This is a genomic window from Azospirillum sp. P4_B5, from assembly GCF_056402275.1.
Genome location: NZ_JBFUHT010000015.1, coordinates 57,672 through 98,715 on the forward strand (window position 1 = coordinate 57,672; position 41,044 = coordinate 98,715).

41 protein-coding genes (1 of these 41 running past the window's edge) are annotated in these 41,044 nt (G+C 67.8%); 23 read left to right on the forward strand and 18 right to left on the reverse strand.

The window, feature by feature from the left end; all coding sequences use genetic code 11:
* Positions 1-1,054, forward strand: the 3' portion of a protein-coding gene (locus AC1DVI_RS13940; RefSeq protein ID WP_476958471.1) for a ParA family protein. 26 nt of this gene lie to the left of the window's left edge; 1,054 of the gene's 1,080 nt are visible here — the last part of the coding sequence; the start codon falls outside the window, past its left edge; it ends in the stop codon at positions 1,052-1,054.
* Positions 1,055-1,070: 16 nt separating this feature from the next.
* On the opposite strand, the gene AC1DVI_RS13945 is transcribed toward AC1DVI_RS13940, so the two are convergent.
* Entirely contained in the window at positions 1,071-1,499 is a 429-nt protein-coding gene (locus AC1DVI_RS13945) for an Lrp/AsnC family transcriptional regulator (protein ID WP_014198205.1), read from the reverse strand.
* A gap of 130 nt (positions 1,500-1,629) precedes the next feature.
* Between AC1DVI_RS13945 and rocF the strand changes: the two genes are divergently transcribed.
* The 3 genes from rocF (at position 1,630) to AC1DVI_RS13960 (ending at position 5,216) form a co-directional block, all read left to right on the forward strand.
* Positions 1,630-2,604, forward strand: coding sequence for an arginase (rocF, locus tag AC1DVI_RS13950; RefSeq protein ID WP_476958472.1), 975 nt, complete (start codon positions 1,630-1,632; stop codon positions 2,602-2,604).
* Between the two features lie 34 nt (positions 2,605-2,638).
* Entirely contained in the window at positions 2,639-3,856 is a 1,218-nt protein-coding gene (rocD, locus tag AC1DVI_RS13955) for an ornithine--oxo-acid transaminase (RefSeq protein ID WP_476958473.1), read from the forward strand.
* 244 nt (positions 3,857-4,100) lie between these two features.
* Complete coding sequence (locus AC1DVI_RS13960; protein WP_476958474.1) at positions 4,101-5,216, forward strand: M14 family metallopeptidase; 1,116 nt, start codon at positions 4,101-4,103, stop codon at positions 5,214-5,216.
* A gap of 79 nt (positions 5,217-5,295) precedes the next feature.
* On the opposite strand, the gene AC1DVI_RS13965 is transcribed toward AC1DVI_RS13960, so the two are convergent.
* Entirely contained in the window at positions 5,296-6,054 is a 759-nt protein-coding gene (locus AC1DVI_RS13965) for a hypothetical protein (protein ID WP_476958475.1), read from the reverse strand.
* A 267-nt stretch (positions 6,055-6,321) separates the two neighbouring features.
* Here AC1DVI_RS13965 and AC1DVI_RS13970 point away from each other — a divergent pair, with 267 nt between their 5' ends.
* Positions 6,322-6,960 (forward strand): calcium-binding protein, encoded by a 639-nt coding sequence (locus AC1DVI_RS13970; protein ID WP_476958476.1) that lies wholly within the window; start codon positions 6,322-6,324, stop codon positions 6,958-6,960.
* A gap of 123 nt (positions 6,961-7,083) precedes the next feature.
* Here the strand turns inward: AC1DVI_RS13970 and AC1DVI_RS13975 are convergent, their stop codons facing one another.
* Entirely contained in the window at positions 7,084-7,335 is a 252-nt protein-coding gene (locus AC1DVI_RS13975; RefSeq protein WP_476958477.1) for a hypothetical protein, read from the reverse strand.
* Positions 7,336-7,361: 26 nt separating this feature from the next.
* Here AC1DVI_RS13975 and AC1DVI_RS13980 point away from each other — a divergent pair, with 26 nt between their 5' ends.
* Genes AC1DVI_RS13980 through AC1DVI_RS13995 form a run of 4 tightly spaced genes read left to right on the forward strand, consistent with a single transcriptional unit; the run spans position 7,362 to position 9,339 of the window.
* On the forward strand, positions 7,362-8,012 hold the full coding sequence (locus tag AC1DVI_RS13980; RefSeq protein WP_476958478.1) for a TetR/AcrR family transcriptional regulator: 651 nt from the start codon (positions 7,362-7,364) through the stop codon (positions 8,010-8,012).
* Positions 7,999-8,463, forward strand: a complete 465-nt coding sequence (locus AC1DVI_RS13985; RefSeq protein WP_476958479.1) for an SRPBCC family protein — start codon at positions 7,999-8,001, stop codon at positions 8,461-8,463. The genes AC1DVI_RS13980 and AC1DVI_RS13985 overlap by 14 nt, the downstream gene beginning before the upstream one ends.
* A 33-nt stretch (positions 8,464-8,496) precedes the next feature.
* Positions 8,497-8,931, forward strand: a complete 435-nt coding sequence (locus AC1DVI_RS13990) for a VOC family protein (protein ID WP_476958480.1) — start codon at positions 8,497-8,499, stop codon at positions 8,929-8,931.
* A 42-nt stretch (positions 8,932-8,973) separates the two neighbouring features.
* Positions 8,974-9,339, forward strand: coding sequence for a DUF1428 domain-containing protein (locus AC1DVI_RS13995; protein WP_149166927.1), 366 nt, complete (start codon positions 8,974-8,976; stop codon positions 9,337-9,339).
* Positions 9,340-9,440: 101 nt separating this feature from the next.
* Here AC1DVI_RS13995 and AC1DVI_RS14000 read toward each other — a convergent pair whose 3' ends face one another.
* Positions 9,441-11,123: a methyl-accepting chemotaxis protein gene (locus AC1DVI_RS14000; protein ID WP_476958481.1), complete on the reverse strand. Its 1,683-nt coding sequence runs from the start codon at positions 11,121-11,123 to the stop codon at positions 9,441-9,443.
* Here AC1DVI_RS14000 and AC1DVI_RS14005 point away from each other — a divergent pair.
* Positions 11,047-11,295 (forward strand): hypothetical protein, encoded by a 249-nt coding sequence (locus AC1DVI_RS14005; protein WP_476958503.1) that lies wholly within the window; start codon positions 11,047-11,049, stop codon positions 11,293-11,295. The genes AC1DVI_RS14000 and AC1DVI_RS14005 overlap by 77 nt on opposite strands.
* Positions 11,296-11,488: 193 nt before the next feature.
* On the opposite strand, the gene AC1DVI_RS14010 is transcribed toward AC1DVI_RS14005, so the two are convergent.
* The 3 genes from AC1DVI_RS14010 to gabD all read right to left on the reverse strand — a co-directional run bounded on the left by AC1DVI_RS14010 (position 11,489) and on the right by gabD (position 15,270).
* A complete protein-coding gene (locus AC1DVI_RS14010) occupies positions 11,489-12,349 on the reverse strand; it encodes a hypothetical protein (protein WP_476958482.1) in 861 nt (286 codons plus the stop codon).
* Positions 12,350-12,494: 145 nt separating this feature from the next.
* Positions 12,495-13,781: a 4-aminobutyrate--2-oxoglutarate transaminase gene (gene gabT, locus AC1DVI_RS14015; protein ID WP_476958483.1), complete on the reverse strand. Its 1,287-nt coding sequence runs from the start codon at positions 13,779-13,781 to the stop codon at positions 12,495-12,497.
* Positions 13,782-13,809: 28 nt separating this feature from the next.
* The gene (gabD, locus tag AC1DVI_RS14020; RefSeq protein WP_476958484.1) at positions 13,810-15,270 is read right to left on the reverse strand and encodes an NADP-dependent succinate-semialdehyde dehydrogenase; all 1,461 of its coding nucleotides are present in this window, start codon (positions 15,268-15,270) and stop codon (positions 13,810-13,812) included.
* A gap of 140 nt (positions 15,271-15,410) precedes the next feature.
* On the opposite strand from gabD, the gene AC1DVI_RS14025 reads away from it, so the two are divergent.
* On the forward strand, positions 15,411-15,995 hold the full coding sequence (locus tag AC1DVI_RS14025) for a cupin domain-containing protein (protein WP_145628397.1): 585 nt from the start codon (positions 15,411-15,413) through the stop codon (positions 15,993-15,995).
* Between the two features lie 63 nt (positions 15,996-16,058).
* On the opposite strand, the gene AC1DVI_RS14030 is transcribed toward AC1DVI_RS14025, so the two are convergent.
* The 5 genes from AC1DVI_RS14030 to AC1DVI_RS14050 all read right to left on the reverse strand — a co-directional run bounded on the left by AC1DVI_RS14030 (position 16,059) and on the right by AC1DVI_RS14050 (position 21,776).
* Positions 16,059-16,889, reverse strand: a complete 831-nt coding sequence (locus AC1DVI_RS14030; RefSeq protein ID WP_476958485.1) for an ABC transporter permease — start codon at positions 16,887-16,889, stop codon at positions 16,059-16,061.
* On the reverse strand, positions 16,886-18,148 hold the full coding sequence (locus AC1DVI_RS14035) for an ABC transporter permease (protein ID WP_476958486.1): 1,263 nt from the start codon (positions 18,146-18,148) through the stop codon (positions 16,886-16,888). Before AC1DVI_RS14035 ends, AC1DVI_RS14030 begins: the two co-directional genes overlap by 4 nt.
* A 169-nt stretch (positions 18,149-18,317) precedes the next feature.
* The gene (locus tag AC1DVI_RS14040; RefSeq protein WP_476958487.1) at positions 18,318-19,364 is read right to left on the reverse strand and encodes an ABC transporter substrate-binding protein; all 1,047 of its coding nucleotides are present in this window, start codon (positions 19,362-19,364) and stop codon (positions 18,318-18,320) included.
* 95 nt (positions 19,365-19,459) lie between these two features.
* Positions 19,460-20,557 (reverse strand): ABC transporter ATP-binding protein, encoded by a 1,098-nt coding sequence (locus AC1DVI_RS14045; RefSeq protein ID WP_476958488.1) that lies wholly within the window; start codon positions 20,555-20,557, stop codon positions 19,460-19,462.
* 301 nt (positions 20,558-20,858) lie between these two features.
* Positions 20,859-21,776, reverse strand: coding sequence for a LysR substrate-binding domain-containing protein (locus tag AC1DVI_RS14050; RefSeq protein WP_094306919.1), 918 nt, complete (start codon positions 21,774-21,776; stop codon positions 20,859-20,861).
* Positions 21,777-21,884: 108 nt separating this feature from the next.
* On the opposite strand from AC1DVI_RS14050, the gene AC1DVI_RS14055 reads away from it, so the two are divergent.
* From AC1DVI_RS14055 to AC1DVI_RS14065, 3 genes are all read left to right on the forward strand, one after another.
* Positions 21,885-23,087: an acyl-CoA dehydrogenase gene (locus AC1DVI_RS14055; RefSeq protein WP_145689930.1), complete on the forward strand. Its 1,203-nt coding sequence runs from the start codon at positions 21,885-21,887 to the stop codon at positions 23,085-23,087.
* Between the two features lie 169 nt (positions 23,088-23,256).
* A complete protein-coding gene (locus AC1DVI_RS14060) occupies positions 23,257-24,459 on the forward strand; it encodes a CaiB/BaiF CoA transferase family protein (protein WP_476958502.1) in 1,203 nt (400 codons plus the stop codon).
* A gap of 85 nt (positions 24,460-24,544) precedes the next feature.
* Positions 24,545-25,471 (forward strand): DMT family transporter, encoded by a 927-nt coding sequence (locus AC1DVI_RS14065; RefSeq protein ID WP_014198227.1) that lies wholly within the window; start codon positions 24,545-24,547, stop codon positions 25,469-25,471.
* An 11-nt stretch (positions 25,472-25,482) separates the two neighbouring features.
* On the opposite strand, the gene AC1DVI_RS14070 is transcribed toward AC1DVI_RS14065, so the two are convergent.
* Genes AC1DVI_RS14070 through AC1DVI_RS14080 form a run of 3 tightly spaced genes read right to left on the reverse strand, consistent with a single transcriptional unit; the run spans position 25,483 to position 28,298 of the window.
* Entirely contained in the window at positions 25,483-25,863 is a 381-nt protein-coding gene (locus AC1DVI_RS14070; RefSeq protein WP_476958489.1) for a hypothetical protein, read from the reverse strand.
* Between the two features lie 18 nt (positions 25,864-25,881).
* The gene (locus AC1DVI_RS14075; RefSeq protein ID WP_476958490.1) at positions 25,882-27,192 is read right to left on the reverse strand and encodes a hypothetical protein; all 1,311 of its coding nucleotides are present in this window, start codon (positions 27,190-27,192) and stop codon (positions 25,882-25,884) included.
* Positions 27,193-27,194: 2 nt separating this feature from the next.
* A complete protein-coding gene (locus AC1DVI_RS14080; RefSeq protein WP_476958491.1) occupies positions 27,195-28,298 on the reverse strand; it encodes a hypothetical protein in 1,104 nt (367 codons plus the stop codon).
* Between the two features lie 192 nt (positions 28,299-28,490).
* Here AC1DVI_RS14080 and AC1DVI_RS14085 point away from each other — a divergent pair, with 192 nt between their 5' ends.
* Entirely contained in the window at positions 28,491-30,509 is a 2,019-nt protein-coding gene (locus AC1DVI_RS14085) for an AsmA family protein (RefSeq protein WP_476958492.1), read from the forward strand.
* 32 nt (positions 30,510-30,541) lie between these two features.
* Positions 30,542-32,323 (forward strand): SLC13 family permease, encoded by a 1,782-nt coding sequence (locus AC1DVI_RS14090; protein ID WP_476958493.1) that lies wholly within the window; start codon positions 30,542-30,544, stop codon positions 32,321-32,323.
* A gap of 25 nt (positions 32,324-32,348) precedes the next feature.
* On the opposite strand, the gene AC1DVI_RS14095 is transcribed toward AC1DVI_RS14090, so the two are convergent.
* Both AC1DVI_RS14095 and AC1DVI_RS14100 read right to left on the reverse strand, forming a co-directional pair.
* Positions 32,349-33,173, reverse strand: coding sequence for an aldo/keto reductase (locus AC1DVI_RS14095; RefSeq protein WP_476958494.1), 825 nt, complete (start codon positions 33,171-33,173; stop codon positions 32,349-32,351).
* Between the two features lie 72 nt (positions 33,174-33,245).
* On the reverse strand, positions 33,246-34,439 hold the full coding sequence (locus AC1DVI_RS14100; protein WP_476958495.1) for an MFS transporter: 1,194 nt from the start codon (positions 34,437-34,439) through the stop codon (positions 33,246-33,248).
* 129 nt (positions 34,440-34,568) lie between these two features.
* On the opposite strand from AC1DVI_RS14100, the gene AC1DVI_RS14105 reads away from it, so the two are divergent.
* From AC1DVI_RS14105 to AC1DVI_RS14130, 6 genes are all read left to right on the forward strand, one after another.
* Positions 34,569-35,468: a LysR substrate-binding domain-containing protein gene (locus AC1DVI_RS14105; RefSeq protein WP_476958496.1), complete on the forward strand. Its 900-nt coding sequence runs from the start codon at positions 34,569-34,571 to the stop codon at positions 35,466-35,468.
* A 57-nt stretch (positions 35,469-35,525) separates the two neighbouring features.
* Positions 35,526-35,990 carry a MarR family winged helix-turn-helix transcriptional regulator gene (locus AC1DVI_RS14110; RefSeq protein ID WP_476958497.1) on the forward strand — a complete coding sequence of 155 codons (465 nt, stop codon included), beginning with the start codon at positions 35,526-35,528 and terminating at the stop codon, positions 35,988-35,990.
* A 90-nt stretch (positions 35,991-36,080) separates the two neighbouring features.
* Entirely contained in the window at positions 36,081-36,986 is a 906-nt protein-coding gene (locus AC1DVI_RS14115) for an efflux RND transporter periplasmic adaptor subunit (RefSeq protein ID WP_476958498.1), read from the forward strand.
* A complete protein-coding gene (locus AC1DVI_RS14120; protein ID WP_476958499.1) occupies positions 36,983-39,040 on the forward strand; it encodes an FUSC family protein in 2,058 nt (685 codons plus the stop codon). The genes AC1DVI_RS14115 and AC1DVI_RS14120 overlap by 4 nt, the downstream gene beginning before the upstream one ends.
* On the forward strand, positions 39,037-39,243 hold the full coding sequence (locus AC1DVI_RS14125; protein WP_014198238.1) for a DUF1656 domain-containing protein: 207 nt from the start codon (positions 39,037-39,039) through the stop codon (positions 39,241-39,243). Before AC1DVI_RS14120 ends, AC1DVI_RS14125 begins: the two co-directional genes overlap by 4 nt.
* A 220-nt stretch (positions 39,244-39,463) precedes the next feature.
* Positions 39,464-39,697: a hypothetical protein gene (locus AC1DVI_RS14130; RefSeq protein ID WP_035678364.1), complete on the forward strand. Its 234-nt coding sequence runs from the start codon at positions 39,464-39,466 to the stop codon at positions 39,695-39,697.
* On the opposite strand, the gene AC1DVI_RS14135 is transcribed toward AC1DVI_RS14130, so the two are convergent.
* On the reverse strand, positions 39,688-40,452 hold the full coding sequence (locus tag AC1DVI_RS14135) for a glycosyltransferase family 2 protein (protein WP_476958500.1): 765 nt from the start codon (positions 40,450-40,452) through the stop codon (positions 39,688-39,690). The genes AC1DVI_RS14130 and AC1DVI_RS14135 overlap by 10 nt on opposite strands.
* Positions 40,453-40,534: 82 nt before the next feature.
* Here AC1DVI_RS14135 and AC1DVI_RS14140 point away from each other — a divergent pair.
* The coding region (locus AC1DVI_RS14140) for a tetratricopeptide repeat protein (RefSeq protein ID WP_476958501.1) at positions 40,535-41,044 on the forward strand (510 nt) is incomplete at its 3' end.

The following is a 41,044-nucleotide window of genomic DNA, read 5'->3' on the forward strand; positions in this document are numbered from 1 at the left end:
CGCGCCGGAGACGCGGCAGCCGACCATCCTGGCGGTGTACAACCAGAAGGGCGGCGTCGGCAAGACGACCACCTCCGTCAACCTCGCCCTGGCGCTGGCCGCGCTGGGCAAGAGCGTCGTCCTGATCGACTTCGACCCGCAGAGCAGCGCCACCAGCAACTTCCTGCTGCGGGAGAAGGCGCGCGTCGGCATCAACGACCTGCTGAGCCAGGACACCTTCGTCGAGGACGCCATCACCCCGACCAGCTTCGACGGGCTGTCGATGATCGTCGGGGCGCGGAAGCTCTATTCGCTGGAACACGCGCTGGACGCCCGCGGCGGCTCGCAGCGCGGCCTGCGCAAGGCGCTGCACTTCTCGCGCAACCCGCCGGATTACGTGGTGATCGACTGCCCGCCGGCGCTCGGCCATCTGGCGGCGGGCGCGCTGGCGGCGTCGGACCGGCTGGTGCTTCCCGTCTTCCCGGGGCGCTACGCGCTGGACGGGCTGAAGCGCACCCTGTCGGTGGTCGAGCACATCCAGAAGGGCATGAACCCCAACCTGTCGGTGGCCGGCATCCTGATGCTGTCGATCACCAACGATGAGGTCGGGCGCGAATCGCTGACCCTGCTGCGTTCCGAATTCCCGGAGCTGATGTTCCGCACGGCGATCCCCTATGACGTGGACGTGGTCAAGGCGACCTACCGCCGGATGCCCGCCGCGATCTTCAGCCCGGAGGGGCGGACGACCACCCGCTTCCTGGCGCTGGGCTGGGAGATCGTTCACGGCCGCGGCTCCTCCCCGACCGATGAGCAGCTGAAGCCGGCGCAGGACCGCATTCGCGCGTGGCACGCCGACACCGACTCCTCCTACMCCGCCCGCCGCGCGGCGGCGCCCGACGAGGGCGACGAGTCCACGGGCGGCGGCAACGGGCGCGGCGCGGGAGCGGAGGCGCCCAAAGGCGGCGGCGGCCGGGCGCTGGTCGCGGCGGCGGTCGGGCTGATCGTCGGATTCGCTCTTGGCGCGCTGTTCGGCCAGCCGCTTCTGGGCGGTGTGCTGGCCGGCCTGGGGGGGTGATCTCTCGGCGGGTAGGCTACAGCACTGCCTTGCGGGCGGAGAGCAGGATGCTGGTCTCGGTGGAGGCGATGCCGGCAATCTGCCGGACGCGGCGCAGCGTGTCGTCGAAGGCCTCCAGCGACTCCGTTTCGATTTCAGCGACGACGTCCCAGCGCCCGTTGGTCGTGTAGACCGTCCGCACCTCCGGAAAGCCGTGCAGGCGGGCGATGACCGTCTCGGCGGCGCGACCCTCGACCTCGATCATCGTGATGGCCCGGACCATGGCGGGCCGCAAATCCTTGCGCAGCAGCACCGTGAAGCCGGCAATCACCCCGCTCTCGACCAGACGGTCGATGCGGGCGCGCACGGTCGCGCGCGACACCTTCAGCGCGGCGGCGAGGCCGGCGACGGGCTGGCGCGCGTCGGCGCGCAGCAGGCCCAGCAAGCGGTGGTCCAGGTCGTCCATGCCGGAATGATAAATTGGACTTGCCAAACTGTCAAAAACGCCGCCGTTTGTTGGCACTTTTCCGTCTTTCTGTCGCCTCTCCCGCCCCCGATAGTCATGGGAGGGCGTTTCGAACAGGGAGAGGGACGGCATGGCGTCGCAGGGGTCGGAGGATCGGAACGATCAGCGCTTCGTGGAGATCATCGGCGTTCCCATCGAGGCGGGGGCCGGCCATCCCGGCGCCCTGATGGGGCCGGCGTCGCTGCGCACGGCCGGGCTGGTCCGCGCCCTGCGCGAGCTTGGGCACGAGGTCCGCGATCTTGGCGACCTGACCCCCGACCCCTGGGCGGCGGGCGACGCCGCCACGGCCCGTCTGGCGGAGATCACCGCTTGGTCGCGGGCTCTGGCCGACCGCTCCTACGCCATGATGCAGGGCGGTGGCGTGCCGGTGTTCCTGGGCGGCGACCACAGCCTGTCCATGGGCTCGGTCACCGGGGTGGCCCGCCATTGCCGCGAGGCCGGCAAGCCGCTGTTCGTCCTGTGGCTCGACGCCCACGGCGACTTCAACACCCCCCACACCTCGCCGTCCGGCAACATGCACGGGATGCCGGTGGCCCTGCTGTGCGGGGAGGACGGCTTCGACGACGTGTTCCCGCCGGAGCAGCGGGCCACCGTGAACCCGGCCCATGTGCATCTGTTCGGCATCCGCTCCCTCGACCCCGGCGAGCGGCGCCTGCTGCGCGCCCGCGGGGTGGACGTGGTGGACATGCGGCTGATCGACGAGCACGGCGTCGGCGTCCACATGCGCCGCATCATCGAGCGGGTGCGGCAGGCCGGCGGCCACCTGCATGTCAGCCTGGACGTCGATTTCCTCGACCCCGCCATCGCGCCCGCGGTGGGCACGGCGGTGCTGGGCGGAGCGACCTACCGCGAGGCGCACCTGATCATGGAGATGCTGCACGACGCGGGCGTCGTCGGCTCGCTGGACGTGGTGGAGCTGAACCCGTTCCTCGACGAGCGGGGCAAGAGCGCCTTGCTGCTGGTCGATCTGGTGGCGAGCCTGTTCGGGCGCCGCATCATCGACCCCGCTGTCACCCAGTCGCAGATCGGCGGCCAAGCCGTCTGACGTTCCGATAAGAAACAACCCCGGAGAGAACGCCATGCTTCAGCACGCCGCCGACCTGATCGGGACCGAACACCGCCTGGGCGCCCACAATTACAAGCCGCTGGACGTCGTGCTGGCGCGCGGCGAGGGCGTGTATGTCTGGGACACCGAGGGCAACCGCTACCTCGACTGCCTGTCGGCCTATTCCGCCGTCAACCAGGGCCATTGCCACCCGAAGATTTTGGAAGCGATGGTGCAACAGGCGTCCAAGCTGACCCTGACCTCGCGCGCCTTCCGCAACGACCAGCTGGCGCCGTTCTACGAGGAGCTGGCGGCGCTGACCGGCTCCCACAAGATCCTGCCGATGAACAGCGGGGCGGAGGCGGTGGAGTCGGCGATCAAGACGGTGCGCAAATGGGGTTACGAGGTGCGCGGCGTGCCGGAGAACCAGGCGGAGATCATCGTTTGCTCCGACAATTTTCACGGCCGCACCATCACCATCGTCAGCTTCAGCACCGACCCGGACGCCCGCGGCGGCTTCGGCCCCTTCACGCCGGGCTTCCGCACCGTGCCCTTCGGCGACGCGGCGGCGCTGGAGGCGGCGCTGACCCCCAACACGGTAGCCGTCCTGCTGGAGCCGATCCAGGGCGAGGCCGGGGTGGTCATCCCGCCCGCCGGCTATCTGCGCCGGGTGCGCGACCTGTGCACGGAGCGCAACGTCGTGATGATCCTGGACGAGATCCAGACCGGGCTTGGCCGCACCGGCAAACTGCTGGCCGAGGAGCATGAGGGGGTGGAGGCCGATGTCACCCTGATCGGCAAGGCGCTGTCCGGCGGCTTCTACCCGGTGTCGGCGGTGCTGTCGAACTCCGAGGTGCTGGGCGTGCTGAAGCCCGGCCAGCACGGCAGCACCTTCGGCGGCAACCCGCTGGCCTGCGCCGTCGCCCGCGCCGCCATGCGGGTGCTGGTGGAGGAGGGCATGATCGACAACGCCGCCGCCCAGGGCGCCTATTTTCTGGAGCGGCTCGGCGCCATCCGCAGCAATGTGATCCGCGAGACGCGCGGGCGCGGCCTGATGCTGGCGGTGGAGCTTCACCCGGAGGCGGGCGGGGCGCGCCGCTATTGCGAGGCGCTGCGGGCGCGCGGTGTGCTGGCGAAGGACACCCACGACCACACCATCCGCATCGCCCCGCCGCTGGTCATCACCCGCGAGCAGGTCGATTGGGCGCTGGAGCAGTTCGACGCCGTGCTGACGGGAACCGCCCTTCCGTAAAGGGCCGGGGTCATCGCTCGGCTTTTAACCCTCTCCCCTCCGGGGAGAGGGTGGCCCGGAGGGCCGGTGAGGGGGTTGCGCTTGTGCCGGACGTGGCGCCACGCGCAACCCCCTCACCCAAACCCTCTCCCCAGAGGGGAGAGGGAACGTCAAACGCGACAGCCCGGCGCAAAAGGCGCTTGCGGCCCGCCCCGGCCTTCGCCACGGTGGGGCGGGCTTCTCATTCATCCGGCAGCGATCCGCCATGCACAGCGCCATCATCGACCTCCCGTCCGCCACCCCCGGCACCCGGCGGACCCTGACCGTCCAGCGCTTCGGCACGGCGGGCGCGCGGCCCTGCGCCTACATCCAGGCGTCGCTGCACGCCGACGAGATCCCGGCGATGCTGGTGGCCGACAAGCTGCGCCGCATCCTGACCGCGCTGGAGGCCGAGGGGCGGATCGCCGGCGAGGTGATCCTCGTCCCCGTCGCCAACCCGGTGGGGCTGGGCCAGTCGCTGATGGACCATCATCTGGGCCGCTTCGACCAGGACGACGGCAAGAACTTCAACCGCGACTACCCCCACCTGACCGAGGCGGTGGCCGAGCGCGTGGCCGACCGCCTGACCGACGACGGCGAGGCCAACAAGGCCGCCATCCGCGCCGCCCTGGCCGACGCCCTGGCCGAGCGCACCCCGCGCACCGAGACGGAGCACATGAAGCACCGTCTTCTGGGCCTCGCGCTCCAGGCCGATTGGGTGCTGGACCTGCATTGCGACCTGGAAGCGGTGATGCACCTCTACACCCTGACGCCCTCGGCGGAGGCCTTCGCCCCGTTGCAGCGGCTTCTCGGCGCGCAGGCGGTCTTCCTGGCCGAGGAATCCGGCGGCGACCCCTTTGACGAGGCGGTCAGCCGCCCCTGGAACGAGCTTGCCAAGCGCTTCCCCGACCGCCCGATCCCCTTCGGCTGCCATTCGGTGACCGTGGAACTGCGCGGGCAGGCCGACGTGGAGCACGCCCAGGGCGAAGCGGACGCCCGGGCCATCGCCGGCTTCCTCACCCACGCCGGCGTCCTGTCCGGCGAGCCGCCGGCCCTGCCGGAGCCGCTGTGCGCCCCGACCCCGCTGGAATCCTCCGAACCGCTGACCGCCCCGGTGGGCGGCGTGGTGGTCTTCCATCACAAGGCGGGCGACCGCGTGGCGGCCGGCGCCGTGGTCGCCGACATCCTCGACCCGCTGACCGGCGCGCTGACTCCGGTGCGCAGCGAGTCGGCGGGCGTGCTCTACGCCCACAGCGCGACCCGCTTCACCCTGGCGGGCAAGCGGATCGCCAAGGTGGCGGGGACGACGCTGCGGCGGACGGGGCCGTTGCTGAGCGCGTGAGTCGTCATCGCTTTCTGAGTTTCTACGAGATTTGACTTCAACGTGGCGGCGTTGAATACGCTCACAAGACCGGGATCTATTACGGTGCCGATCCAGATTTGATCTTATCAAGAAGTTTTTCGTTTTCCTTCATGTGTTCGTTCACATCCGCCTGCGCCAGCATCGAGATAGCCGAATCAAAATTTTCTGATTTGAACCCAAGCTCGTTTAACCGTCGACCCGCCTCACGTTCTTCGTCGCTTTGTACATAGCGTTCGTCGCCAGCATTCATGAAGTATGGCGTATCAAGATTTCCAAATGATTTCTTGGCGGATTCAAAGGAATCGAGATCTTTATTGTTGCCAAAGAATTCTTTTTGCATTTGCTTCATGGCATTGAGTTCTTCGTTGCCAGACATGCCGCTGTTCTTGACTGCGGAACGGCGCGCCGATGCGCGAGAAAGCTCGTCGAACGAAATGTCGAGTGATCCGGATGATTGAGCGCCGGCTTGACCCGAAAGGGATGCAACGGCTTTGGATGCCTCGCCCCAGAATGTGGTCGCACGCTGTTGCTTCAACTGGCTGGTTAAAGCAAGTCCTACTTCCTGCGCACTCATCGCTCCGGTTGCAACCAGACTGCCAAGCTTTGTTCGGTCCTCGGTGGATAATTGCGAAAATACTTTAAGTGAATCTCCCTTCAATTCAGAAGCAAGAGGGCTAAGAGAAACAGAATCTCTTTGGGGGTTTTCTTGGCTGACAGCCTGAGCGCCCGCGTTTTTTGCTGCTGCGGTGCCTGAGGGGGGCAATGCCGTGGTTGTCCTTGCCGTAGCGGCGGTTCCTGATAAATCCGAGATAATCACCTTCTCCTCCTTCGTCCGTATGCGTTATATGCGCCTGTTGTACAGACATTGCTTAGAAAACTAAGCATTAGGTATCTAAGAGATGCATCATCAATGCATATATTCGCGTAAATATGTTAATACACTCTTAATTTCGATTTCATCGAAATGCTTCGATTCCTAAGTAATTCATATGCATGAATAAAATTCCATTGTGGTCATGGCAATTCCATGAGATAGGTGTGACCGTATCGCTGTCTTAAACCAAAGAAACAAGGAGTGTGTATAATGGGGTATTACTCTCTCACGTCTACTCAGGTTAGCTGGACTGCGAGCAACCCAAGTGAGTCTTGGTCTATTTATGGTAATAATCTCGACAACTATATTGTTGGCGGGAATCTTGACGATTACATCGACGGTGGCGACGGTAACGATTACCTTGATGGCAATCCGGGTAATGACATGCTCAATGGCGGTGCCGGCAATGACACACTGTTAGGCTGGACCGGCAATGACAACCTTCTCGGTGGCAGCGGAGATGACTGGCTCGAAGGGGAGGCTGGTAACGATACGCTCAATGGCGGTGCTTCGGGCTTTCGCGATGTCCTTGCCGGTGGCGATGGGAATGATGCGTACATTCACTATTATAACGATACTGGCCTTTCTTGGATTGTCGATGCCAGTGGAACAAGCGACAAGCTTGTGATCAATGATGTTTCTTCTATTTACGACCTTCGTTTTGCTTTGGATTCAAGCAATTCGAACAACTTGGTTATATATACGGATGCTGACGCGGCCAATGGTATCAGCGACGGCGTGGTGATCCAGGGTTATTTCAATGGCGCTGGGCATGGATCCGGAGAAGTCGAATATATTCAGGTGGGCAGTTATACGACATCCCTCTGGGGCTATCTTGGCCTGCCATAATACATTGAGAATAAAATGAAAAAATGAACTGGCGAATATGATTTTCGCCAGTTCATTTCATATAATGAATATTTTGAGATCATGTCTGTTCTAAACAGATTGTGGCTGGAAGCATTAGGCCATTTAAAGGTGAACCACCGCATCGCGCCCGAGCTGTACGGTTCTGCGGTTCGATAGGAGGTGGGCGCGGACGGCTTCGAAGATGCCCGCCTCGTAGAAATGCAGGTTCAGCACCAGATTCGCGTCGGTGGCGGAGCGATTGCGGAGCCCTCCGCAACAATGCCGGCGACAGACGGCCGTTGGCAGGCGCCCGCCCAGCGCGTCGAGAATCGCGCGGCGGATTTCGTGGCGGGGCTTCTCATGCTTGACGCACATACCAACCGGCCGGTATGGTTTCAGCCATGCCGAGACCTGCCAAACATCACCCCGAACGCGGCGATGCCCGCACCCGGCTTCTCGAAGCGGCGCGGGACGTCATCCGGGCCAAGGGCTTCGCAGCAACCTCCGTCGATGATCTCTGCAAGGTGGCGGGGGTCACCAAGGGCGCGTTCTTCCATCATTTCGAGACCAAGGAAGCGCTCGGCGTCGCCGCCGCCGCCTATTGGGCGGAAACCACCTCGGCCTTCTTCGCGAACGCGCCGTACCGGCGGCTTGAAGACCCGCTCGACCGGCTGTTCGGCTATGTCGAATTCCGCAAGGAGATCATCGACGGCGATCCCGCCGAATTCACCTGTCTCGTCGGGACCATGACGCAGGAGGTCTACGGGTCGCATCCGGCGATCCGCGACGCCTGCGCCGCCAGCATCTTCGGCCACGCGGCGACGCTCGAACCGGACATCGCGGCGGCCATGGCGGCGCGCGGGATCGAGGCCGACTGGACCCCGGCGAGCCTTGCGCGGCACACCCAGGCCGTGCTCCAGGGCGCCTTCATCCTCGCCAAGGCGACGGGCGGGCGGGACGAGGCGCTGGACAGCGTCGATCACCTGAAACGCTACCTCACGCTGCTCTTTTCACAGCCCCGTTCGAAAGGGAATCCCCATGACGGATGTTGAGCGCGACCTCGTTCTGACCCGCAGCCTCGACGCGCCGCGCGGCGCGCTGTGGCGCTGCTGGACCGAACCCGAGCTGCTGAAACAGTGGTTCTGCCCCAAGCCCTGGTTCGTGTCCGAGGCACGGATGGACCTGCGGCCGGGCGGCGAGTTCTTCACGTTGATGAACGGCCCGAACGGCGAATCCTTCGGCGAGCCCGGCGTCTTCCTCGACGTGGAGGAGGGGCGGCGTCTGGTTTTCACCGACGCCTTCCGCCCCGGCTGGCGGCCGTCGGGCCGGGCCTTCATGACCGCCGACGTGCGGTTCGAGGACGCGGGCGACGGCCAGACCCTCTACACCGCGCGCGCCATGCACTGGAGCGTCGAGGCGCGCGACGAGCACGAGAAAATGGGCTTTCACGAAGGCTGGGGCAAAGCGACCGACCAGCTCGAAGCCCTCGCCAAGACGCTCTGACTCAAAACACTCTTACCGGGAGGAAACGAAACCATGGAACCGACGATCTACCTGTTCTTCAACGGGACCTGCCTGGAGGCGATGACCCACTACGCCGAGACCCTCGGCGGCGAGGTCGTCTATGTGTTCCGCAACGGCGACGCCCCGGATGCGGACAGCCGGATGCCCGGCGGCGATCACCTTGTGATGAACATGATGGTGAAGCTGGGGACGACCACGGTGATGGCGTCCGACTCGCCGGACAGCATGTACAGCAAGCCCCAGGGATTCCGGGTGCAGATCGCCCCGCCGTCGCTCGCCGAGTTCGACCGCATCTTCGCGGTGCTGGCGAAGGACGCCCGGTCCGTGGAGATGCCGCCGGGCGAGACCTTCTGGGCCGAGCGCTTCGCCATGGTCACCGACCGCTTCGGCACGCCCTGGATGCTGAACCACACCGGCGCGAAATGCCCGGACGCGGCGGCGTCCTGACGGGCTGGGCCGCAACTTCAAACAAACAAGGGGAGGAAGGACATGGCTTACATCGACGGGTTCGTCATCGCGGTTCCGACGGCCAACAAGCAGGCCTTCATCGACCACGCGAACAAGGCCGACAGCGTGTTCAAGGAGCTTGGCGCGACGCGCGTCCTCGAATGCTGGGGCGACGATGTGCCCAACGGCAAGCTCACTGATTTCCGCCGGGCGGTGCAGGCGACGGAGGACGAGACGGTCGTCTTCTCCTGGATCGAATGGCCGGACAAGGCGACGCGGGACGCCGCCATGAAGCGGATGGAAGAGCTGATGAAGACCGACGAGCGGTTCAGCCCGGAGACGAACCCGATGCCCTTCGATGGGAAACGGCTGATCTTCGGCGGCTTCGCGCCGGTCGTGGAGCTGTGAGCGATCCCGGCCGACTCGGAAGCTGACGTGTAATGCGAAGGCCCTTCCTTGCCGCGCCGGCAAGGAAGGGCCTCGTTCGCTCGGCAACCGCCTGGGCCGCGTCAGGCGGCGCGGATGCCGGCGAGGAAGGTTTCGACCTCGCGGCGCAGGGTTTCGGACTGGCGCGCCAACTCGTCGGACGCACCGAGCACCTGAGTCGCCGCCGCACCCGTCTGCGTCGCCCCCTGGTTGACCTGGAGGACGTTGTCGCTGACCTGCTGGGTGCCCTGGGCCGCCTGTTGGACGTTGCGGGTGATCTCGCCGGTCGTGGCGTTCTGCTCCTCGATGGCGGCGGCGATGGTCGCGGCGATCTCGTTGATGCTGGTGATGGTCTGCCCGATTCCCTCGATGGCGGTGACGGTGCCGCTCGTGGCCGACTGGACGCTGGCGATCTGCGTGGCGATCTCCTCCGTGGCCTTGCCCGTCTGGTTGGCGAGCGCCTTCACCTCGCTGGCGACGACGGCGAATCCCTTGCCGGCCTCGCCGGCCCTTGCGGCCTCGATGGTCGCGTTCAGCGCCAGAAGGTTGGTCTGGCTGGCGATGTCGCTGATCAGCTTCACCACCTCGCCGATGCGGTTGGTCGCGTCCGCCAGACCGCGCACCGTCACGCCGGTCTGCTGGGCCTCCTGCACGGCCCGCTCGGCGACCTCCGTGGACCGCGACACCTGACGGGCAATCTCCTGGGTGGAGGCGGCCATTTCCTCCGTCGCCGCGGCGACCGTCTGCACGTTGGCGGACGTCTGTTCCGCCGCGGCGGCCGACGAGCCGGCCTGCTGGTTGGTCTGGTGGGCCAGATCGACCATGCTTCCGGCCGTCCGGCTGAGTTCGGTGGAAGCCGACGCCACACTGCCCAGGACATTCGACACCGTCCGGTCGAAGCCCTCGATCAGGCGCTCGACCTCCATGGTGCGCTTTTCCTTGGCGATCCGCTCGGCTTCCTGCTCGGCGGCCAAGCGTTCGCGTTCGATCATGCTCTCCTTGAAGACCTGGACGGCCGAAGCCATGGCGCCGATCTCGTCCTTCCGTTCGACGGAGGGGATCGCGACGGTCCTGTCGCCGCCGGCCAGACGCCGCATCGCCTCGGTCATCGCGGCGATCGGGGCGGACACGCCGCGGATCATCGTCAGCGCTCCGACCAGGCAGACGAGCGTGCCGAGGATGAAAGCCGCGATCAGAAGCATGCGGGCGGTGCCGTATATGGCGTCGCCTTGCCGGCTGGCCTCCGCCGATCCCTGGGCGTTGATGCCGATCAACTCGATCAGATTGCCGGACGCCGTGTCGAACAGCGTTCGCGACGCATTCCGGAGGATATCCGCCGCCTTGTCCGTGTCCTTGTTGCGGGACAGTTCGATGACCTGGCTGCCGAGGGTGAGATAGCGATCCCAGTTCTGGCCGAACTGCTCGTAGACGCGGCGCTCCTCGGGGGAGGAAATGAACGTTTCATACTTGGCGCGGCCGTTCTGCACCGTCGCCTTCATGGCCGCGAGGTTCCGCTCGATCGTGGCCATCTCCTCGGCGCTGGCGGCCAGGATGTGCGACACTTCCAGGATGCGGTAATCGGAGGTGTTGGTGTTCAGCGTGCCCAAAAGCACCGCGCTCGGCATCCAATTCTCCTCACTCTCCGTCGTGAGATCGTTCACGGCCGAGAGGCGGTTGATGGACAGGAGGTTGGAACCGATCATCGCCACCGCCAGAATGAAGAAAACAATCGCAACTTTTGATTTTATGGTCAACTTGGACAACATTCCAATCCCTTCCGTCGGTTCCAATTTTATGAAGAGGTGTCTTTCAGAGCGGCGCTCATCCTCCCATGCCATGAGAGCTAAAGCGGGCGAGTTAATAAAAATCAAAAGAGGTGGGATTAAATTTGAAAAATCACCGCTCATATTTTTGCAATTCTCGATAATTGTTCTCTGAATTCTTGTCTCAATAGAGAATCGATGAGCGCGCGGCGTCTTCGTAAAAACACAAACAGGAAATACAATCAAAAAGGGCTTTCTCCTGAGGATCTGATCGCGGAGGTGTTGCGCTGGGAGATAAACCTTCCTTTGGCGGAAGGAAGGGGGCCAAGGACGTCCGCTTCCCTCATGGGCCGGTTGTGCATGCCCATTCAAAAGTCGGGGATGCCGAGGTCCGCAGCGGCGCCGCACATCACTTCCACCGCATCCCGCCCCCTCATGCACCGCAACCCCGCCTCGGCCAGCGCCTCCCGCCGCGCACCGTCGGCGACCAGCGCGCAGGCCGCCTCGACCAACCCGTCGTAGGGGGCGAAGGCCATGGCGCCCAGCAGGTCGGGGTCGATTTCGGTGTCGGGGTGGCGCTCGGCCAGCACCGCCTTGCGGTTCGACAGCAGGTGCGAGACGCGGACGATCTCGAAGATGCCCGCCTCGTAGTAATGCAGGTTCAGCACCAGCTTCGCGTCGGCGACGAAGCGGTCGCGCAGCGCCCCGTAATAATGCTGGAGGCTGACCACGGTCAGGCCGCGCTCGCCCAGCGCGTCGAGGATGGCGCGGCGGCGCGGGTTCACGGCGCCGTAGAACAGCACGTCGATGCCGGGCGAGGGGCTGTTCGGGATACGGGTCATCTCGTCGGCATGCCCGATTGGGACGAGGCGCGCCCGGATGCCCTGTCGGGCCAGATCGGCGATGTTGCGCGGGCTGTAGTCCCACACACGGCAGCGGCGCAGCAGGTCCAGATAATGGGCGTTGCGGGGGTGGAGCGTGGCGATCTGCTCCAGATTGTAGAGGATGGTGCCGCTGGGCAACCGGTCGCCTTCCTCCGGCGTCAGATCGTGCCCGCCCAGGACGATGGCGCGGCGTCGCCGGCCGACGCGGTTCCACACGATCTCCGCGTCGATGCCCAGGCGACGCAGCGCAAAACGCAGGGTTTCCGCGACCTCGGCGAAGACGCTGGCCCCGGCGTCGGCCAGCCCGTTCTTCTTGATGATGACGATGTCGATCCCGCCGGCCATGCGCCCGTCCCTCCGCCCCGCGGGCTCATCCTAAAGCGTGGGCGGGCGGGCGCACAAAAAGAAACCCTCCTCCCCATGTGGGAAGGAGGGCGTGCAGTCAGGGGACTTCATTGAAAAATCGGGACTGAAAAATCAGGTCGCGGCTTCAGGCCGACACCAGCTCCTCCAGGGAGCGCTCGATGATGTCCAGGCCCTCGTCCACCAGCGCGTCCGACGCGGTCAGCGGAACCAGGATGCGGATCACGTTGCCGTAGGTGCCGCAGGACAGCAGGACGAGGCCCTTCTCCGCCGCCTTGGCGACCAGCGCCTTGGTCAGCTCCGGCGCCGGCTCCTTGGTGCCGCGGTCCTTCACCAGCTCCATGGCGATCATGCCGCCCAGGTTGCGCACGTCGCCGATCACCGACAGCGTGTTGCGCTGGGCCATGGTGCGGAAGCGGCCGGCGATGCGCTCGCCCAGGTCGTTGGAGCGCTGGATCAGCTTCTCCTCCTCGATGACGTCCAGCACGGCCAACGCCGCGGTGGTCGCCAGCGGGCTGCCGGCGTAGGTGCCGCCGATGCCGCCGGGGATCGGGGCGTCCATGATCTCTGCCTTGCCGGTGACCGCCGACAGCGGGAAACCGCCGGCCAGGCTCTTCGCCATGGTCATCAGGTCGGGCTCGACGCCGGAATGCTCGATGGCGAACATCTTGCCGGTGCGGGCGAAGCCGGTCTGGATCTCGTCGATGATCAGCAGGATGCCGTTGTCGTCGCAGATCTTGCGCAGGGCCTGCAGGAACTCCGGCGGGGCGATGTTGAAGCCGCCCTCACCCTGCACCGGCTCTACGATGATCGCGGCGACGCGGGTGGCGTCCACGTCCGATTTGAACAGCTGCTCCAGCGCCGTCAGGCTGTCCTTGACGCTGACCCCGCGGTAGGCGTTGGGGAAGGGCGCGTGGTAGACCTCGGCCGGGAAGGGACCGAAGCCGACCTTGTAGGGCACGACCTTGCCGGTCAGCGCCATCGCCAGCAGCGTGCGGCCGTGGAAGGCGCCGGAGAAGGCGATCACGCCCGGACGGCCGGTGTGGGCGCGGGCGATCTTCACCGCGTTCTCGACGGCTTCGGCACCCGTGGTGAAGAAGGCGGTCTTCTTTGGCGTGGAGCCCGGAACCAGCGCGTTCAACCGCTCCGCCAGGGTCACGAAGGACTCATACGGCGTGACCATCGCGCAGGTGTGGGTGAAGCGGTCGAGCTGGGCCTTCACCGCCTCGATGATCTTCGGATGGCGGTGGCCGGTGTTCAGCACCGCGATGCCGCCCGCGAAGTCGATGAAGCGGTTGCCCTCGACGTCCCACAGCTCGGCGTTCTCGGCGCGGTCGACATAGACCGGCATGGCGTTGGCGAGGCCGCGCGGAACGGCGACGTTGCGACGATCCTGGAAGGACTGGTTGCTCATCTCAAACCCCCGATTGGAAAGGATGGCGTCAGGCGCCCAGGCCGACGCACAGGTACTTGATCTCCAGGAAGTCCTCCACACCGTACTTGGAGCCTTCCCGCCCGATGCCCGACTGCTTGATGCCGCCGAACGGCGCGACTTCGGTCGACAGGATGCCTTCGTTGATGCCGACCATGCCGTATTCCAGCCGCTCGGCCACGCGCCACACCCGGCCGATGTCCCGGCTGTAGAAATAGGCCGCCAGACCGAACTCGGTATCGTTCGCCATGCGGATGGCGTCGGCCTCCGTCTCGAACTTGAACAGCGGGGCCACCGGGCCGAAGATTTCCTCACGGGCCACGCGCATCTCGGTGGTGACGCCGGTCAGGATCGTCGGCTCGAAGAAGGTGCCTCCCAAGCCATGGCGCTTGCCGCCGAGAGCGACCGTGGCGCCCTTGGCCAGCGCGTCGCCCATCAGCTCCTCGACCTTCTCGACGGCCTGGCTGTTGATCATCGGGCCCTGGGTGACCCCGGCCTCCATGCCGTTGCCGACGCGGATCTGCTTCACCGCCTCGGCCAGCTTGGCGGCGAAGGCGTCGTAGACGCCGGCCTGGACCAGCAGGCGGTTCGCGCAGACGCAGGTCTGGCCGGAGTTGCGGTACTTGGACGCCAAGGCACCCTTGACCGCCTCGTCCAGGTCGGCGTCGTCGAACACGATGAAGGGCGCGTTGCCGCCCAGCTCCAGCGACACCTTCTTCACCGTGTCGGCGGACTGGCGCATCAGGATCTTGCCGACCTCGGTCGAGCCGGTGAAGGACAGCTTGCGCACGATCGGGCTGGCGGTCAGCTCGCCGCCGATGGCGACCGGGTCGGACCCGGTGACGATGTTAAACACCCCGGCCGGAACGCCCGCGCGCTCGGCCAGCTCGGCCAGCGCCAGGGCGGACAGCGGGGTGTCCTCCGCCGGCTTGACCACGATGGTGCAGCCGGCGGCCAGCGCCGGGCCGACCTTGCGGGTGATCATCGCGTTGGGGAAGTTCCACGGGGTGATCGCCGCGACGACGCCGATCGGCTCCTTCAGGACGACGATGCGCTTGTTGCCGGCGAAGCTGGGGATCACGTCGCCGTAGACCCGCTTGCCCTCCTCGGCGAACCACTCGATGAAGCTGGCGCCGTAGGCGACCTCGCCGCGGGCCTCGGCCAGCGGCTTGCCCTGCTCCAGCGTCATCAGGACGGCCAGATCCTCCTGCGCCGCCATGATCAGCTCGAACCAGCGGCGCAGGATGGCCGCGCGCTCCTTCGCCGTCTTGGCGCGCCAAGCGGGCAGGGCGGCGTCGGCGGCGTTGATGGCCTGCCGCGTCTCTTCCGCGCCGACGTCGGCGACCCGGGCCAGTTCCTCGCCCGTCGCCGGGTTGGTGACCGCGAAGGTCTTGCCGGAGAAGGCGTCGCGCCACGCGCCGTTCACATAGGCTTGCGTCCGAAGAAGGCTCTGGTCGTTCAGCGACAGCATGGGAATCAGCCTCGATTTGCGATGTGACGGGAGCGTACCCATGTTTAATAAATTAAACAACCCTAATCGGGTGTTGAGTTTTTGATGACGCACACACGCGAATCCGGTATGCCTTCCGGTCAGGAGCGAGGAACCGATCCATGGATGTGGACGCTGTCGATTTCAACGTGGGCGCGCGCCTGAAGCAGGTTCGGGAAGCGAACGCCCTGTCCCAGCGCCAGTTGGCGCAACGGGCGGGCGTGACCAACGGCACCATCTCGCTGATCGAACAGAACCGGTGCAGCCCGTCCGTCTCCTCGCTGCGCAAGGTGCTCCAGGGCATTCCGATGACCCTGGCGGAGTTCTTCTCCTCGGACGACCTGCCGCCGCGCGAGCAGATCTTCTTCAAGGGCGGCGATCTGGTCGAACTGACCGGATTGGTGAAGAGCCGGGTCGGCTCGATCTCCTTCCGGCAGGTCGGCGACCTGCGCGGCCGCAACCTCCAGGTGCTGCACGAGAAGTACGCCCCCGGCGCCGACACCGGCGGTCGCACCATGCTCCAGCACGAATCGGAGGAGGGCGGCGTCATCATCAAGGGCCGGATCGAGCTGACGGTCGGCGACCGCAAGGAGATCCTCGGTCCCGGCGACGCCTATCTGTTCGACAGCCGCATTCCGCACCGCTTCCGCAACCTCGGCGACGAGGAATGCGAAATCATCAGCGCCTGCACCCCGCCGTACCTGTGACATCACTCCACCGGATTTGAGGAAAGGCCGGGCCGCCCATCGGGGCCGCCCGGCTTTCTCGTGTCAGCGCAGGTTGCCCTTCAGCCGCTCGTTGCGGCGGCGCAGCGCCTCCAGCGTGGCGAGCAGGATGACCGAGATGGTCGTCAGGATCACCGCCGCCGCCGTGATGGTCGGGCTGATGTTCTCGCGGATGCCGCTGAACATCTCGCGGGGCAGGGTGCGCTGTTCCGGTCCCGCCATGAACAGCACCACCACCACCTCGTCGAAGCTGGTGGCGAAGGCGAACAGGGCGCCCGAGGCCAGACCCGGCAGGATCAGCGGCAGGATGACCCGGCGGAAGGCGTAGATCGGCGAGGCGCCGAGCGAGGCGGCGGCCCGCGCCAGATTCATGTCGAAGCTCTGCAGCGTCGCGCTGACGGTGATGACCACGAAGGGTGTCGCAAGCGCCGTGTGCGCCAGGATCAGCCCGGCGTAGCTGCCGGTCAGGCCCAGCGGCGCGAAGAAGAAGTACAGGCCGACCGCGGTGATGACGCCCGGCACGACCACCGGCGACAGCACGATTGCGAGCACCAGCGGCTTGAACTTGCTCTTCCACTGGGCGAGGCCGAGCGAGGCGAGCGTGCCCAGCACCATCGACAGGATGGTCGAGGCCACCCCGATGATGACGCTGTTCTTCAACGCCATCACCCAGCGCGGGGAGTTCAGGAAATCCTCGTACCAGCGCAGCGAGAAACCCGGCAGCGGGTAGGTCAGGTAGGAGCCGGAGCTGAAGGACAGCGGCATGATCGCCAGGATCGGCGCCATCAGGAAGACCAGCACCAGCGAGGCGACGACCACGGTGGTGATCCAGGCGACGCGCTGGCTTGTGGTGCGGGGGGAATGGTTCTGGCTCAATTCTTCATCCCTCCCGTGACCTGCTGGCCGTGGACCAGCTTTCCATAGACGACGGCCAGCAGCAGCGTGGCGAGCAGAAGCACCGCGCCCAGCGCCGAGGCCAGACCCCAGTTGACGGTTTCCGTCGTGTAGAAGGCGATGAAGTAGCTGATCATCTGGTCGGCGGCGCCGCCCACCAGGGCCGGCGTGATGTAGTAGCCGATGGCCAGGATGAAGACGAGCAGGCTGCCCGCCCCGATGCCGGGCACGGTCTGCGGCAGGTAGATGCGCAGGAAGGCGGTGACCGGCGAGGCGCCCAGCGACGCCGCGGCCCGCATGTAGGCTGGCGAGATCGACCGCATGCTGCTGTAGAGCGGCAGGATCATAAAGGGCAGCAGGACATGCGTCATCGCCACATAGACGCCGAAGCGGTTGTAGATCAGCCGCAGCGGCTCGTCGATCAGGCCGATCCAGCGCAGGCTGTCGTTGACGATGCCCTCGCTCTGCAGCACGACGATCCAGGCGCAGGTGCGCACCAGAAGCGAGGTCCAGAAGGGCAGCAGCACGAAGATCATCAGCACGTTCGACTGGCCCGTGGGCAGCGTCGCCAGCATGTAGGCGACCGGGAAGCCCAGGATCAGGCAGAGGACCGTCACGCCCAAGCTGATGGTGAAGGTGCGCCCGAAGACGTCGCGGTAGATCGCCTGCTCCTCGGGAGCGGCGACGATGGCGCCGTCCAGGTTGCGCGTCAGGTCCAGCGCGCCCAGCAGGTAGAAGCTGGTGAGCGGCCCGCTGGCGCCCTTGATCGCCACCCAGGTGGCGCGTTCGCCCCAGGCCGGGTTGATGCCGATCAGGGTGTCCTTGGCGGTGCCCGGTTCTGGCAGGGTCTTCAGATTGCGCGCCGTTCCCGACATGATGGTGCGGAAGCCGTTCAGCGCGTAGTTCAGCCGCTTGGACGCGATGGCGATGGTGCCGGCGTCGCGGGCCGTGCGGATGTCGCCCGCCAGCGCGGCGAAGGTCGGTTCGCCCGGAACGTCCTTGCCGTCCCAGTCGGCCAGGGCCGCGACGGTGTGGGGCAGGACCTGACGCACCTCCCAGTCGTCGACCGACCGCCAGAGCATGCCGGCGATGGGACCGAGGAAGGTGAACAGCAGGAAGAGGAGGAGCGGCAGGATCAGCACCAGGGCCTTGAGCCGGCGCGTCCGCTCCGCCCGCTTCAGGCGGCGCTTGAGAGGCACCTCGGGCGACGCATCGGCGCCGGCGACGAACGCGGCTGTCATGGGCGGCCTATTTCGAAAATGCGGTAGAGACGTGTGCGGGGTGGTCGAGGTGGGCCCCCACCCTAACCCTCCCCCGCTCACGCAGGGGAGGGGACCAATCTCCGTCCCCTGCGAAGCGGGGGAGGGCCGGGGTGGGGGCCCGTCGCAACCACTCAAAGACGAGAGCGGCTTACTTCGCCGCCCACTTGTTGAAGCGCTCGGTCAGGCGGTCGATGTTCTCCAGCCAGAAGGGAACGCTGATCTCGACGGCGTTCTTCATGTTCTCCGGCGCGGTCGGCAGGTCCTTCAGGACGGCGGGCGCCAGCTTGGACGGGGCGTCCTTGTTGGAGGTGCCGTAGGCGATGTTCTCGGACAGCTTGGCCTGGTTCTCCGCCTTGCCGGCGAAGTCGAGGAACTTGTAGGCGGCTTCCTTGTTCGGGCTGCCCTTCAGGATCACCCAGCTGTCGATGGTGTAGAGCGCGCCGTTCCACACCATGCCGAAGTTCTTCTTCTCGGCCTTGTTGGCGGCGTCGATGCGGCCGTTGTAGACCGAGGTCATCGCCACCTCGCCCGAGGCGAGGAGCTGCGGCGGCTGGGCGCCGGCCTTCCACCAGACGATGTCGTTCTTGATGGTGTCCAGCTTCTTGAAGGCGCGCTCCAGGCCCTCTTCGGTGCCCAGAACCTTGTAGACGTCCTTCGGGGCCACGCCGTCGGCCATCAGGGCGATCTCAAGGGTGGTCTTGGCGCCCTGGCGCAGGCCGCGCTTGCCCGGATACTTGGTGGTGTCGAAGAAGTCGGCCCAGCTCTTCGGCGCGTCCTTCAGCTTGTCCTTGTCGTAGCCGAGAACGAAGTCGTACACGATCGCGCCGACGCCGCAGGCATCGACCGTCTGCGGCAGGTAGGCCTGCTCGCCGCCGATCCTGTTGAACTCCATCGTCTCGAACAGGCCCTCTTCACAACCGACGGCCAGTTCCTCGCTTTCAACCTGCACGACGTCCCAGGTCGCCGCACCGCCCTGGACCTTGGCGCGCAGCACGCCGATGCCGCCGTCCCAGGACTCGTCGTTCATCGGGGTGCCGGCCTTCTTGAACGGCTCGAAAAACACCTTTTTCTGGGCTTCCTGATAGGCGCCGCCCCAGGACACGACCGTCAGGTCGCGGGCCTGCGCGGCGGTGGCCAGCGCCACACCGGCGGTGAACGTCGCAAGGAACCCAACTGCCACCTTAAGCTTCGACATCGTCCCCGTTCCTTCATTATGCGTGGTTGCGTCAGGAGGTGTTGCACGCCCCCGGTCCCCCCTCCCGGAGAGACCGGACGGACGGGTGCGGCCGATCACACGGGATCGAGCGCCCGGCAGTCCTCGGGGCGGAAGCCGATGGACACGCTCTGGCCGTGGCTGAGGCCCGCGTGGGCGCCCGGCGGCAGCTTGACCATGAATTCCCCGTTGCCGGCGACCTTCAGCACGGCCAGCGCGTGGTCGCCAAGATAGATGGTGTCCTGGACATGGGCGGGCAGGGCGTTCATGCCGTCCGGGGCCTGCCCGTCGGTCAGGATGCTGATGCGCTCCGGCCGGACCGACAGCGCGGTGGCGGCCCCGGCACCGGCGACGTTGACCGCCTGGGCCACGACCGAACCGCCCGACGCCAGCGCCACCCGGCAGAAGCCCTGTTCGATATTCTCGACGGTGCCGCTCAGCACGTTGTTCTCGCCGATGAAGTTGGCGACGAAGCTGTTGACCGGGCGTTCGTACAGCGCGTCCGGCTTGTCGATCTGCTGCACGATGCCGTCGTTGAACACCGCGATGCGGTCCGACATGGTCAGCGCCTCGCTCTGGTCGTGGGTGACGTAGACGACGGTGATGCCCATCGTCTCGTGCAACTGCTTGATTTCGAGCTGCATGTGCTCGCGCAGCCGCTTGTCCAGCGCGCCCAGCGGCTCGTCCATCAGGACGAGCTGCGGGTTGAAGACCAGCGCGCGGGCGAGCGCCACGCGCTGCTGCTGGCCGCCCGACAGCTGGCCGGGATGGCGGTGCGCCAGAGTCTCCAGCTTGATCATGCGCAGCGCCGACCGCACCCGCTCCTTCACCTCGGACCGCGGCATCTTGCGCACGGTCAGCGGGAAGGCGACGTTCTCCTCGATCGTCAGGTGGGGGAACAGCGCGTAGTTCTGGAAGACCATGCCGATGTCGCGCTTGTGCGGCGGCATGTTCTTGATCGGCCGGTCGGCGAGATAGATATCGCCGTGGGTGGGGACCTCGAAGCCGGCCAGCATCATCAGCGTGGTCGTCTTGCCCGAGCCCGAAGGGCCGAGCAGGGTGACGAACTCGCCCTTCTTGATGTCGAGGTCGAGGTTCTTCACCACGAGGTGTTCGCCGTCATAGGTCTTCTGGACCCCGACGAAGCGCACCAGTGCCTGTGCGGTCGTGACCATGCCGCCGTCCATCATCCTCCCCCCGTCCGAGGTGTCCCGAGCGCGGTCCGGGGTCAGGGTTGCGTTCCCGACACAGGACCTATGCAATGGGCCAGACGGTATACCCGTTTAATAAATTCGACAAGCCCGATGCTCGCATTGTGATCAATTCAACGGTTCGGCATTGGCGTGACGAAATTTTGTGCATCTGCGAAGGCTGTGCACGCGGTTTGAACGGGAGTTTGCTCCTTCCTTGACCGCTTGAAAACCCAGACTTTGGGAGGTTTGGGGTCCGGAGCGGCGATTTTTCCCGAGTCGCCGCTCACGCGCCGGGGATGGGCGGAACAAAAGGAACGATCCGCTCCACGAGGCCGGTGAATTTTTTCACCAGGGGCGAACTTTCGTTGCTGCGTTGGGCCAGCTGCAGGGTGGTGACGGCGTCCGGCGTGTCGAGCGGCCGGTACACCACCCCTTCCAAGGCCACCTGCCGAAGCTGGCCGGGCAGAATCGACACGCCCAGCCCGGCGGCGATCAGCCCGATGATGGTGAAGGCCTCGCGCGCGTCCTGGGTGACGTTGGGACGGAATCCGGCGGCGGCGCACAGCGCGAAGACCTGCTCGTGCGTGCTGGTGCCGAAATCGGCGGGGTAGAAGACGAAAGGCTCGTCGCGCAGGGCGGCCAGCGGCACGACCTCCCGCCCGGCCAGCGGATGGTCGGCGCGCATCACCGCCAGCAGCGGCTCGCGCACCACGTCGTGGAAGCGGAAGGATTCGGGCTCGGGGACGAAGCGCGGCTCGCGGATGAAGCCGACGTCGAGCCGGCGGTCGGCCAGCGCCGTCAACTGCTGCTTGGACGGCAGCTCGACCAGGGTCAGATGCACGTCGGGGTGGGCACGGCGGTAGGCGTCGATGATCCGCGGCACCATCGGCAGGAAGGGGGCCGCCGCGGTGAAGCCGACGCGCAGCTCGCCGACCTCGCCTTTGGCGGCGCGGCGGGTCAGCACGGCGGCGCGCTCCGCCCGCGCCAGGATCTCGCGCGCCTCGCCGAGAAGGAGTTGGCCGGGCTCGGTCAACTCGACCCGGCGCTTGGTGCGCTCGAACAGGCGGGCGCCCAGCTCGGCCTCCAGCGCCTGGATCGACTGGCTGAGCGGCGGCTGCCCGATGCCCAGCCGGGCGGCGGCGCGGCTGAAATGCAGCTCCTCGGCGACGGCGACGAAATGGCGGAGATGGCGCAGATCCATGCCAGTGTCTTATATGAGGATCATATTAAAGTCCCCTGATAAATGTATTTGAACCATGAAAGCGACCGCGCCATGTTGGGGCGCATCGGACCTAGGGAGATTTCAAACATGGCCGCCAAGACCGGAGCCGCCTCCGCCAAGCTCGCTTCCTTCGCCTGGGAAGACCCGCTGCTTCTCGACGAGCAGCTGACCGAGGACGAGCGGATGATCCGCGACGCCGCGCGCAGCTATTGCCAGGACAAGCTGCTGCCGCGCGTGACCGAGGCCAACCGGCACGAGATCTTCCACCGCGAGATCATGAACGAGATGGGCGAGCTGGGCTTCCTCGGCTCGACGATCGACGGCTACGGCTGCGCCGGGGTCAACTACGTCTCCTACGGTCTGGTCGCCCGCGAGGTCGAGCGGGTGGACAGCGGCTACCGCTCCGCCATGTCGGTGCAGTCCTCGCTGGTCATGCACCCGATCTACGCCTACGGCAGCGAGGCCCAGCGCGAGAAGTACCTGCCCAAGCTCGCCACCGGCGAATGGATCGGCTGCTTCGGCCTGACCGAGCCGGACGCCGGGTCCGACCCCGCCGGCATGAAGACCCGCGCGAAGAAGGTCGCGGACGGCTACATCGTCAGCGGCGCGAAGATGTGGATCACCAACTCGCCGGTCGCCGACGTCTTCGTCGTCTGGGCGAAGAACGACGAGGGCAAGATCAACGGTTTCGTGCTCGAAAAGGGCATGAAGGGCCTGTCGGCGCCGAAGATCGAGGGCAAGTTCTCGCTCCGCGCTTCGGCCACCGGCGAGATCGTCATGGACGAGGTCTTCGTGCCGGAGGAGAATCGCCTCCCGAACATCGAGGGCATCGTCGGTCCCTTCGGCTGCCTGAACCGCGCCCGCTACGGCATCGCCTGGGGCGCCATGGGGGCCGCGGAGTTCTGCTTCCACGCCGCCCGCCAGTACCAGATCGACCGCAAGCAGTTCGGCCGCCCGCTGGCCGCGAACCAGATCCCGCAGCTCAAGCTCGCCAACATGCAGACGGAGATCGCGCTCGGCCTGCAGGCCGCGCTTCAGGTCGGTCGTCTGCTCGACGAGGGCAAGGCGGCGCCGGAGATGATCTCGCTCATCAAGCGCAACAACTGCGGCAAGGCCCTGGACATCGCCCGCGTCGCCCGTGACATGCACGGCGGCAACGGCATCGCCGACGAGTTCCACGTCATCCGCCACGTGATGAACCTGGAGGCGGTGAACACCTACGAAGGCACCCACGACATCCACGCCCTGATCCTGGGTCGTGCCATCACCGGCATCCAGGCCTTCGCGTGAGGTGAGTAAAAAGCCTTCTCCCCTCTGGGGAGAWGGTTGGATGAGGGGGCGGCCGAAGGCCGGACACGCGCTGCAATGAGGCTGCGTGGACGCCCTGGCGGGCGCCCCCTCACCCTGACCCTCTCCCCAGGGGGGAGAGGGGATTTCAGATTTCGTGAAGGACCCCACCATGCCCGGCCCGCTTTCCCATGTCCGTGTCCTGGAACTCTCCCGCGTGCTCGCCGGGCCGTGGGCGGCGCAGACGCTGGCCGATCTCGGCGCGGACGTCATCAAGGTCGAACGGCCCGGCGCCGGGGACGACACGCGCGCCTGGGGTCCCCCCTGGGCCGGGGAGGAGTCGGCCTATTTCCTCTCCACCAACCGCGGCAAGCGGTCGATCACCATCGACTTCGAGCGCCCGGAAGGCCAGGAGCTGGTGCGCAAGCTGGCCGCCCAGGCCGACGTCGTCATCGAGAACTTCAAGGTCGGCGGGCTGGTCAAGTACGGGCTGGACTATGACAGCCTGAAGGCGATCAACCCCGGCCTCGTCTACTGCTCGATCACCGGATTCGGACAGGACGGCCCCTACGCCAAGCGCGCCGGCTACGACTTCATGATCCAGGGCATGGGCGGGCTGATGAGCATCACCGGCCAGCCCGACGCCGAGGCGGGCGGCGGACCGGTCAAGGTCGGCGTCGCGGTCACCGACGTCTTCACCGGCCTCTACGCCACCATCGGCGTGCTGGGCGCGCTGGCCCACCGCGACCGGACAGGGGAGGGGCAGTGGGTGAACCTCGCCCTGCTCGACGTGCAGGTGGCGGTGCTGGCGAACCAAGCCATGAACTGTCTGGTCGGCGGCAAGGCGCCGCAGCGGCTGGGCAACGCCCACCCGAACATCGTTCCCTATCAGGCCTTCGCCACGCTGGACGGCCACATCATCCTGGCGGTCGGCAACGACGGGCAGTTCACCAAGTTCTGTCAGGTCGCCGGACGTCCGGAACTGGCGCAGGACCCGCGCTACGCCACCAACCCGGCCCGCGTCGCCAACCGCAAGGAGCTGGTGCCGATCCTGGAGTTGCTGCTGGAGCAGCGGACCAGCCGCGACTGGCTGTCGGCGCTGGAGGCGGTGGGCGTGCCCTGCGGGCCGATCAACGACGTGTCGCAGGTCTTCGCCGACCCCCATGTCCAGGCCCGCAACATTCACCAGGACCTGCCGCACCCGACCGCCGGGACGGTGCCGACGGTGGCGAGCCCGATCCGCTACTCCGCGACCCCCATCGAGCACACGGTGGCCCCGCCGACGCTCGGCCAGCACACCGACGCGGTGCTGGAAGAGGCGCTGGGCCTATGCGCGGCGGACATCGCGGCCCTGCGGGAGAAGGGCGTGGTCTGAACCGCGCACACCCGTCATTTTGCCTCTCCGATCCCATCCCTTCTCCTGCCGTGCGCGGGGGGAGGGATTTTTTGCGTGAACCGAGATGATCGCCTCCAGCACCCCATCCTCCGCCGCCACCGACACCCGCCTGGGCATCCTTCTGATGCTGCTGGGCATGTCGCTGTTCACCGTCAACGACGCGCTTGGCAAATGGCTGGTCGCCGACTATCCGGTGGCGATGCTGCTGGCCATCCGCAGCCTGTTCGGCGCGATGCTGCTGGCCCCGCTGATCCTGCGCGAGGGGGTGCGCTCGGTCTTCGCGGTGAAGCGGCTGCCGTTGCATCTTCTGCGCGTCGGCTGCGTGGCGGGGGAGGTCGCCTGCTTCTACTGGGCGGTGCGGTCGCTGCCGCTCGCCAACGTCATGACCATCTACATGGCCGCCCCGCTGATCGTCACCGCCCTGTCGGTGCCGCTGCTCGGCGAGAAGGTGGGCTGGCGCCGCTGGGCGGCGGTGGTGGTCGGCTTTGCCGGGGTGGTGATCGTGCTGAACCCGACGGGCCAGTTCGACGCGGTGCCGTCGCTGGTCGCCCTGTTCGGCACGCTGGTCTTCTCCACCGGCCTGATCTCCACCCGGCTGCTGCGCGATTCGAGCAACCTGTCGCTGGTCAGCTTCCAGACCTTCGGCACCGGCCTGCTCGGCAGTGCGGCGCTGCCGCTGGTGTGGGTGCCGCCGCCGGGGCTGGACTTCCTGCTGCTGGGCGCCTTGGGCGTCACGGCGCTGGCCGGGCACGCGGCGATGAACCGCTCGCTCCAGCTCAGCCCGGCGGCGGTCGTGGTGCCGTTCCAGTATGTGTCGATCATCTGGGCGGTGGTGCTGGACCTGCTGGTCTGGGGCACGGCCCCGACCCTGCGCATCATCGTGGGGGCGCTGCTCATCATCGGCAGCGGCCTGTTCGTCTTCCACCGCGAGCAGGCGCTGAACCGCGGCGCGGCGGCGGAGGCCAACGCCAGCGGCGGGCCCGGCGCTTAAGAAAAGGGCGCCTAAAAAGGGAAGAAGCGCGGCTCCAGCCGGACGGCGACGGCCTCCACCGGGCTCCAGCCGAGGCGGGCGATCACCGCGTTCGACTCCACCGCACGGCGGCCCGGTCCCAGCGACCATGTGACGTGGTAGGTGCCGCCGCCGGGCCGGTTGGTCGTTCCGGCGATGGCGACGACGAGCGCCTGCACGCCCTCGCCATCGTCGGTCAGCCCGAGGACCGTTCCTTCACGCTCCGTGGGAAGCGGATGGCCCGCCCCGACGCCGAAGGCCAGCGTGACGTGATGGGCGACAGTGCGGGCGTAGCGCGCCGGGAACCGCGCCAGCAGGCGAGGGCGCTCCGCCTCCGGCAGCGCCCAGCCGACATAGCCTCCGCGACGCGTCATGCGATCTCCCCGGTACCCTCAGCGGCGCCCACCCCTCAGGATGTCGTCCATGATCTGGTTGGCCTCCGCCGGTCCGGCAATCAGTTCGATCATGCGGATGGCGGTGTACCCGGTCCGCGCGTCGCCGATCCCGTCCGCCAGCGACTGCCGCGCCGTGCCAGTCAGCGAGGCGGTGGCCTGCTGGGTCACGCTCTTCAGCTCGCCGCGCAGGCCCAGCGTGTCGGCGATGGTCGAGCATTTGCGCAGGGCGCGGGCTTGGTTCTCCGCCTGCACCATCCGCGCGGTGTCGGTGCCGGGAACCAGGGTCTCCACCGTGGAGAGGATCTCGGTCTCCGCCCCGTCGAGCACCTGGGTGCGCACCAGCTCGTGCACGGAGTTCCGGATGATCTTCAGCCGCTGGTCGAAGTCCTTGTTGCGGCTGTGCTCCATGGCGTTGCGCGTGGCCTCCAGGCTGGCCACCAGATCGACCGCGAGGGTGGCGGCGGCCATGCGGTCCACCGTGCCGCCGGCCGCGGCGGAGGCTCCGCGCGACCGTTCCTCGATCTGCGCCACCACCGTGCCGCTGAGGTCCAGGAACAGGGCGGCGCGGTCGCTGGACTTCTGGCCCAGATCCATGTCCCACAGGTTGCCCAACAAAATCGACGGGTCGGACAGGCGGGCCGCGGCCAGCAGGATGAACAGCTTCAGCGCTTCCGGCCGTCCGCGCGCGACCAGCCGCCCGATGGCCTGGATGCCGTCCAGATGGTCCTTGTGCAGCTTCTGGATCGGCTTGGGTGACAGGACGGCCTTCAGTTCGGCCACCGGCTGGGCGATGGTCAGGATGCGGGCGATGTCCTCGATGGTGCGGAGGCGGTCGGGATTCAGCCGCAGCCCCAGTTCGTCCGCGAAGCGCCCCGTTTCCGTCTGCTCCAGAATGTCGGCCACGGCGGCGGAGGCCATGGACCAGAAGGCGCGGGCCGGCTCCGCCCGCGATGCGCCGTCGCCCAGCGCGCCGGCGACGCCGCGCAGCCGCTCCTTGCCGATCCGTCCTTCCACCAGCGGCCACAGGGCGTTGACGGCGTCGCGATCCACCTTGTTCAGCGGAGCCGGCTGGTTGCCGGTGGGAAGCTGGAACAGGTCCTCGAACGGTTCGCAGAACAGCCGCTTGAAGGTCGCGCGCCGCCGGGGCCGCACCTCCGCCAGACGGGGGCGGATCAGCGAGAAGGTGTGCCGGACCTCCGGATGGTCGCCGATCTGCTGCAACAGGTCGACCACCTGCCGGAACCGGGCCTCGTCGATGTCCAGCAGCTTGGTGCCGAGGCTGAGAAGGGCCTTGGGGTCCGTGGTCATGGTCAGGCCGCCTTCCCCTTGATCGCCTCGATCCGCATCACGAGGTCCGTGTCGAGCTGGCCGCTGCGCCAATCCACATAGGCGCGCACCGTGCGGCGGTTCGCGGCCAGCAGCCCGTCGGCCAGAAGCGCGTGGTCGGACTTTTCCTCGTCCCTGGGCAGCAGGGGCAGGACGCGGAACAGCTCGTGCACGGCCATGTCCTGCTCGTGCTTGCTCCGGGTCTGGGCCTCCGCCCAGCTCGTGATGATGAAGTCCCAGCCGTCGAGCAGCCAGGACAGCCGGGTGGTCGCCTTCCGCACCAGCGTGCGCTTGGTGTCCCACTGGCGCAGCAGCAGTTCGAAGGCGGCGACGGACTGGTCGAGCTGGTTCACCACGTTGCGGACCTGGTTGAGCGTGTGCTCCGCCACCTCCGCGCAGAAGGTGCCGATGGGGGCGGCCTCCGACACGTTGCCGGTCGACCATTCGGTCATGCTGTCGCGGAACTGCAGCAGGTCGCGCGCCAGACGGCGCAACCGGGCCGGCCTGGGCGAGGTGGCGATGCCCACCGGCTCCATGAAGGTCGCCAGCTCGGCCACCCGCGCGTACAGCTCGGTCGGCTCCAAAGCGAGGCTCTGCGCCGCCTTGGTCATGTAGCTGCGGGTCAGCTGCTCGCCTTTTTCGGAGCCGAGCCCGGCGCGCAGGATGTCCGTCGATTCCAGACCGACCGCCTTCAGCACTTCGACGATGAGCTGGTAGTTGATGAGCAGCCGCTGCTCGTCCTCGTCGCGCAGCGCCGCCTCCGCCGCCTCCACGGCCAGTGGCCCGGCGAGGCCGCAGCGCGCCGCCTGGAGCACCGCCTTGCGGATGTCGTCCGGCGAGCAGCCGTCCGCCTTGCGGATCAGGTCCTGCAACATGCGGTCGTGGACCGTCATCGGGAAGGCGAGCGGCAACCCCTTCCACGGCACCACATAGACGCCGTGCCCTTCCGACAGGTTGGGGATCAGAACCTCCAGCTTGTCCCGGTCATCCTTGCGCACCCGTGTCTGCGCCAGAACCGGGGTGGTGAAGGCCACGGCGGCGCCGCGCTCCTCGAAGGTGGAGGGGGCAAAATTCGTAAGTGAACGCATGGTTCTCGGGTTGGGAGGGAAGTGGACGTCCGCGCGGTACCCACCCATAGCCTGATTCGCTCAATTTTTCGTTAAATCCGCACAAGATCGTCCTCTTCTCTGCCCTTTGGAGGTAAGGCGTCACACCGCCGGTCATTTGCCCGTTATTCAGCCACAGGGTGCGGCGCAGGCAGGCAAAGGGGGACGCGGCGGATGGCCGTGATGAAATGGATCGGCTACGGCCTGTTGGGGCTGGTGGTGACCGTGGCGGCGGGCGTCGGCATCGCCTTGGCCGTCTTCAACTGGAACGACGCCCGCGGCTTCATCGCCCGGCAGGCGTCCAAGGCGCTGAACCGCGAGGTCGCCATCGACGGCGATCTCAACGTCCGGTTGGGCGATCCGCTGCGCATCCGCGTCGAGGGACTCCGGGTCGCCAACGCGGAATGGAGCGACGACAAGACGATGGCGGAGCTGCGGGTGCTGGACCTTCAACTCCGCCCCTGGCCGCTGCTGCGCGGCGACTTCGAGTTTCCGGAGATCCGGCTTACCGGTCCCAAGCTGCTCCTGGAGAAGAACCGGGAGGGTGCCGCCAACTGGGCCTTCGGCGGGCCGGACCCGCGCAAGGAGGCGGCGAAGGAGACGGTGAAGCCGGAAGACCGCACCGACCTGCCGATCATCGAAACGCTCGTGGTCGAGGAGGGACGCCTGCGCTTCCGCGACCCCATCCGCAAGATCGACATCGACAGCGGCATCAACACGGCGGTCGGCGGCAACGGCGACCAGGAGGTCCGGCTGGACGGCAAGGGCGACTTTGCCGGAATGCCCTTCACACTGACGGCGGCGGGCGGCTCGCTGGAATATCTGCGCGACGATCCCAAACCCTACCCGCTGCGGGTCGAGACCGCCATCGGCAAGACCCGCGGCAAGATCGAGGGCTCCATCGCCGAACCGGTGAAGCTTCAGGGGGTTGACCTGTCGGTGGAGCTGCGCGGCGACGACCTGGCCGACGTCTTCCCGATCCTGGGCATTCCCGTGCCGACGACGCGGCCCTACGCCATCTCCGGCCATCTCGGTCGCGAGGGCGACGTCTGGCGGTTCGAGGGGATGAACGGCAAGGTCGGCGAAAGCGACCTGTCCGGTCAGGTGGCGGTCGATCTGGGCGGCGAGCGCCCGCGGATCACCGGCGACCTGACCTCGCGCAAGCTGGCCGCGGTCGATCTGGCGGGCTTTATCGGCGCCTCCCCGGAAGGTCGCGGCGACTACCCGACCAAGGGGCGGGAGCGGATCATCCCGGCCACCGAGGTTCCCCTGGAAAAGCTGCGCACCGCCGACATGGACGTGAAGTTCCGCGGCGAGCATGTGGAGGCTCCCTTCTCGACGCTGGATGCTCTCGACGCGCGGGCGAAGCTGGAGAACGGGCGGCTGGTGCTCGACCCGCTGTCGCTCGGCGTCGGCGGCGGGCGCGTGGCCGGAACGGTGGTTCTGGACGGAAGCCGCAAGACCCCGGCGCTGGACGTCAACCTGGACGTCCGGCAGATCAAGCTGGCCCGCCTGTTCCGCGAGACGGCCTTCGCGCAGGAGATGGGCGGCACGGCCAGCGGGCGCATCCAGTTGAAGGGGCAGGGGACCACGGTCGCCAACATTCTGGGCGCCTCCGACGGCAAGCTGGGCGTCGCGGTGGACGGCGGGCGGATCACCAGCTACGCGGTCAAGGGGCTGAAGACCAACATCCTGGAAACGCTGGGCGTCGTCCTGTCCGGCGACCGGCCTTTGCCCTTCAACTGCCTCGTCGCCGACGTAACAGTGAAGAACGGGCTGGTGGAAAGCCGCGCGCTGGTGCTCGACACGCCGGAAACGCTGGTGACGGCGGACGGCACGATCAACCTGCGCAGCGAGGCGATGGACATGACCGTGCTGGGGCGGGCGAAGAGCCCCCAGATCTTCGCCACCCACGTCCCGGTCCATGTCCGCGGCACGCTGGGCGCGCCGGACATCGGGGTGAACGCGACGGAGTCGGCGGCGCGCGGCGCCGCGGCGGTGGCGCTGGGCGTCCTGCTGACGCCGCTGGCCAGCGTTCTGCCTTTTCTTGACCCAGGCAGTGACGAGCAGCCACACTGCGGCGAACTCGTCCGGAACGCCCGGTCGCCGTCGAACGCCAACACCGGCTCCAGCGGGACCGGCAAGGGGCGCGACGCGGCTCCCTCGGGCGGCCAATCCGGCAAATCGCAGTAACGACGCATCAACAATCCCCAAAATAGGGCTGCATGACGCTCGACCAGGGACTCGCCTTCGGCATCATCGGCGCGGTGATCGCGCTGCTGATCTGGGACAAGCTGCGCTACGATCTCGTCGCCATGCTGGCGCTGCTGGCGGCGGTGGCCGTCGGGATCGTCAAGCCAAAGGACGCCTTCGGCGGCTTCTCCGACGACATCGTCATCATCGTCGGCTCCGCGCTGGTGGTCAGCGCGGCGGTCGGCCGCTCCGGGATCATCGAGGAGGTGATGCGCCCCCTCGGCGCCCGCATGAAGACCGTGCCGGCGCAGATCATCGTGCTGACCGGGGCGGTGACGCTGCTGTCCGCGGTGGTCAAGAACATCGGGGCGCTCGCCATCTTCATGCCCATCGCCATGCAGGTGGCGCGGCGCAACGGGACGAAGGTGTCGTTGCTGCTGATGCCCATGGCCTTCGGCTCGCTGCTGGGCGGGCTGATGACGCTGGTCGGCACCTCCCCCAACATCATCGTCAGCCGCCTGCGCAACGAGATGGTCGGCGAACCCTTCGGCATGTTCGACTTCACGCCGGTCGGGCTGACCATCGCGGTGGCGGGGGTGGCCTTCCTGACGGTCGGCTACCGCCTTCTGCCCACCGGTCGCCAGGCGGCGTCGGGCAGCGCCGGGGGCTTCTCCATCGACGACTACACGGCGGAGGCGCTGCTGCCGGAGAAGTCGCCCTTCGTCGGCAAGACGGTCGCCGACCTGGAGGCCTACGGCGAGGGCGACGTGACCGTCGCCGCGATCATCCGCGGGCGGCACCGCCGCCACATCCCGTCCGGCCACTGGGTGCTGCTGGCGGGCGACGTGCTGGTGCTGGAGGCCGACACCCAGGCGCTGGGCGACCTCGTGAAGCACGCCGGCCTGGAGCTGATGCACGAGAAGGAACTGGAGGGGGTGCAGAGCGACGAGGATCTGGCGGTCCTCGAAGCGGTGGTGGAGCCGCGCTCTCCCCTGATCGGCAGCAACGTCGAGGATGTGGAGCTGCGCGAGCGCTACGGCGCCAACCTGCTGGCGCTCAGCCGGCGCGGCCGGCCAATCCGCCAGCGGCTGCGCCGCGTCCGCTTCCAGCCGGGCGATCTGGTGGTGCTCCAGGCGCGGGCGGCGGGGCTGTCGGACACGCTGAACGAACTCGGCTGCCTGCCGCTGGCGGAGCGCAACCTGTCCATCGGGCGGCGGCGCAAGCGGCGCATCGCGCTGGCCGTGATGGCGGTGACCATCGGGCTGGTGGCGACCAGCCTCGTCCCGGTGACGCTGGCCTTCTTCGGCGCCGCGGTCGCCATGACGGCGCTGCGGGTGATCACGCTGAAGGAAGCCTACGAGTCGATCGAGTGGCCGATCCTGGTGCTGCTGGGCGCCCTGATCCCGGTCAGCGAGGCGCTGCGCACCACCGGCGGGACGGAGTTGATCGCCGGCTGGCTGTCCGTCGCCGCCCAGGGATTGCCGCCCATCGGGGCGCTGGCGATGATGCTGGTGGCGGCGATGGCGGTGACGCCCTTCCTCAACAACGCGGCCACCGTGCTGGTGATGGCCCCCATCGCCGCCAGCCTCGCCAACCATCTGGGCTTGCGGCCCGATGCCTTCCTGATGGCCGTGGCCGTGGGGGCGGGCTGCGACTTCCTCACCCCCATCGGCCACCAGTGCAACACGCTGGTCATGGGGCCGGGCGGCTACCGCTTCAGCGACTACGCGCGGCTCGGTTTGCCGCTGTCGCTGATCGTCATCGTGCTGGGCACAACGGCGATCGCGCTGTTCTGGCCCCTGATGCCGCATTAGCCCCGGACGTCAGTAACCTCAAACGTCAGTCCCAGGCGGGCGCCAGACCGTCCGGGCTGACGATCCGCCCGTCGGGGCGGGCGAGGCCGTGGATGGCCGCCATGTCCGCCTCCGACAGTTCGAAGTCGAAGACGGCGAGATTCTCGGCGGCGCGCTTTTCGCCGACCGTCTTCGACAGGGCGATCACCCCCTCCTGCTGGACCAGCCAGCGCAGGACCACCTGGGCGGCACTCCTGCCCAGCCGGGCGGCGATGTCGGTCAGCACCGGGTCCTTGAAGACCTTGCCGTCGGCCATGGCGTAGTAGGCTGTGACGGATTGGCCGTGGCGGCGCGCCGCCTCCAGCATCACCGACTGGTCGAGATAGGGGTGGTATTCGATCTGGTTGGTCACGATCGGCGCCTTGCTGAGGCGCACGGACTCGTCCAGCAGCGTCCGGTTGAAGTTGCTGACGCCGATGTGGCGGGTCTTGCCGGCGGCTTGGACGGCGTTCAGCGATTCGATCTGCTCGCCGAGCGGAACAGCCTCGTTCGGCCAGTGGAGCAGCAGCAGGTCCACATAGTCGGTCCGCAGCTTCGCCAAGCTCTCGTCCACCGAGCGGCGGAAATCGTCGGCCTTGTAGTTGCTGACCCACACCTTGGTGGTCAGGAAGACCTCGCCGCGCGGCAGGCCGGACGCCTTGATGGCCTCGCCGACCTCGCTCTCGTTGCCGTAGATCTGCGCGGTGTCGATGTGGCGGAAGCCGAGCTTCAGGACCTCCGGCACCATGCGCAGCACGTCGGGGCCGCTCATGCGGAAGGTGCCGAAGCCGAGGGCGGGGATGGCGGCGCCGTTGGCGGTTACGGTGTGCATAGGTCTCGATCCTCTCGAATGCCGAGTTTTTGTCAGTGTATTAGGCCGGCCGGGTATCAGGCCGGCCGGGTATCACGCAGGCTGGGCGACGGCCTCGCCGCGGCGCCCGTCCTTGCGGTCGAGCGCGCCGCTGAGCAGGGTCAGCGCCAGCCCACCCAGGACGAACAGCCCACCCMCCCACGGTGTTGCCGCGAGGCCGAGCGCGCTGTCCACCACCTGCCCGCCGAAGAAGGCGCCGGCGGCGATGCCCAGGTTGAAGGCGGCGATGTTCAGGGCCGAGGCCACGTCCACCGCGCCCGGCGCGTGGCGCTGCGCCAGTTGCACGACGTAGAGCTGGAGTCCCGGCACGTTGGCGAAGGCCAGCGCGCCCATTCCGGCCAGCGTCACCAGCGCCGGAACCGGGCTGGAGGCGGTGAAGGTGAAGACGATCAGCACGACCGCCTGAAGGGCGAACAGCCACGCCAGCGCGCGGACCGGGTTGCGGTTGGCGAGCTTGCCGCCCACCATGTTGCCGACCGCAATGGCCGCCCCGTAGAGCACCAGGACGAGGCTGACCGTGCCGCTGGAGAAGCCGGTGATCGTCTCCAGGATCGGCGCCAGATAGGTGAAGGCGACGAAGGTCCCGCCATAGCCCAGCGCCGTGATGGCGAAGGCCAGCAGCAGGCGCGGCTTGGCCAGCACGCGGACCTGGGTGGCGAGCCCGGCGGCTGGCGGCTGGCTGAGCTTCGCCGGGACCAGCGCCGCGACGCCCAGAGCGCCGATCACGCCCAGCGCGGAGACCGCCAGGAAGGTGGCGCGCCAGCCGAAATTCTGGCCGATCCAGGTGCCCATCGGCACGCCGGTGACGATGGCGATGGTCAGGCCGGAAAACATCATGGCGATGGCCGACGCCCGCTTGTCCTCCGGCACGAGGTCGGCGGCGATGGTCGCGCCGACCGAGAAGAAGACGCCGTGGGCGAAGGCGCTGAGCACGCGGGCGGCCAGCAGCGTCTCGTAATTGGGGCTGACTCCGGCCAGCAGGTTGCCGGCGATGAAGAGGCCCATCAGGCCGAGCAGCAGCGGCTTGCGCCGCAACCGCCCGGTCAGCGCGGTCAGGACCGGGGCGCCGACGGTGACGCCCAGCGCGTAGACGCTGACCACCATCCCGGCCATCGGCAGGCTGACGTTCAGGTCGGTGGCGACGGTCGGCAGCAGGCCGACGACGACGAACTCGGTCGTTCCGATGGCGTAGGCGCTGATCGCCAGCGCCAACAGTGCGAGTGGCATGACTGAAGGCTCCATCCATGCGAGCTGTGCAGGACGCATCAGATGAGCCAAAAATCCGGGATGCGGAATGCCGTCCGTTTTCGCATGATCGTGTCATTGAATGACAAGATGGGCGAAAGGGCACACCCGATGAGCGACAGCCGCGCCTGGGACATGAGGGTCTTCCTGCGCGTCGCCGCACTCGGCAGCTTCAGCGCCGCCGGGCGGGAGGTCGGCATGACCCCTTCCTCCACCGCCAAGCTGGTGACACGGCTGGAGGAGCGGCTCGGCGTGCGGCTGGTCGAACGCTCCACCCGCCGGCTGCGCCTGACCGCGGAGGGGGAGCTGTACCGCGAGCGGGCGGAAAGCCTGCTGGGCGACCTCGACGCCATGGAGGCGGAGGTGGCGGGCGGCGCCCGGTCGCCCACCGGGACGATCCGGGTCAGCGTGTCGGTGCCCTTCGGGCGGCATTGCCTGCTGCCGCTGCTGCCCGACTTCACGCGGGACTATCCGGGCATCCGGCTGGACCTGACCCTGACCGACGAGGTGGTGGACCTCTACGCGGCGCGGACCGACGTGGCCTTCCGCGCCGGGCGGCTGTCCGACTCGGCGCTGCTGGCGGTGCGGCTGGGCGACGTGCGGCGGCGCATCGTGGCGTCGCCGGACTATCTGGAGCGCAAGGGCACGCCGGAGAGAGCCGCCGATCTGGAGAGCCACGACTGCCTGGGCTTCAACTTCCGCCGCGCCGCCGCGGTCTGGCCGCTGAAGTCCGGCGGGCGGCTGGTCGACCGCGAGATCGACACGCGCATCGTCGCCAACAACGGCGAGACGGTGCGCCACATGGCCCTGCTCGGCCTCGGTCTGGCCCGGCTGGCCGAGTATCACATCCGCGCCGACCTCGCCGCCGGGCGGCTGGTCAGCGTCCTCGACGACGTGCTGGTGGACCGCGAGGAGATTCACGCCGTCTACACCGGGCGGGAGCGGGTGCCGCACCGGGTCCGCGCCTTCCTCGATCACATGACGCCGCGGATGCGCGCATGCCTGCAATGACCGAGCGGCGGGGTGGGGCGTCTTGCCGAAATTCGATAGCAAAGCTATTAAATAGGCATGCAATCGAATAACCCCTCCACCCCCGCCCCGGACTTTCCGTCCAACTTCGGCATCCACCTGTTCCGCGCCGCCCATCTGTGGCGGCGGGAGGCGAACAAGGTGCTGGCGGAGAGCGGCTTCTCCTCCTCCGTCATCTCGCCGCTGATGCTTCTCAACGAACTCGGCGACGGGATGCGCCAGCGCGAGCTGGCCGAGGAGATGGGGGTGGAGGGGCCGTCGCTGGTCCGGCTGCTCGACAGCCTGGAGGCCGCGAAGCTGGTCGAACGCCGGGAGGCCCCGGACGACCGGCGGGCCAAGACGCTGCACCTGACGGGCGAGGGCCGTGACCTGCTGGCCCGCGTCAACGCCGCGCTGAACGACGTGCGCCGCCGCCTGCTTCAGGGTGCCTCCGGCCCGGAGATCGCCGGCGCGGTGCGCGTCATGGCGGCGATCGAGTCGAACGCCCGAGCCATGAAGGTCTGACGGCGGTTCTACACAGCAGCGCGTCCCGCAGCGGCGGGATACGGAACGATCGCTCCCGGCCGCGCCGGTGGAGCGCAAGGACGAATCACGGTGAAACTCTTCTCCCTCCTCATTCGGATCACGGTCACGCTCGCCGTCGCGCTGGGCGCCGTCGGCGGCGGCTGGTGGCTGTGGGATTACTACATGAACCAGCCCTGGACCCGCGATGGGCGGGTGCGGGCCGACGTGGTGCAGGTGTCCTCCGACGTCGCCGGGCTGGTGACCGAGGTGCGGGTCACCGACAACCAGGCGGTCCGCAAGGGCGACGTTCTGTTCGTCGTGGACCCCAGCCGCTACCGCCTCGCCGTCGATCAGGCCGACGCCAACCTGGAAAGCGCCCGTGCCGAGTTGTCCTTCCGCAAGGCCGAGGCCGACCGCTACGCGCAGCTCGGCAACAACGTCGTCTCCACCGCCCAGCGGCAGGAGGTCGCTGCCGCCCAGGCGAAGGCCGCCGCCGCCGCCCGGCAGATGGAGGCGGCACTCGACCTCGCCCGCTTCAACCTGGAGCGGACGGAGGTGCGGGCGACGGTGGACGGCTTCGTCACCAACCTCCAGCTCAAGGCCGGCAACTACGTGACGGCGGGTCAGCCGGTGGTCGCGGTGATCGACCGCCATTCCTTCTACGTCGTCGGCTATTTCGAAGAGACCAAGCTGCCGCGCATCCGCATCGGCGATCCGGTCCGCGTCACCATCATGGGCGAGCCGGAGCGGCTGATCGGCCGGGTGGACAGCGTGACCCACGCCATCGTCGACCGCGATCGCACCGAAGGGACCGGCCTGCTGCCCAACGTCAACCCGACCTTCAATTGGGTCCGTCTGGCCCAGCGCATCCCCGTGCGCGTCGCGCTGGAGCAGGTTCCCGACCCCCGCGACCTCGTCGCCGGGCGCACCGTGACCGTCGAGGTGGTGCGGGAGACGGAGCAGGAAGCGCCCGCCAAGCGGGTGGCCGGGCAATGAAGACTCCTGCTTTCAAGCTGTTCTCGCTGAACGAGGCGCTGTTCTCGGTCAAGGCCTTCGCGGCGGCCATGGCGGCGCTTTACATCGCCTTCTCCATGGGGTTGCCGCGGCCCTTCTGGGCGATGGCGACCGCCTACATCGTCTCCGGCCCGCTGTCGGGCGCGGTGCGGTCGAAGGCGGTCTTCCGCGTCGCCGGGACGGCGCTGGGCTGTGCCGGGGCCATCGCCCTGGTGCCGGCGCTCTCCGACTCGCCGGAGCTGCTGACCCTGGCGCTGGGGTTGTGGGTGGCGGTCTGCCTGTTCATCTCGCTGCTCGACCGCACGCCGCGCAGCTATCTCTTCATGCTGGCCGGCTACACCATCGGGCTGATCGGCTTCCCCGCGGTGACCGACCCGTCGACCATCTTCGACACCGGTCTGGCCCGCGTCGAGGAGATCCTAATCGGCATCCTCTGCGCCACCGTGGTGCACAGCGTGGTCTTCCCGCAGAGCGTCGGGCCGGCGCTGCTCGGCCGGCTGGACGCCACGCTGCGCGACGCGGAGCGCTGGACGCGCGAGGCCCTGTCCGGCAAAGCCGAATCCGGCGGAGACCGGCAGAAACTGGCCCGCGACATCACCGAACTGCGCGTCATGGCGACCCATCTGCCCTACGACACGTCGGAGGTGCGCTGGATGACGCGGGCGGTGCGGGCGATGCAGGACCGCATGGCCTATCTGCTGCCGCTGACGGCCGGCATCGAGGATCGGCTGGACGCCCTGCGCGGCGAACTGCCCGCCGAGGTTTCGACGCTGCTGGCCGATCTGGATCGCTGGGTGGCCGGCGAATCGGTTGAGGGTGGGGCCGACCGTCTGCGCGCGGAGATCGCCCGGCTGTCCCCGGCCATCGGCGAGGGCACCGGCTGGAAGGAGGCGACGCTTCTCAACCTGCTGACCCGGCTGCGCTCGCTGGTGGACATCCACCAGGACTGCCGTGATCTGCGGGCGCACATCCGCGACGGCAAGAGCAGCCTGCCGGAGCGCCTCGACCCGCTGACCCGCCGCCGCTCGCGCGACGTCTTCCATCTCGACGCCGGCATGGCGCTGTGGTCGGGCTTCGCGGCGCTGCTCGGGATCGCGGTGGTCTGCGCCTTCTGGATCGGCACCGGCTGGTCGTCGGGATCGACAGCGGCGATGATGACGGCGGTCTTCTGCTGCTTCTTCGCCTCGCTGGACGACCCGGCGCCGGGCATCCGGCTGTTCCTGGTCTTCACCCTGTTGTCGGTGCCGCTGGCCGCCTTCTACCTGCTGGTGGTGCTGCCGTCCTTCGACAGCTTCCCCATGCTGGTGCTGGGCCTCGCCCCGACCTTCCTGCTGTTGGGCGTCTTCGTGGCGCGGCCGGCGACCATGGGCAAGGCGATGGCGCTGCTGATGGGGGTGGTCGGCTCGCTCAGCCTGCTCGACCTCGGGTCGGGGGACTTCGCGTCCTTCCTCAACAGCAACGTGGCCCAGGTGGTGGGCATCGCCACAGCGCTGCTGGTCACCCAGCTCTGCCGCTCGGTCGGCGCGGCCTGGAGCGCCCGGCGGCTGCTCCGCGCCGGCTGGAGCGAGATCGCGGCGATGACCGCCGCGCGCTCCGGCATTCCGGTGGGCAGCTTCGAGAACCGGATGCTCGACCGCGTCGGACTGCTGTCCTCCCGTCTGGCGCTGGCCGGTCCGCAGCAGGATCTGGCGGCGGCGGACGCGGTGAACGACCTGCGCGTCGGGCTGAACGTGGCGGAGCTGCAGCGCGCCCGGCGCGCGCTGGGCGGCCCGGCGGCGCCCCATGTGGCGCGGCTCCTGGGCGCGGTGGGGCAGCATTTCCGCGGCCTGTCCAGCCACCGCCTCGGCACGCCCCCGGCGGAGGTCCTGCCGATGATGGACGCGGCCCTGTCCAACCTGTCGGCCGAGCCGCGGTCGGCGGAGCGCGACCGGGCGGTGATCGCGCTGGCCGGCCTGCGCCGCGCGCTGTTCCCGCACCTGACCTTTGCCGCCCCCGATCCCTCCAGCGAAGCGCTCCGCGAACCGGTGATCGCATGATCGGCGAAATCGACATCTACGGGCTGTTCATCCCGCCGCTGCTGATCCTGGCCATCGCGGCCTGGTTCGTGTCGGGCCTGCTGCGCCGTGGCCTGCGGGCGGTGGGCTTCTACGGCTGGGTCTGGCACCCGCCGCTGTTCGATCTGGCGCTCTATGTGCTGGTGCTGAGTGCCCTGACGGCGCTGACCGCGTGGTTGAGGTGAAGGGGAGAAGGCGGGTCGGGGCGCTTATTGTTATGGACTTCCCTCCGACGCCCCGAACCACCTAATCCCATCCAAACCGTAAGGTTTAGAGACGTATCGGTTACCGCTGATATAACAGTTTGTCAAGCGACCGAATGGCCGGGAATCGGGACGCGACAACGGATGGACGGCGCCGGCTCCGCCTTGCCGGCGGGGCACCGGCTGCGGTACCATATCGGCCATGGTTGAAACGCGACGCACCGGTGACCGCTCCAACGAACCGATCCGCTCCGAGGTCGGGGGCGGGCGAGTCGCGTCGCCCGGCGCGGTCGGCGTCCGCAACCGGGCGGAGCAGGTCGGCGGCGGGCGCCAGCGCATCCCCAGCGTCCGCGAACTGGCCAGCCTTCTGGTGAACGGCATCCTGACACTGCCGCGCAATTACCGCCGCGGCATGTATCTCGACGTTCAGGTCTGACCCACGCCACCCCCCGTGTAAGCCGCGATCTCCGGTCCGAACAGGCGCTCCAGCAGCAGGGGCGGCAATTCGTACTGCGGCAGGCACAGGCTGGTGCTGCGGGCGTGCAGGGTGTGCAGCACCAGCCCCTCGGTGTCCGGGAGAGCGGCGACGCGAAAGCGCTCCTGCGCGCTCTTCATGAAGGGTGCGTCCTCGCAGGCGTTGACCGGCGGGAAGCGCACCGCCTCCCACACCGACCGCCGGTAGGCGTAGGAAAAGCCGTAGCCCAGCCGGTTGTCGTCGGACGGTGGCGTTTCCGGCGCCTCCACATAGCTGCGGGTCGTCCGGCCCCAACGGTGATGAGAGCCGCCGCGCGCCGTGTCCCAATAGCCGAAGGTGCCGTGCACCGCGCTGTGCAGGAACCAGCCGGACAGGGTGACCGCGTCGTGCCCCGCCTCCAGCCAGCCGAGCAGCCGCTCCACATAGTGGGGCGCGTAGAAGTCGTCGTCGTCGAAATGGACGATGATCTCGCCGCGCGCGTGCTCGGCCAGGATGTTGCGCTTCTCCCCGATGGCGTGGCGGCGCGGCGCGTAGAAATACTTCAGCCGCGGTCCGGCGAGCGGCTGGAGATAGGCGGACGGGCGCGGGCTGTCGTCGAACACCAGCCATTCGATGTCGGGGACGGTCTGCGACAGGACGCGGGCATGGCACAGCGGCAGGACGTCCTCCCGTCCCCAGCTTGGCGTGATGACGCTGACGAGCGGCCGGTCGGCCATGGTCTCTCCTTAAACAACGGGCGACGCCCCCGACCGCTGCACCGCATGGACTCCAGCCCGGCGGCGCGTGTAGACAGGCGTCATGGTGACACTTCGGGATGCCCTGGCCGCCGCGGTCGGCCACCATCAGGCGGGCCGGCTGGACGCGGCCCGGCCCCTTTATCATAGCATCCTGCGCAGCCAGCCGGGCCATCCCGACGCGCTTCACCTGCTGGGCGTCCTGGAAAGCCAGAGCGGCCGGCCGGGCGCGGCCCTGCCGCTGCTGCGCCGCGCCGTGGCGCTGCTGCCCGGCGACGCGGATTTCCTCGGCAATCTGGCGCGGACCCTGCGCGCGGCGGGGCAGCCCGACGAAGCGGCGCGCGCCTTCGCCCGCACGGCGGCGCTCGACCCCACGGATGTCCAGGCCGCCTTCACGCTGGGCTCCTTGCGGCTGGAGCGCGGGGACGCGGCGGGTGCGGCGGCGGCCTTCGCCCAGGCGCTGGCCCGGCGCCCGGACTTCGCGGAGGCCCGCATCAACCGCGCCAACGCGCTGGCCGCGCTGGGCCGGCCGGAGGATGCGGCGCGGCTGCGCCGGCAGGCGGTGGCCCTGGCG

Coding starts and splice junctions, on each gene's coding strand:
- AC1DVI_RS14120 (WP_476958499.1), top strand. CDS start 36,983: ATGAAGACTCCTGCTTTCAAGCTGTTCTCGCTGAACGAGGCGCTGTTC.
- AC1DVI_RS13980 (WP_476958478.1), top strand. CDS start 7,362: ATGCCGAGACCTGCCAAACATCACCCCGAACGCGGCGATGCCCGCACC.
- AC1DVI_RS14130 (WP_035678364.1), top strand. CDS start 39,464: ATGGTTGAAACGCGACGCACCGGTGACCGCTCCAACGAACCGATCCGC.
- AC1DVI_RS14025 (WP_145628397.1), top strand. CDS start 15,411: ATGGATGTGGACGCTGTCGATTTCAACGTGGGCGCGCGCCTGAAGCAG.
- AC1DVI_RS14045 (WP_476958488.1), bottom strand. CDS start 20,557: ATGGTCACGACCGCACAGGCACTGGTGCGCTTCGTCGGGGTCCAGAAG.
- AC1DVI_RS14125 (WP_014198238.1), top strand. CDS start 39,037: ATGATCGGCGAAATCGACATCTACGGGCTGTTCATCCCGCCGCTGCTG.
- AC1DVI_RS13990 (WP_476958480.1), top strand. CDS start 8,497: ATGGAACCGACGATCTACCTGTTCTTCAACGGGACCTGCCTGGAGGCG.
- AC1DVI_RS14090 (WP_476958493.1), top strand. CDS start 30,542: ATGACGCTCGACCAGGGACTCGCCTTCGGCATCATCGGCGCGGTGATC.
- AC1DVI_RS14110 (WP_476958497.1), top strand. CDS start 35,526: ATGCAATCGAATAACCCCTCCACCCCCGCCCCGGACTTTCCGTCCAAC.
- AC1DVI_RS14085 (WP_476958492.1), top strand. CDS start 28,491: ATGGCCGTGATGAAATGGATCGGCTACGGCCTGTTGGGGCTGGTGGTG.
- AC1DVI_RS14075 (WP_476958490.1), bottom strand. CDS start 27,192: ATGACCACGGACCCCAAGGCCCTTCTCAGCCTCGGCACCAAGCTGCTG.
- AC1DVI_RS14060 (WP_476958502.1), top strand. CDS start 23,257: ATGCCCGGCCCGCTTTCCCATGTCCGTGTCCTGGAACTCTCCCGCGTG.
- AC1DVI_RS13995 (WP_149166927.1), top strand. CDS start 8,974: ATGGCTTACATCGACGGGTTCGTCATCGCGGTTCCGACGGCCAACAAG.
- AC1DVI_RS14080 (WP_476958491.1), bottom strand. CDS start 28,298: ATGCGTTCACTTACGAATTTTGCCCCCTCCACCTTCGAGGAGCGCGGC.
- AC1DVI_RS14055 (WP_145689930.1), top strand. CDS start 21,885: ATGGCCGCCAAGACCGGAGCCGCCTCCGCCAAGCTCGCTTCCTTCGCC.
- AC1DVI_RS14070 (WP_476958489.1), bottom strand. CDS start 25,863: ATGACGCGTCGCGGAGGCTATGTCGGCTGGGCGCTGCCGGAGGCGGAG.
- AC1DVI_RS13975 (WP_476958477.1), bottom strand. CDS start 7,335: ATGTGCGTCAAGCATGAGAAGCCCCGCCACGAAATCCGCCGCGCGATT.
- gabT (WP_476958483.1), bottom strand. CDS start 13,781: ATGAGCAACCAGTCCTTCCAGGATCGTCGCAACGTCGCCGTTCCGCGC.
- AC1DVI_RS14000 (WP_476958481.1), bottom strand. CDS start 11,123: ATGTTGTCCAAGTTGACCATAAAATCAAAAGTTGCGATTGTTTTCTTC.
- AC1DVI_RS14040 (WP_476958487.1), bottom strand. CDS start 19,364: ATGTCGAAGCTTAAGGTGGCAGTTGGGTTCCTTGCGACGTTCACCGCC.
- AC1DVI_RS14035 (WP_476958486.1), bottom strand. CDS start 18,148: ATGACAGCCGCGTTCGTCGCCGGCGCCGATGCGTCGCCCGAGGTGCCT.
- AC1DVI_RS13960 (WP_476958474.1), top strand. CDS start 4,101: ATGCACAGCGCCATCATCGACCTCCCGTCCGCCACCCCCGGCACCCGG.
- AC1DVI_RS14010 (WP_476958482.1), bottom strand. CDS start 12,349: ATGGCCGGCGGGATCGACATCGTCATCATCAAGAAGAACGGGCTGGCC.
- AC1DVI_RS13970 (WP_476958476.1), top strand. CDS start 6,322: ATGGGGTATTACTCTCTCACGTCTACTCAGGTTAGCTGGACTGCGAGC.
- AC1DVI_RS14050 (WP_094306919.1), bottom strand. CDS start 21,776: ATGGATCTGCGCCATCTCCGCCATTTCGTCGCCGTCGCCGAGGAGCTG.
- rocD (WP_476958473.1), top strand. CDS start 2,639: ATGCTTCAGCACGCCGCCGACCTGATCGGGACCGAACACCGCCTGGGC.
- AC1DVI_RS14135 (WP_476958500.1), bottom strand. CDS start 40,452: ATGGCCGACCGGCCGCTCGTCAGCGTCATCACGCCAAGCTGGGGACGG.
- AC1DVI_RS14105 (WP_476958496.1), top strand. CDS start 34,569: ATGAGCGACAGCCGCGCCTGGGACATGAGGGTCTTCCTGCGCGTCGCC.
- AC1DVI_RS14095 (WP_476958494.1), bottom strand. CDS start 33,173: ATGCACACCGTAACCGCCAACGGCGCCGCCATCCCCGCCCTCGGCTTC.
- AC1DVI_RS14065 (WP_014198227.1), top strand. CDS start 24,545: ATGATCGCCTCCAGCACCCCATCCTCCGCCGCCACCGACACCCGCCTG.
- AC1DVI_RS13985 (WP_476958479.1), top strand. CDS start 7,999: ATGACGGATGTTGAGCGCGACCTCGTTCTGACCCGCAGCCTCGACGCG.
- rocF (WP_476958472.1), top strand. CDS start 1,630: ATGGCGTCGCAGGGGTCGGAGGATCGGAACGATCAGCGCTTCGTGGAG.
- AC1DVI_RS13945 (WP_014198205.1), bottom strand. CDS start 1,499: ATGGACGACCTGGACCACCGCTTGCTGGGCCTGCTGCGCGCCGACGCG.
- gabD (WP_476958484.1), bottom strand. CDS start 15,270: ATGCTGTCGCTGAACGACCAGAGCCTTCTTCGGACGCAAGCCTATGTG.